General features: G+C 45.4%; 53 protein-coding genes, 2 tRNA genes and 1 riboswitch (1 of these 56 only partly in view). Of the genes, 25 read left to right on the forward strand and 30 right to left on the reverse strand.

The genetic code is table 11. From position 1 onward, the window contains the following. Both ACTXGJ_RS07125 and ribBA read left to right on the forward strand, forming a co-directional pair. Window positions 1-1,064, forward strand: partial view of a replication-associated recombination protein A gene (locus ACTXGJ_RS07125; RefSeq protein ID WP_439242262.1) — the 3' portion only. Its footprint begins 226 nt before the window's first position; 1,064 of the gene's 1,290 nt are visible here — the last part of the coding sequence; the start codon falls outside the window, past its left edge; the stop codon is at window positions 1,062-1,064. A 132-nt stretch (window positions 1,065-1,196) separates the two neighbouring features. Then, the gene (gene ribBA, locus ACTXGJ_RS07130; protein ID WP_439242260.1) at window positions 1,197-2,309 is read left to right on the forward strand and encodes a bifunctional 3,4-dihydroxy-2-butanone-4-phosphate synthase/GTP cyclohydrolase II; all 1,113 of its coding nucleotides are present in this window, start codon (window positions 1,197-1,199) and stop codon (window positions 2,307-2,309) included. A 130-nt stretch (window positions 2,310-2,439) separates the two neighbouring features. On the opposite strand, the gene ACTXGJ_RS07135 is transcribed toward ribBA, so the two are convergent. The 6 genes from ACTXGJ_RS07135 to ACTXGJ_RS07160 form a co-directional block, all read right to left on the reverse strand. Beyond that, window positions 2,440-2,946 (reverse strand): acyl-CoA thioesterase, encoded by a 507-nt coding sequence (locus ACTXGJ_RS07135; RefSeq protein ID WP_439242258.1) that lies wholly within the window; start codon window positions 2,944-2,946, stop codon window positions 2,440-2,442. Window positions 2,947-2,966: 20 nt separating this feature from the next. Further along, the gene (locus ACTXGJ_RS07140; RefSeq protein ID WP_439242256.1) at window positions 2,967-3,953 is read right to left on the reverse strand and encodes a hypothetical protein; all 987 of its coding nucleotides are present in this window, start codon (window positions 3,951-3,953) and stop codon (window positions 2,967-2,969) included. A gap of 32 nt (window positions 3,954-3,985) precedes the next feature. Next, window positions 3,986-4,846: a uroporphyrinogen-III synthase gene (locus ACTXGJ_RS07145; RefSeq protein WP_439242254.1), complete on the reverse strand. Its 861-nt coding sequence runs from the start codon at window positions 4,844-4,846 to the stop codon at window positions 3,986-3,988. 151 nt (window positions 4,847-4,997) lie between these two features. Further along, a complete protein-coding gene (gene hemC / locus ACTXGJ_RS07150; protein ID WP_443565504.1) occupies window positions 4,998-6,014 on the reverse strand; it encodes a hydroxymethylbilane synthase in 1,017 nt (338 codons plus the stop codon). A 119-nt stretch (window positions 6,015-6,133) separates the two neighbouring features. After that, window positions 6,134-6,871 carry a LytR/AlgR family response regulator transcription factor gene (locus ACTXGJ_RS07155; protein WP_439242250.1) on the reverse strand — a complete coding sequence of 246 codons (738 nt, stop codon included), beginning with the start codon at window positions 6,869-6,871 and terminating at the stop codon, window positions 6,134-6,136. Between the two features lie 323 nt (window positions 6,872-7,194). Then, window positions 7,195-8,241: a histidine kinase gene (locus ACTXGJ_RS07160; RefSeq protein ID WP_443565505.1), complete on the reverse strand. Its 1,047-nt coding sequence runs from the start codon at window positions 8,239-8,241 to the stop codon at window positions 7,195-7,197. A 203-nt stretch (window positions 8,242-8,444) separates the two neighbouring features. Here ACTXGJ_RS07160 and argH point away from each other — a divergent pair, with 203 nt between their 5' ends. From argH to thiC, 3 genes are all read left to right on the forward strand, one after another. Then, window positions 8,445-9,818: an argininosuccinate lyase gene (gene argH, locus ACTXGJ_RS07165; protein ID WP_443565566.1), complete on the forward strand. Its 1,374-nt coding sequence runs from the start codon at window positions 8,445-8,447 to the stop codon at window positions 9,816-9,818. Between the two features lie 193 nt (window positions 9,819-10,011). Continuing rightward, complete coding sequence (locus tag ACTXGJ_RS07170) at window positions 10,012-10,302, forward strand: oxidative damage protection protein (RefSeq protein ID WP_439242246.1); 291 nt, start codon at window positions 10,012-10,014, stop codon at window positions 10,300-10,302. A 110-nt stretch (window positions 10,303-10,412) separates the two neighbouring features. Further along, window positions 10,413-10,530: riboswitch (TPP riboswitch) on the forward strand. Between the two features lie 252 nt (window positions 10,531-10,782). Continuing rightward, entirely contained in the window at window positions 10,783-12,771 is a 1,989-nt protein-coding gene (thiC, locus tag ACTXGJ_RS07175) for a phosphomethylpyrimidine synthase ThiC (RefSeq protein WP_443565568.1), read from the forward strand. 96 nt (window positions 12,772-12,867) lie between these two features. On the opposite strand, the gene ACTXGJ_RS07180 is transcribed toward thiC, so the two are convergent. Then, a complete protein-coding gene (locus tag ACTXGJ_RS07180; RefSeq protein WP_443565506.1) occupies window positions 12,868-13,758 on the reverse strand; it encodes a fructose bisphosphate aldolase in 891 nt (296 codons plus the stop codon). A 207-nt stretch (window positions 13,759-13,965) separates the two neighbouring features. Then, on the reverse strand, window positions 13,966-14,889 hold the full coding sequence (locus ACTXGJ_RS07185) for an EamA/RhaT family transporter (protein WP_443565507.1): 924 nt from the start codon (window positions 14,887-14,889) through the stop codon (window positions 13,966-13,968). A gap of 283 nt (window positions 14,890-15,172) precedes the next feature. Here ACTXGJ_RS07185 and ACTXGJ_RS07190 point away from each other — a divergent pair, with 283 nt between their 5' ends. From ACTXGJ_RS07190 to ACTXGJ_RS07200, 3 genes are read left to right on the forward strand one after another with little or no spacing between them, the layout of a single operon-like run. Further along, complete coding sequence (locus tag ACTXGJ_RS07190; RefSeq protein WP_443565508.1) at window positions 15,173-17,089, forward strand: ABC transporter ATP-binding protein; 1,917 nt, start codon at window positions 15,173-15,175, stop codon at window positions 17,087-17,089. 56 nt (window positions 17,090-17,145) lie between these two features. Continuing rightward, window positions 17,146-18,033 (forward strand): alpha/beta fold hydrolase, encoded by an 888-nt coding sequence (locus tag ACTXGJ_RS07195; protein WP_443565509.1) that lies wholly within the window; start codon window positions 17,146-17,148, stop codon window positions 18,031-18,033. 12 nt (window positions 18,034-18,045) lie between these two features. Then, complete coding sequence (locus ACTXGJ_RS07200) at window positions 18,046-18,687, forward strand: alpha-ketoglutarate-dependent dioxygenase AlkB family protein (RefSeq protein ID WP_439242236.1); 642 nt, start codon at window positions 18,046-18,048, stop codon at window positions 18,685-18,687. A 57-nt stretch (window positions 18,688-18,744) separates the two neighbouring features. On the opposite strand, the gene ACTXGJ_RS07205 is transcribed toward ACTXGJ_RS07200, so the two are convergent. The 4 genes from ACTXGJ_RS07205 to ACTXGJ_RS07220 all read right to left on the reverse strand — a co-directional run bounded on the left by ACTXGJ_RS07205 (window position 18,745) and on the right by ACTXGJ_RS07220 (window position 22,933). Then, window positions 18,745-19,602 carry an EcsC family protein gene (locus ACTXGJ_RS07205; RefSeq protein ID WP_443565510.1) on the reverse strand — a complete coding sequence of 286 codons (858 nt, stop codon included), beginning with the start codon at window positions 19,600-19,602 and terminating at the stop codon, window positions 18,745-18,747. Between the two features lie 218 nt (window positions 19,603-19,820). Next, complete coding sequence (locus ACTXGJ_RS07210) at window positions 19,821-20,810, reverse strand: NADP-dependent oxidoreductase (protein ID WP_443565511.1); 990 nt, start codon at window positions 20,808-20,810, stop codon at window positions 19,821-19,823. Between the two features lie 74 nt (window positions 20,811-20,884). After that, on the reverse strand, window positions 20,885-21,640 hold the full coding sequence (locus ACTXGJ_RS07215) for an endonuclease/exonuclease/phosphatase family protein (RefSeq protein WP_439242230.1): 756 nt from the start codon (window positions 21,638-21,640) through the stop codon (window positions 20,885-20,887). A 180-nt stretch (window positions 21,641-21,820) separates the two neighbouring features. Continuing rightward, window positions 21,821-22,933, reverse strand: coding sequence for an AOC03_06830 family ribosome hibernation factor (locus ACTXGJ_RS07220; protein WP_439242228.1), 1,113 nt, complete (start codon window positions 22,931-22,933; stop codon window positions 21,821-21,823). Window positions 22,934-23,358: 425 nt separating this feature from the next. Here ACTXGJ_RS07220 and ACTXGJ_RS07225 point away from each other — a divergent pair, with 425 nt between their 5' ends. The 5 genes from ACTXGJ_RS07225 (at window position 23,359) to ACTXGJ_RS07245 (ending at window position 28,294) form a co-directional block, all read left to right on the forward strand. Continuing rightward, entirely contained in the window at window positions 23,359-25,539 is a 2,181-nt protein-coding gene (locus tag ACTXGJ_RS07225) for a M3 family metallopeptidase (RefSeq protein WP_443565512.1), read from the forward strand. Beyond that, window positions 25,539-25,796 carry a YheV family putative metal-binding protein gene (locus ACTXGJ_RS07230; RefSeq protein ID WP_439242224.1) on the forward strand — a complete coding sequence of 86 codons (258 nt, stop codon included), beginning with the start codon at window positions 25,539-25,541 and terminating at the stop codon, window positions 25,794-25,796. Before ACTXGJ_RS07225 ends, ACTXGJ_RS07230 begins: the two co-directional genes overlap by 1 nt. Before the next feature lie 133 nt (window positions 25,797-25,929). Next, window positions 25,930-26,511: a hypothetical protein gene (locus tag ACTXGJ_RS07235; protein WP_443565513.1), complete on the forward strand. Its 582-nt coding sequence runs from the start codon at window positions 25,930-25,932 to the stop codon at window positions 26,509-26,511. Window positions 26,512-26,566: 55 nt separating this feature from the next. Continuing rightward, the gene (locus tag ACTXGJ_RS07240) at window positions 26,567-27,142 is read left to right on the forward strand and encodes a macro domain-containing protein (RefSeq protein ID WP_443565514.1); all 576 of its coding nucleotides are present in this window, start codon (window positions 26,567-26,569) and stop codon (window positions 27,140-27,142) included. Between the two features lie 243 nt (window positions 27,143-27,385). Beyond that, a complete protein-coding gene (locus ACTXGJ_RS07245) occupies window positions 27,386-28,294 on the forward strand; it encodes a haloalkane dehalogenase (RefSeq protein ID WP_443565516.1) in 909 nt (302 codons plus the stop codon). Window positions 28,295-28,355: 61 nt separating this feature from the next. Here the strand turns inward: ACTXGJ_RS07245 and ACTXGJ_RS07250 are convergent, their stop codons facing one another. From ACTXGJ_RS07250 to tpiA, 16 genes are all read right to left on the reverse strand, one after another. After that, window positions 28,356-29,279 (reverse strand): glutaminase, encoded by a 924-nt coding sequence (locus ACTXGJ_RS07250; RefSeq protein ID WP_443565517.1) that lies wholly within the window; start codon window positions 29,277-29,279, stop codon window positions 28,356-28,358. A gap of 243 nt (window positions 29,280-29,522) precedes the next feature. Continuing rightward, window positions 29,523-29,807 (reverse strand): type II toxin-antitoxin system RelB/DinJ family antitoxin, encoded by a 285-nt coding sequence (locus tag ACTXGJ_RS07255; protein ID WP_439242214.1) that lies wholly within the window; start codon window positions 29,805-29,807, stop codon window positions 29,523-29,525. Between the two features lie 225 nt (window positions 29,808-30,032). Further along, window positions 30,033-32,141, reverse strand: a complete 2,109-nt coding sequence (pnp, locus tag ACTXGJ_RS07260; RefSeq protein WP_443565569.1) for a polyribonucleotide nucleotidyltransferase — start codon at window positions 32,139-32,141, stop codon at window positions 30,033-30,035. 534 nt (window positions 32,142-32,675) lie between these two features. Beyond that, window positions 32,676-32,945, reverse strand: a complete 270-nt coding sequence (gene rpsO, locus ACTXGJ_RS07265; RefSeq protein ID WP_439275180.1) for a 30S ribosomal protein S15 — start codon at window positions 32,943-32,945, stop codon at window positions 32,676-32,678. Between the two features lie 351 nt (window positions 32,946-33,296). After that, a complete protein-coding gene (locus ACTXGJ_RS07270; RefSeq protein ID WP_439242210.1) occupies window positions 33,297-33,473 on the reverse strand; it encodes a hypothetical protein in 177 nt (58 codons plus the stop codon). Window positions 33,474-33,533: 60 nt separating this feature from the next. Further along, on the reverse strand, window positions 33,534-33,695 hold the full coding sequence (locus tag ACTXGJ_RS07275; RefSeq protein ID WP_443565518.1) for a hypothetical protein: 162 nt from the start codon (window positions 33,693-33,695) through the stop codon (window positions 33,534-33,536). Between the two features lie 100 nt (window positions 33,696-33,795). Beyond that, window positions 33,796-34,323 (reverse strand): type 1 glutamine amidotransferase domain-containing protein, encoded by a 528-nt coding sequence (locus ACTXGJ_RS07280; RefSeq protein ID WP_439242206.1) that lies wholly within the window; start codon window positions 34,321-34,323, stop codon window positions 33,796-33,798. A gap of 414 nt (window positions 34,324-34,737) precedes the next feature. Next, window positions 34,738-35,769: a tRNA pseudouridine(55) synthase TruB gene (gene truB / locus ACTXGJ_RS07285; protein ID WP_443565519.1), complete on the reverse strand. Its 1,032-nt coding sequence runs from the start codon at window positions 35,767-35,769 to the stop codon at window positions 34,738-34,740. 5 nt (window positions 35,770-35,774) lie between these two features. After that, window positions 35,775-36,185, reverse strand: coding sequence for a ribosome-binding factor A (locus ACTXGJ_RS07290; RefSeq protein ID WP_443565520.1), 411 nt, complete (start codon window positions 36,183-36,185; stop codon window positions 35,775-35,777). Between the two features lie 189 nt (window positions 36,186-36,374). Next, window positions 36,375-39,095, reverse strand: coding sequence for a translation initiation factor IF-2 (gene infB / locus ACTXGJ_RS07295; protein WP_439242200.1), 2,721 nt, complete (start codon window positions 39,093-39,095; stop codon window positions 36,375-36,377). 153 nt (window positions 39,096-39,248) lie between these two features. Beyond that, window positions 39,249-40,733, reverse strand: coding sequence for a transcription termination factor NusA (gene nusA / locus ACTXGJ_RS07300; protein ID WP_439242198.1), 1,485 nt, complete (start codon window positions 40,731-40,733; stop codon window positions 39,249-39,251). Between the two features lie 65 nt (window positions 40,734-40,798). Then, on the reverse strand, window positions 40,799-41,299 hold the full coding sequence (rimP, locus tag ACTXGJ_RS07305; protein WP_443565521.1) for a ribosome maturation factor RimP: 501 nt from the start codon (window positions 41,297-41,299) through the stop codon (window positions 40,799-40,801). Window positions 41,300-41,738: 439 nt separating this feature from the next. Further along, a tRNA-Met gene (locus ACTXGJ_RS07310) sits at window positions 41,739-41,815 on the reverse strand. A 129-nt stretch (window positions 41,816-41,944) separates the two neighbouring features. After that, window positions 41,945-42,029, reverse strand: a tRNA-Leu gene (locus ACTXGJ_RS07315). Window positions 42,030-42,207: 178 nt separating this feature from the next. Next, the gene (secG, locus tag ACTXGJ_RS07320; RefSeq protein WP_025645453.1) at window positions 42,208-42,519 is read right to left on the reverse strand and encodes a preprotein translocase subunit SecG; all 312 of its coding nucleotides are present in this window, start codon (window positions 42,517-42,519) and stop codon (window positions 42,208-42,210) included. Between the two features lie 220 nt (window positions 42,520-42,739). Next, window positions 42,740-43,537: a triose-phosphate isomerase gene (gene tpiA / locus ACTXGJ_RS07325; protein ID WP_439242194.1), complete on the reverse strand. Its 798-nt coding sequence runs from the start codon at window positions 43,535-43,537 to the stop codon at window positions 42,740-42,742. Window positions 43,538-43,940: 403 nt separating this feature from the next. On the opposite strand from tpiA, the gene pilB reads away from it, so the two are divergent. The 4 genes from pilB to coaE all read left to right on the forward strand — a co-directional run bounded on the left by pilB (window position 43,941) and on the right by coaE (window position 48,898). Then, window positions 43,941-45,653 carry a type IV-A pilus assembly ATPase PilB gene (pilB, locus tag ACTXGJ_RS07330; protein ID WP_439242192.1) on the forward strand — a complete coding sequence of 571 codons (1,713 nt, stop codon included), beginning with the start codon at window positions 43,941-43,943 and terminating at the stop codon, window positions 45,651-45,653. A gap of 235 nt (window positions 45,654-45,888) precedes the next feature. Beyond that, window positions 45,889-47,112 (forward strand): type II secretion system F family protein, encoded by a 1,224-nt coding sequence (locus tag ACTXGJ_RS07335; protein WP_439242190.1) that lies wholly within the window; start codon window positions 45,889-45,891, stop codon window positions 47,110-47,112. A gap of 40 nt (window positions 47,113-47,152) precedes the next feature. Then, on the forward strand, window positions 47,153-48,052 hold the full coding sequence (locus tag ACTXGJ_RS07340; protein WP_443565523.1) for a prepilin peptidase: 900 nt from the start codon (window positions 47,153-47,155) through the stop codon (window positions 48,050-48,052). 153 nt (window positions 48,053-48,205) lie between these two features. Continuing rightward, the gene (gene coaE, locus ACTXGJ_RS07345) at window positions 48,206-48,898 is read left to right on the forward strand and encodes a dephospho-CoA kinase (RefSeq protein WP_439242404.1); all 693 of its coding nucleotides are present in this window, start codon (window positions 48,206-48,208) and stop codon (window positions 48,896-48,898) included. Here coaE and rlmB read toward each other — a convergent pair. Next, window positions 48,891-49,646, reverse strand: a complete 756-nt coding sequence (gene rlmB / locus ACTXGJ_RS07350; protein ID WP_443565524.1) for a 23S rRNA (guanosine(2251)-2'-O)-methyltransferase RlmB — start codon at window positions 49,644-49,646, stop codon at window positions 48,891-48,893. The genes coaE and rlmB overlap by 8 nt on opposite strands. A 259-nt stretch (window positions 49,647-49,905) precedes the next feature. Beyond that, window positions 49,906-50,241 carry a pyrimidine/purine nucleoside phosphorylase gene (ppnP, locus tag ACTXGJ_RS07355; RefSeq protein WP_025645440.1) on the reverse strand — a complete coding sequence of 112 codons (336 nt, stop codon included), beginning with the start codon at window positions 50,239-50,241 and terminating at the stop codon, window positions 49,906-49,908. A gap of 670 nt (window positions 50,242-50,911) precedes the next feature. Between ppnP and recN the strand changes: the two genes are divergently transcribed. From recN to ACTXGJ_RS07395, 8 genes are all read left to right on the forward strand, one after another. Then, window positions 50,912-52,591, forward strand: coding sequence for a DNA repair protein RecN (gene recN / locus ACTXGJ_RS07360; RefSeq protein WP_443565525.1), 1,680 nt, complete (start codon window positions 50,912-50,914; stop codon window positions 52,589-52,591). Window positions 52,592-52,692: 101 nt separating this feature from the next. After that, window positions 52,693-53,256, forward strand: a complete 564-nt coding sequence (locus ACTXGJ_RS07365; RefSeq protein WP_439242181.1) for a YqgE/AlgH family protein — start codon at window positions 52,693-52,695, stop codon at window positions 53,254-53,256. 69 nt (window positions 53,257-53,325) lie between these two features. After that, the gene (gene ruvX / locus ACTXGJ_RS07370; protein ID WP_439242179.1) at window positions 53,326-53,886 is read left to right on the forward strand and encodes a Holliday junction resolvase RuvX; all 561 of its coding nucleotides are present in this window, start codon (window positions 53,326-53,328) and stop codon (window positions 53,884-53,886) included. A 39-nt stretch (window positions 53,887-53,925) separates the two neighbouring features. Next, entirely contained in the window at window positions 53,926-54,393 is a 468-nt protein-coding gene (locus tag ACTXGJ_RS07375; RefSeq protein ID WP_439242177.1) for a hypothetical protein, read from the forward strand. A gap of 84 nt (window positions 54,394-54,477) precedes the next feature. After that, on the forward strand, window positions 54,478-54,804 hold the full coding sequence (gene tusA, locus ACTXGJ_RS07380) for a sulfurtransferase TusA (protein WP_443565526.1): 327 nt from the start codon (window positions 54,478-54,480) through the stop codon (window positions 54,802-54,804). Between the two features lie 96 nt (window positions 54,805-54,900). Continuing rightward, complete coding sequence (locus ACTXGJ_RS07385) at window positions 54,901-56,124, forward strand: methyltransferase (RefSeq protein WP_443565527.1); 1,224 nt, start codon at window positions 54,901-54,903, stop codon at window positions 56,122-56,124. A 24-nt stretch (window positions 56,125-56,148) separates the two neighbouring features. After that, the gene (gene xerD, locus ACTXGJ_RS07390) at window positions 56,149-57,087 is read left to right on the forward strand and encodes a site-specific tyrosine recombinase XerD (protein WP_443565528.1); all 939 of its coding nucleotides are present in this window, start codon (window positions 56,149-56,151) and stop codon (window positions 57,085-57,087) included. A 175-nt stretch (window positions 57,088-57,262) separates the two neighbouring features. Further along, window positions 57,263-57,601: a DUF3817 domain-containing protein gene (locus ACTXGJ_RS07395; protein ID WP_443565529.1), complete on the forward strand. Its 339-nt coding sequence runs from the start codon at window positions 57,263-57,265 to the stop codon at window positions 57,599-57,601. The last annotated feature ends 70 nt before the right edge of the window (window positions 57,602-57,671 follow it).

The raw sequence follows: 57,671 nt of genomic DNA on the forward strand, positions 1-57,671 counted from the left end.
TATCAGCTTTGAACACTGGCGTTAAGCAACTGCGCGAAGTGTTGGATAATAAGGACTCGCTGAGCTTTGAATCGCCGGTGGTGTTTATTGATGAGATTCACCGGTTCAATAAAGCGCAGCAAGATGCTTTACTTGGCGCGGTAGAAGCGGGCGACATTACTTTGATTGGTGCGACCACCGAAAACCCTTCTTTTAGTGTCAATAATGCTTTGTTGTCTCGTTGCCAAGTCTACCGCTTAGAGCCGCTCGATAGCGAGCAAATCGCTGCCGTATTGCAACGAGCCATCAGTCAAGACCAAATACTGAAAACGCTGGATATCGAGCTACAAGCACAAGGCTTTATTAGTGAGCTGGCACATGGTGATGCTAGAAAGGCGCTGAATTTACTAGAGCTTGCGGTACAGACTGCTAATCCTAAGCACTCCCCTATTATCGTCGATGATGAGATCGTCGGGCGCGTGGCACAGACAGCATTGGTGCGTTATGACAGAGATGGCGAACAGCATTACGATATCGTCTCAGCGCTGATCAAATCGGTACGCGGCTCGGATCCAGATGCGGCACTTTATTGGATGGCCAGAATGCTAGTCGGCGGTGAGCCTGCTGATTTTATCGCGCGGCGTTTGGTCATTTTGGCGAGTGAAGATATCGGTAATGCCAATCCAAATGCGCTACTACTCGCGGATGCGGCCTTGCGTAGCGTCCAGTCTATCGGTATGCCTGAGGCGCGGATTATCTTAGGGCAAGTGGTGGTCTATTTAGCCACTAGCGCGAAGAGTAACAGCACTTATAAAGCGATCAATGCGGCAATGAGCTTAGCACAAAAGGATGCCTCCCCTGTACCGCTGCACCTGCGTAATGGTGTGACTAAGCTGATGCGAAATGAAGGCTACGGCGTCGGCTATACTTATCCGCATAATTATCCCAACCATTACTACGCGCAAAGCTACTTGCCTGATACTCTAATCGGCACAAGCTTCTATGAATATGCCGATAACCAGCGCGAGCAGCATAGTAAGCAGTTTATGGATTGGCTAAAGAGCCAAGCTGCTAGTAATGATTAAACCTTGATCTTTAAAGATTATTCTAAATTATCAATTCTGCTTACTAGTCAGTACAGACCCTTTTGCCATCTACTGTTACAATGACGCACAGTATTTTTGATCCCTAATCCAATAAAAAATATAGAGAGTCTTATGAGTTTAAATACCGTTCCTGAAATAATTGAAGATATTCGCGCCGGTAAAATGGTCATCTTGATGGATGATGAGGATCGCGAAAATGAAGGCGATATCATTATGGCCGCTACCCATGTGCGCCCTGAAGATATCAACTTTATGATCACTCATGCTCGCGGCCTAGTCTGTCTTACCCTATCACAAGCGCGCTGCCAACAGTTGGCACTACCATTGATGTCAGATCGTAATGAGGCTAAGTTCAGTACTAACTTTACCGTCTCTATCGAAGCGGCTGAAGGAGTAACTACAGGTATTTCTGCAGCTGACCGGGCGCGTACGATTCAAGCTGCTGTATCTTCGGCAGCCAAACCAGAAGATATCGTCCAACCTGGGCACATCTTCCCCATCATGGCGCAAAATGGCGGGGTGCTCCATCGCGCCGGCCATACCGAAGCGGGTTGTGACTTAGCACGCCTAGCAGGGCTTGAACCTGCTGCCGTGATTGTCGAGATTATCAATGCTGATGGGACAATGGCACGCCGTGATGATTTAGAAATATTTGCCAAAGAGCATGGCATCAAGATGGGAACGATAGCTGATCTTATTAACTATCGTATCGCTAATGAGCAAACGGTAGAAGAAATAGAGTCGCATCCATTTGAGACGGAGCACGGTAGCTTTACCTTGCACCGCTTTCGCGAGTTTGGCGCTGACGAGACGCATTTAGCTTTAGTCAAAGGCGATGTCAGTGCCGGCGTCAGTACCGTACGAGTGCACGGCTTTCATCCGCTGCGAGATTTATTCGCCGCCAAAAACGATACTACGGGCCGGAGCGGCTGGAGCATACAATCGGCATTAGAGGAAATCAGCGCCTCAGAGCGCGGGGTTATGGTCTGGATTGGTAGTCACCAGCCTATCGATCTTGGCGATGCGTTGGATAAAGCGGCAAGTAATGAGTCCTTGTCAACGATCACTCAGCAGCCGTATCGTAGCATCGGCGTTGGCGCTCAAATCTTGCGCCATCTTGGCGTACGTGATATGCGTTTGTTATCATCGCCGATGAAGTTCTACGCACTATCAGGCTTTGATCTAAATGTAGTTGATTTTGTTCATGCGCCAAGCAAAGACTAAAAGCGCTATGCGCAAATGATTTTACCTTTCATACTTTAAGCAAAAACAAGGCACGCTAATTAAATTAGCGTGCCTTGTTTTTAAGGATAAAAGAATAAGGACACAGCAGCATTAATAGTCTTTAGGACCTTTAATGCTTTGGAATATGATCAAATTGCGCTTCTAAAGCCAATAGACGTGCGCGTTCTTCCGCTGTCCAAGGGAGTTTTTGCTCACTATGACTATCCAAACGCACGATGACCGCTTCTGCCTCTGCGACAATCCGTTGCTGCTGCTGGCTATAATAGCGATATTCTATAATCAGGCTGGTATTACCTAAATGCTGACAACGTAGACCTATGAGCAGCGTATCAGGATAAGTCACTGGCCGCAGATACTGACAGCTAGAATGGGCTAGCAAGATAGCACTGCCCTCAAACAAATCTAAAGCCTGCAAATAATGAATGCGTGCCGACTCAGCATAACGATAATACACGACATTATTGAGATGATTTAACGCATCCATCTCGCCCCATTGCACTACCTGAGAATAAATGACAGGATAATGCTGTAAAGCAGTGGGCGTTTCATAGTGTCTGTTGCTATGCAGCTGATTCGGCTGATTGATTTTAGTATGCTCTGGACTAATAGGGCTCATAGAGTATCCATTGTTCTGTGTTATTTATTATTTTTAGGTTGATTTAGCACTTGGGTTGTCAACAGTGGCAGAGACTCGGGAGTGTCGGCTATTAGTTCATCCAACCAGGCAATCACCTCGCTGATATTATTAGGAGCTTTACTAGAGCCAGCACCGCTTAGATTGGCCGTTTTACTTTCTATTGATGACTCACTCTTTGAGACGCTATTGTCTTTAGTAGACTGAGTTGAAGCGACTAAGGGCTGTAGCTGCGTGCGCGCTTGGCTCAAGTAGCGGGTTAATTGGTCAGGCTCACGCATATTACTCGCTTGTATGGCTAAATTAAGCGTCATAAGTACTTCGTGAATAGTCAGCTGGCGTCTAGTAAGAGTGGTGGTTTTGTGCGCTAGAGTGTTATTTATATTAGTAGGCTGCTCACCGCTTCTCGTTACCGAGCTGCCATCAACCAACCTCTCATAGCGATGCAAAAAGGTTTGGATATCTTGGATAGCTATGTTCTGCAACTGCCACTGACTGGGCTGGGCACTGCGCGCTTGCAAGCGCTCGATGTCGTCACTGAGGCTTTGCTTAATGACGATATTTAGCGCCGGAGCGATCTCATTATTTGCTTGTGAGAGTTGCCACTGTAATCCAGTCAATAAGTCAATCGCCGCGCTATAGTTATTATCTGCTAGCAACCTGTCCGCCGCTTGCATCTGAATGCGTAACAAGTCTAACTGATTCTGCGCTTGACTGGTGAGCGGAGCTCTAGGAGTTGGCGCCGTCTGCTGACTAATGGCGAACAGACGATCGTCCATTTCATTAAGGCGAGTCACGACTTGTTCGTTATTATGAAGGCGCTCTTTAATTTGGCTCTCAAAACGCTGCTGACTGACGTAAAGCCAAACGAGCGCTAGTGCTAAAAGTACGATAAACAACCACTGCAAGCGCAGTAATAACATATTCGCTTGCCGGCGCTGCTGAACGACTAAAGGCGACTCAGATGACGGCTTGGGTTCAGTTGACATAACAAGCACCATTCTTCAAAAGGGAATAATTATTAGGGCGTATTGATTGCCGTCGAAATCGTTTCAGGAGATAAATCTTCTACCTGAATATGCGCTAGCTGCTGTGCGGCTACCATCTCCGCCAAACGCACGCCGAGCACCACATAGCAAAAGTCGTCTAACCTAAGAGCGCCTTTATTACCCGCTTGCTGCACGACGCTGACCCAATGCTCAAACGCGGTGCCACTGCTGATTATCACAATCGGCTTAGGTTGCGATGTGCTAGCCTGCTCTTGTTGGTTAAGATAGCTTGCTAACCATGCTGCATAATCACTAGCTGCGGAGTCTGGCATCATACGCTCATACCAAGCAATGCTCTCGATCTCAACGCCGCGCGCCTGTAACGTGTCGACTAAAAGTCTGCGTCCACCAAGCCCCCGCCATACCAGCAGCTTATCACCCGCTTGCAACCGCGCAATCTCTGCCATCGCTAGCATGCCTTCATTATTAGCAATTAACGGTTGTAATACGGGTTTAGTAGCCGCTTGCAAGACGTCAGCAGTCGCGTCGCCAACGGCAATGATAGAGCTTGGAGGATCATAATGGACGCTTTTTACTTCCATTTGCTCTGTTGACTGAGCTTGCTCCTGCGCTACTAAGGCTTGCCAGATGGCTAGTCCGGACTGCGCGGCGGTAGGACTGACCACTACTAACGCTTGATATTGACCTGCGAGCCAGCGCCGCATGATATCAATATCAGCATCTACTACCGCTCGCGTCTGCAACGTTAGCATAGGCATATCGACCACTGCAAAGCCGATATCTTGCAAATGCTCTGTCAAAGGAGCGGCGCGTTCTATGGGACGGGTATTAATCACTACTGGTGAGAGGTTACGAGACATTGAGGTGGGCACCGAGTTAAACCTTGAATGATATATTAAGTGACACAGACAAATGCTGCGATGGTCAATCGCCAATATAATAGCGGCATCATTGTTAAAGCACGAGTGTTATGATGCGCAGTTGGCATTGCCTATACTTATCATTGCGACTTAAATTATATGCTTAAGGGTTATAAATAGCGTCTAAAATAGCGCCAGCACCTTTTGCTAGTAGTTGCTCAGCAACGTCAATACCTAGCTGATTGGCTTGCTGCTCTTTTTGCGCTTGCGTGCCGCTTAGCGTTATGCGCTTTTCCGCTTTTAACAGTCTACTACCGTCTTCCTCACCGACACGCCCGCGCAGCCATAAGGTGTCGCCATTGTCATCATTAAGATTACTACTGATATCGGCAGCATCTGCCATTTGTAATATCGCATAGGCGGCAATCGGTACCTGACAACCGCCTTGCAGGTGGCGATTCAGCGCCCGCTCAGCGATTAAGCGGATACGAGCCATATCATCATTGAGTGGTGCTAGCAGTGCCATTACCTCTTGATCATCCTCACGGCATTCGATCGCTAAGGCGCCTTGACCCACTGCCGGCAAGCAAGTATCGATATCCAGCTCGCTGCGGATACGCTCGTCCAATTCAATACGCTGCAGACCACTAGTGGCAAGGATAATAGCATCATAGTCTCCGGCGTCGAGCTTGCCTAACCGCGTTCCTACGTTACCGCGCAAAGTTTTGATCTGTAAGTCTGGACGGTAAGCTTTAATTTGGCACTGGCGGCGTAGACTTGCCGTTCCCACCACAGCACCTTGTGGTAGCTCATCGATAGTATTATAAGTATTAGACACAAAGGCATCGGTCGGTGAGGCGCGCTTACAATATACCCCAAGCGTTAGACCTTCAGGAAGCTGCATCGGTACGTCTTTGAGCGAATGTACAGCAATATCTGCCTGCTTCTCATAAAGCGCCTGCTCAAGCTCTTTGACAAATAAGCCTTTACCGCCGATTTTTGCTAAAGGGGTGTCCAAAATTTTGTCACCCTTAGTGACAATTTTGAGCAGGTTGATAGTCAAATCAGGATATAGGGCCGATAACCGATCGCGAATATGCTCAGCTTGCCATAAGGCCAAAGGGCTTTGACGAGTTGCGATGTTCAAAGTAGACAAAGGAGATGACTGAGTATTGCTCATAGATAGCCTCGGAATGATAAATATAAAGAGATATATCAGAATAAAGTGACTTTAGCGCAAAAAAATACCCCTATTTAAGCATAAATAGAGGTTTGATGATATGGTCGGTTTATTAGTGACTACATACTCTGGATTTTTTCACGTAACGCGGGCAGATGACGGCGACTCACGGCTAGAGTTTCATCCGTTCCTTTAAAGCGCACCTGATAACGACCGCTATCTACCGTTTCTAAGAAGTCTAAAAAATCTAAATTGATAATGGCATTACGATGCACGCGAAATAAGCGCTCGTCGAACTCTTCTTCTAGCTCTTTTAAAGTTTCATCAATCAGTACTATCCCATCGATGTGACGAACTTTGACATACTTTTGATCTGCCGTAAAATAGTAGATATCACTAATCTTAATCAGCTCAACTCCTCGGTGGGTGCGAGCCGCGATGTGCTCACGTACCGGACGCGACATCGGGTCTTCAAGCTTACGAATCCCATCAAGCTGCGCGGCGTTTAAATTGCTGGCCTTACCTAATGCGTCAATCAGCTCATCTTTATTGGCAGGTTTTAATAAGTAGCCAATAGCATTGGCCTTAAAAGCAGCAATAGCATAATGATCGTAAGCGGTGACAAAGATAATCGCTGGCGGATGCTCAAGCTCATCGAGTATTTGCGCGCAGCGCACGCCATCCATCTCAGGCATACGTATATCGAGTAGTATAAGCTCAGGCTGATGGACTTTTACGGCATCAACTGCTTCAGCTCCAGTGCCCACTTGCGCCACGACTTCATGGCCTGATTCTTTAACAATTCTCACCAAACGCTCGCGTGCGAGTGGCTCATCGTCACAAACTACTATCCGCATAAAATACCTCTTCTGCTCTTTACTCAGTCGGTTGGTTCAAAATCGTCATTTTGGCTATCGCCTGCTGTTTTTTGTACTATAAGCGCTATTTTATACTTTTTATGTCTATAGCTGCTCATTCCACAGAGATTGCTTATACAATCATTCTAAAACAGTCACTGCAGCGATAGTTTAAGCCTATGACAATTTTTTCCTTATGTTATATCTCTCTCTTCTGCAATAAAAATTATGCAATAAATATGCCATGTCACAGATATTGCTTGTATTTTTGTGAAAGTTAGGGATAAGTAAGACAGTAAAGTAAAGGGATAAACAATTTTGCGTTACATGCCTGCATCTTGCAAAGGGTAATCAATAATCGTCATAATCTGGGTATTAGTGACCGTACTGTTAATGGTTGAGCTAGGACCAAAATAGATCTGCAAGCGTTCAGCCTGCACATGAAAATCAACATGCTGACGTAAATCATGCACGATCATCAAGGTTTTACTCGGGAGCTTTACGCTAACAGTGATAGTGACGCGGTGATCTTGCCAGACGACGGCTATGTCTATGTAGATCGTTTCCGTGGTCATCTCTACCACATTGATGAGCATTTTTTCGATAATGCTTTGCAACGTGAGCGCGGTGATAACCATATCGCCCATAACCTCATCATCAGGCAGCTGCCAATTGACGACTAGCTTATCTGCAAGGCGATAAGATTCAATCGCTACGTAGTGCTCACAAAGTGCTACTTCCTCTTCAAAGCTAATCTCACGCGCGCCGTTGAAGCTGGCCCGAAATAGAGCTGAGACATGCTCAAGTAGCCTAGCCGCATGTGGCGGGTTAGACTCTATAAGCGACAGCAAACTATTAATCGTATTAAAAAAGAAATGCGGAGCCAAACGAGCCTTTATTAAGTCGTTTTGGGCACTAAGCTTGTGCTCAAAGGACTGTTTCAGCGCTATCAGCTCACGATGACGACGCATGAAATAAAGCAAGAAAACTAAGGTAAAGCCACCGGCAAACACCATGTTGAACAGTAGCTCTAGCGCCAGCCCCTGACGATCGTATGCTAGCCAGCCGGCATTAATTAATACTAGAACGACTAACAGCATAGATAAAGTAGAAGCAAGCATGAACATCAGAACGATATAGAGGCTCACTCTAATAGGATTGCTCCGTTTGAACATAGGGCGCAAATAATCTACTAGATATAAAGTTGGTATAATAGCTAAAATATAATGAATACATTTAGTCAGATAAGCCACTAAAAACTCCGTCCCTGTCGTCAGCTCATACCGACCAACGATAGTAACGAACAACGCCCAGACCAAGATATACTGTAGCCATTGCCAAAGCGTCATCATCTCCATAACTTTAGGCACGAAAAACTCTAAGCGCTCAGCTAGCAAGGCGACCTCATCCTTTGCTATACTTGAGCCCTTATTCTTATGAGTTGTCTTATACCGATATGAACGCCAATTCTTCAAACCCTAGTAATCCTATGCAAAGCAACACTACTCCTGCCTCCGATTTTAGCACAAATGCACCCGATCAGAGTGCTCCTTCAAAAGCACAAGCTCAGCAGATGTGGGGCGGACGCTTTAGTGAAGCGACAGACAGCTTCGTCGCTGCTTTTACCGCTTCTGTCGGCTTTGATCAACGTTTCGCTCGGCATGATATCGAAGGTTCTATCGCTCATGCCACTATGCTAGGTCAGTGCAACATTTTGACTGATGAAGAAGTGGCAACTATCATTGAAGGCCTCCAGCAAGTCTTACGCGAGATTGAAGCGGGAGACTTCAACTGGTCGATTGCGCTTGAAGATGTGCATATGAACGTCGAATCGCGCCTGACCGATGTCATCGGTGCGGTGGGTAAAAAGCTGCATACGGGGCGTAGCCGTAACGATCAGGTCGCCACTGACATTCGCTTGTGGTTACGAGAAGAAACCGATAATATTATTGAGCTGTTAGTACGCCTACAAAGCGGCTTACTGAACTTAGCTGAGCAGCATACCGATACTATTATGCCAGGCTTTACTCATTTGCAGACCGCTCAGCCGGTAAGCTTCGGTCATCATGTAATGGCTTGGTTTGAGATGCTCTACCGCGATACTGAGCGCCTAGTCGATGCGCGCCGCCGTATTAATCAGCTGCCTCTAGGTAGCGCGGCGCTTGCAGGCACCACCTTCCCTATTGATCGTACAATTACTGCTGAGCTGTTAGGCTTTGAGGGTATTTGCCAAAACTCACTCGATGCGGTCTCTGATCGAGACTTTGCTATTGAATTTACCTCAGCCGCTTCTATTTTGATGATGCATATGTCGCGCATGAGCGAAGAGATTATCTTATGGATGTCAGCGCAGTTTAACTTCGTGCAGATACCCGATCGCTTCTGTACCGGTTCCTCCATCATGCCACAAAAGAAAAATCCTGACGTGCCAGAGCTGGTGCGCGGTAAAGCGGCGCGGGTGTTCGGTCAGCTAATGACCCTGCTCAGCCTGATGAAAAGTCAGCCACTCGCGTACAATAAAGACAACCAAGAAGACAAAGAGCCTTTGTTTGATTGCGTCGATACTTTGACCGGCTCGCTCCTTGCCTTTGCGGATATGCTCCCTAATATCGTACCGAATAAAGAGAGTATGCGTGAGGCCACGATGAAGGGGTATGCGACAGCGACAGATTTGGCTGATTATCTCGTGCGCAATGGCGTGGCTTTCCGCGATGCCCATGAAGTTGTCGGTAATGCGGTAGCTTTAGGCATTCAAGAGGGCGTCGATTTGAGCGACCTAAGCCTCAAGCAATTACAGCAGTTTAGCGATGTTATTGGCGATGACGTCTTTGATTATCTCACTTTAGAAGGCTCACTGGCTGCCCGTGATCATTTAGGAGGTACCGCACCGAATCAGGTCAAGCAAGCAGTGATCAACGGTCGCGCGCGCTTAAAAGCATTTGCTTAGTTGCTATTTTTGATTCGAGATTGTTGATCTTATTGTTATTTAAAACCTGCCAATACGGTGGGTTTTTTCATGCTTTTTTATAGACGGTTACTGTTGCTACACTGGATAGTCTTTGCTAAATTTGCCAAGACCGTTATCATAGAAAGATACTAATACCTATAGTCTAATAAACATAATGAATAAGGAGCACGTCATGACTGAGACTTTTAATCCGCAAGCCAATACGGTATTTTGCCGTAAGTACCAGCAAGATCTGCCAAAAATGCCGCATCCGCCTTTTCCTAACAAGAAAGGCCAAGAGCTACAAGACACGGTCTCTGAGAAAGCTTGGCAGGAGTGGCTCGAGCAGCAAACCATGCTGATTAATGAAAATCATCTAAGTATGATGGATCCTGAAGCGAAGAAATTCTTGACTGAACAGCGTGAGAAGTTCTTAGATAACGAAGATTATGAGCGCGCACAAGGCTGGACACCTGAGAAGTAAACCGCAAGACTTTTAAGAATTAATTGAAAGCAAATAGTATTTATCATAAGCTAAATTTGTTAACATAAAAATTACTAGTATAAAGCTTACTAGTATAAAAAATGACAACACTGACAGACTCGGGGTGCGTTGTACAATGAGCTAAACAGCTTTTGTGCATTCGCTGAGAGATCACCCGCCGAACCTGATGCGGTTAGTACCGACGCAGGGAAGTCTTCAGCATTTTATTATTTATGGCAAAGGACGGGCAGAAATGCCTTTTTTATCCCTATTACTTTTAGCCTTAATGTCTGCACGGCTAAGTAATAAAGATGGATATCAAGTATCGTCCGCCGCTTGATGACAATTATCCGCGATTATATGACTTGATTATTTAGTCGTTGGCTACTGCTCATAAGCTAAACTTGCTAGATGATAAATGCTACCCCCGCAGCGACTGGCGGTGTTGATTTTATTCAAAACAACACGCTAGGACAGCATATGACGACTTCAACCGTAACACCAAAAATCCAGCAAAACACCTCTGTCAAAAAAGCGGACGCGCTAAAAACCCCTGCGCATCGTAGTGCCAAGGACACCCGCTTTGAAGAAGATGCGCGCGACCTGCACCGTATCTTACCCGCCTCCCGTAAAGTCTATATCCAAGGCTCTAGAGCAGACATACAAGTGCCCATGCGCGAGATCACCCTTGATCCTACCCCTATCCAAGGCGTTGATGAGTCCGACTGGGAGCAAAACCCACCCTTTTATGTTTATGACACCTCAGGCGTCTATACCGATCCCGATGCCCATATTGATTTGACCCGAGGCCTACCAAAGCTGCGCGAGGGCTGGATAGCGGAGCGAGGTGATACCGAACAGCTAAGCGGTCTATCTAGCTCATACGGACAAGCGCGCGCACGTGATATCACCACTGCAAATTTGCGTTTTACGCATATCGATAAACCCCGCCGTGCCAAAACCGTCGATGGTCGCGCAGGCAATGTCACCCAAATGTACTACGCGCGCCGCGGTATCATCACCCCTGAGATGGAATACATCGCCATTCGCGAAACCCAAAAGCAGCATGAGCTCACCGACATGCGTCAGCACGATGGCGAGAGCTTTGGTGCCAATACTCCTAAGACTATCACCCCTGAGTTTGTGCGTTCTGAGGTCGCCGCGGGTCGCGCTATTATCCCCAATAATATTAACCATCCTGAATCTGAGCCGATGATCATCGGACGCAATTTCTTAGTAAAAATTAACGCCAATATCGGCAACTCAGCACTCGGCTCGTCTATCGATGAAGAAGTGTCGAAGATGACATGGGCGACACGTTGGGGCGCCGATACCATTATGGATCTGTCAACGGGCAACCATATCCATGAGACGCGTGAATGGCTGATTCGTAACTCGCCTGTCCCTATCGGTACCGTGCCCATTTACCAAGCGCTAGAGAAAGTCGATGGCGTCGCTGAAGACCTCACTTGGGAGATATTCCGTGATACGCTGATTGAGCAAGCCGAACAAGGCGTCGATTACTTTACTATACATGCCGGCGTGCTGCTGCGATATGTGCCACTGACTGCTAAGCGCTTAACGGGTATCGTCTCACGCGGTGGTTCGATCATGGCGCAGTGGTGCCTTGCCCATCATAAAGAGAGCTTCTTATACACGCATTTTGAAGAGATTTGCGAGATTATGAAACAGTACGATGTGGCGTTTAGCTTAGGCGATGGTCTGCGCCCCGGCTGCTTACAAGATGCCAATGACGAAGCGCAGTTTGGCGAGCTACGCACGCTAGGCGAGCTCACGCAAGTCGCTTGGCAGCATGATGTACAGGTGATGATCGAAGGTCCTGGGCACGTGGCGATGAACCGTATTAAAGAAAATATGGACTTACAGCTTGAGCTGTGCGCGGATGCGCCTTTCTATACTTTAGGACCGCTGACCACTGATATCGCACCCGGTTATGATCATATTACTAGCGCCATTGGTGCGGCAATGATCGGCTGGTTTGGTACGGCGATGCTCTGTTACGTAACACCAAAAGAGCATTTAGGACTGCCGAATAAAAAGGACGTCAAAGACGGTATCATCACTTATAAAATCGCCGCGCATGCCGCTGATCTGGCCAAAGGTCATCCGGGCGCGCAAGCCCGTGACAATGCTTTGTCCAAAGCCCGTTTTGAGTTCCGCTGGGACGATCAGTTCAACCTAGCTCTCGATCCTGATACCGCGCGTGAATATCATGATGAAACACTGCCCAAAGACGCGCACAAATCAGCGCATTTTTGCTCCATGTGTGGCCCGAAGTTTTGCTCTATGAAAATTACCCAAAATGTGCGCGAATATGCTAAAGGCTTGGATGCAAGAGAAGCTAAGAGCTTGACTGATAATATAACTGAGTCAGACATTGAGCAAGGTATGAAAGAGATGACGGAGAAATATCATCGCGAGGGGCGTCAGCTGTATAAAGAGGTATAACGTTTGATTTGACCGGCTAATAGACCAAAAAGCTCGCCGCTAATTAGATTAGCGGCGAGCTTTTATAATATCTGTCAAAGAGTAAAAAAGGTCGGATTAAACCTTTGACGCCTCATAAATCTCTTCAATCGAGGTATTGATAGTATCAGCGAATTCTTTATCGCTTTGCTGCTTGCTCAGTCCTTCAGTAAAAGCACGCGAGAAGCTAGCAATCATCCCCGGGTTTTGTTTAAGTTTCTCGCAAGCCTCATGACGACTATAGCCACCAGACAAAGCCACCACCTTGAGTACTTTTGGATGATCGATCAGCTGTTGATAAAAGCCGCCTTCTTCTGGCAAGGTCAGCTTGAGCATCACTTGATGACCCTCATCAAGAAACTCTAAATGGCGTAGGATATCGGCCTTTAGCAGCAGCTCGCAGTCATGTTTCTCAGCGCTATCGATATTGACCTCTGGCTCAACGATAGGCATCAAACCTTTAGAGAGGATCTGCTTGGCAACATCGAATTGTTGTTGCACCACAAGCTCAATGCCATCGACATTTGGCTCATAAATCACCGAGCGCATCTTAGTGCCGAATACTGGATAGTTCTTGGCTTTATCCAATAGTAAGTTTAGATTTGGCATCGGCCGCATCACCTGCACGCCGCTCATCTGCTCCGCTAAACCTTTATCAACCTTCAAAAAAGGCACAATGTTTTTATCTTCCCACAGATAGTTTGCCGTTGGTTTGCCATTGACCTCACGCTCCATAGTGTCCTCGAACAAGATCGCGCCTAATACGCGCTTATCATCGAAGCAGTCACAAGTCATAATCCGTGCGCGCATTTGATGTACTTGATCGAACATCTCTTCATCATTGCTATAATCAGCGCTTGTAACGCCATAGTTTTCTAGCGCTTTTGGCGTACTACCGCCGCTTTGATCAAGAGCGGCAATAAAGCCTGTGCCGTTTTTTATTTTTTCTAGTTGTTTTTGATAGTCCATTGCAAATGCATCCTATGGTTGTGAATAAAGATCAAAAAAGATAAAGATTAAGCGGTCGTACATGCCACTATAAGCGGCTATAAGTATCAGATAATAAGCCAAATAGTCTACAAATAACCTTACCATAGCACAAGCGATGTGCCTATTATTGCAATGTAAAACGAACGCAAGAAAACATCAGAGTATTTGGGCCATGTTCAAAATATTTTATGCCAAAAATAATACCGCCACACAGCTGATGGCTAATACGATACCTAGCATATTAATACGATTCAGCTGCTCTTTAAACACGCCGACCCCTATCAAGGTGGCGACGGTGATAACCCCAACATTCATCCCAGTAAAGACAATACTAGGCGACTCAGACAGTACCTGATGGGCACGCACATAAGCATAGATATTACCCATATTCAATGCGCCAAGCAGCAGCCCTGCTAGCAAAGCACTACTCTGCCAGCGCACGCTAGTGATCAGTAAGTAGATGAATAATAACAATCCTGCCAAGCCAAAGCTGACAAATAGCGTCAAAGGAAAAGCCGCGCCTTGCTTAGCTACTTGTTTAAATAAAATATCAATAACACCATAGCCTGCCCATACGCCAAATAGCCATAAAGGGGTTTTGGATAAAGTATTCTGACGATTATTATTCGCAGCTAGAGTGGCAGTAGAGTCATGCTCAGTTTTTATAGTGGTGCTTATATCAGTGTTCACACTAGACTTTTGCGGCGGGCGATAAACCAACGCGCCTAAGGCCAAAAACCCAAGCGCTAAGCCAAAAATACGTGTATTCGTCAACACCTCACCAAATAATAAAAAGGCGGCGATAATAGGAATAATCAAAGACAAACGCTGAGCGGCATCGGTTGCTACCATACCGATAGCCGCGATAGCACGGCCTAATATGACAAACACCAAGGGTAATAATATGCCTAGTGCGATGATAATACCCCAAGCCGACCCTAAGGTTTCGATAGCACTAAGCTCAGGTTTTAGCAGGACTAACGTCAATAAAAAAGCCACAGGGTAACCGGCGACGATAGTCTGGCGGATATCGATATCTTTTTGACGAAGTACTTTTAGCAGTACAGAAACAGCGACGCTACACAGCACCGCTACCATTAAATAGATCATTAATCTTACCCTTTAGTTTTTGTTATTCAGCGATAGAATTATGCAGTCTTTTATGACAAAGGGTTAAATGTAACTATATATTTCTAAACTAGCAATGGCTAATTTTGACTCCATCTATTTCTTGGCCGTATCGCCAACAACTATCAGGGCCAAATTACAATTAGGCAGCAGGAGGGAGTGCTAAGTTTTGTTAAAATAGAGGCCAATTTAGTCATCCCATCTACCGTGTAAATTTAGGCTTCCCTTTCCTTTACTACACTGCTCTTATGTATTGTTATTACTTATGAACGCACTATTTCGCTTTTTTGAAAACCGGCTATCCGCCTTTCCTGATACCCCTATGCCGCTGCCCTCACCTCGTGATGGGCTGTTAAAGTTTTTGTGGGCGTGTAGTAAGGGTCTGCGCGGCTGGCTATTGCTGTTTATGTTTTTGTCAGCGGGTATCGGCGTTTATGAAGCAATGTTGTTTGCTTGGATTGGTAATATCGTTGATTGGCTCGGTATCTACACCCCACAAACATTATGGGATGAGAAAGGCGATGTGCTGCTGCTAATGCTGGCGGTGCTAATTATTAGCCCCTTCTGGATTGCGCTATCGTCCTTTATCCACTTTCAAACGCTGCAAGGAGTGTTTCCGATGCAGATGCGCTGGCGTTTTCATCAGCGGATGCTGGGTCAGTCCATGCAGTTTTATCAAGATGAATTTTCAGGACGTGTCTCTGCCAAGGTGATGCAAACTGCGCTGGCGGTACGCGATACTATCTTGACCGTCACTGATATGTTCACTTATGTGGCAGTGTATTTTTTGACCACCGGTATTATTTTATTTAATTTAGATAGCTTGCTGCTGATTCCTTTTGCTATTTGGTTAGTGCTAGTGGCTGTGACTATTCGCTATTTTATTCCGCGGCTCAAACGTACCGCTGTCGTGCAAGCCGACGCTCGCGCTTTGATGGTTGGGCGTATCACTGATGCCTATGCCAATATTATGACGGTCAAGTTATTTAGCCACTCTCGCCGAGAGCTGGGCTATGCCAAAAACGCTATGGGGCAGTTTTTGGGGACCGTACACGCGCAGATGCGCTGGGTCAGCTATCTTGAAGTTTCTACTCATTTAATCAGTGTGATTTTAGTCAGCAGTACCGCAGGTATTGGCTTATATCTCTGGCAGCAAGGAGCGGTTGGGGTTGGCGCTATTGCTGCTGCGACCGCTATGGCACTGCGTCTGAATGGACTGACGCGCTGGATTATGTGGCAAACGGCTAGTCTGTTCGAGAGTATCGGTACCGTACAAGACGGCATGCGCACCTTATCAGCGCCGCAAACTATCGTTGATGTGCCAAACGCCCCGGAGCTAAAGGTCACTGACGGCCATATCGTTTTTGACCATGTCGACTTTAGCTACGAGGGTGAGGAAGAAGAAGATATCGAAGGCGAGCGCATTGATGAGGTCAACACGGCAGCCACGGCTTTGACTAAGACTGAGATAAAACTGCTAGATAATTTTTATCTAGATATAAAAGCTGGCGAAAAGATCGGTTTAGTCGGCCGCTCAGGCGCAGGCAAATCGACGCTAGTTAATTTACTCCTACGCTTTTTTGATGTCGATAAAGGTCAAATCTGTATCGATGGGCAAGCGATTGATCAAGTCACGCAAGAATCCTTGCGTCAGCAGATCGGCATGGTCACCCAAGATACTTCACTGCTTCATCGTACGGTACGCGAAAATATCGCTTATGGTCGCCCTGACGCTTCTGACGAAGAGATTATTTTTGCTACCAAACAAGCTCAAGCTTGGGAATTTATCAAAGATCTATATGATGATAAAGGCAATACTGGCCTCGACACCCAAGTCGGTGAGCGCGGAGTTAAGCTATCTGGCGGGCAACGTCAACGTATCGCTATCTCGCGCGTCATGCTCAAAAATGCGCCTATACTCTTGTTAGATGAAGCCACTAGTGCGCTCGACTCTGAGATTGAATTTGCCATTACCGAGAGTCTCAACGACATCATGACAGGTAAAACCGTTATCGCCATTGCCCATCGCCTCTCAACCATCGCTGCGCTAGATAGGCTGGTAGTGATGGATCAAGGCCATATCATCGAACAAGGCAGTCATGAGGAGCTACTAGAATTAGAAGGCGTGTATGCAGGTCTCTGGCAGCGTCAAAGCGGCGGCTTTTTGGGTGAAGAGAGTTAAAGCCAAATCTTACAGTCAGTTTAAAACAATTAAAAGTATAAGGAAGTCTGATCGTCATGGAAGAATTTGCCAAAAGTATTACACTTGATAATAAGCAAGCGCGCTATTATGACTTGAGCAAGCTTAACGAGTCTGCTGATAATCAAGCTAAGCCCCCAGCCCATTTTTATGGCGGTAACGGCTTTACGGTAGGAAATTACAAGCCATTATTAACTGAGCTTGCTGCAAGTTTTGATCTCAGCTCGCTCGCCATGCGCGGCTATTGGTATGATAAGCCAAAGGCAAAAGTGTTAACCCGTGAGCAAGATGCTGAATTATTGATCAAATTTTTGGAGCAAACTCAAGACGGTCCCGTTATCGGTATTGGGCACTCACAGGGCGCTACCGCTACGGCTATGGCTGCAGCCAAACGTCCTGATTTGTTCTCTGAGCTGTACCTTATAGAGCCTGTCACTTTTACCAAATCGCAAGCGTTGCTTTATAAGCTGATACCTCGCAAGGTCAAGCTAAAGCGTCAGCCTTTTACAAGTGCGTTAACCAAAAAGGCAACTTGGGCAAGTATCGATGAGTACTATGATAATCTGCGTGAGAAAAATGCTTATCGACGTATCTCTGATGAGCACCTTTATTTATTTGCCAAAGAGAGCTTAATTCAGCAAGAGGATAGTCGTTATACTTTTATCTTCAGTCCCAAACAAGAAATAGCCAACTATTTCGGCATTCCTTATATTGATAGTGCGCTTAAGAAACTCGCAAAAAAAGAAGTCTACTACCAGCTTATTATCGGCAAACCGACTATCTTTATCAATGATAAAGTCCGCAGCACTTGGAGAAATTTCGTTCCTGTTAATCAGCTCCATATCATGCCCGAGAACGGGCATCTATTACCTATAGAAGCTCCGAAGCAATGTGCCAAGGTCATTGTGCAACAGTTTAATCGTTAAAATTTTTAGCTTATGACTGATCTCTTCGCGCCCAACCCTACTGATAATTTATTGCCTTACGAGGGTAAGGTTAATGACTTAGGTATGGCGGTCAAAGATAGCGATAAGCTATATCAGACCTTGTTGCACCAACTGCCTTGGCAAGCCGATATCGTCACTTTATTTGGTAAGACGCATATCACCAAGCGGCAAATCGTTTGGATGGGTGATGTGGGCTTGAGCTATCAATATTCTGGGCATACGCGGCAAGCTTTGCCTTGGACAGAGTCTGTGTTTCACGTGAAACAGCTTGTTGAACAACAGCTGGCTGGTATTGGTATTGAAGTAGATTTTAACTCTTGCTTGCTAAATTACTATCCAACAGGTAGCGAGGGCATGGGCTACCACGCCGACGATGAAAAAGAGTTAGGTCAGCAGCCTATCATCGCGGCATTATCGCTTGGAGCTACCCGTAAGTTTGTCTTTAAACATAAAACTATCAAACACAAAGACAAGCCCGTAAAAGTCGAGCTTTATCTGGAGTCCGGGCAGCTTATCGTTATGCATGGTGAGACGCAAAGCCACTGGAAGCATACTATCACTAAGACGAAAACAGTAAGTGAGGGTCGAATCAGTCTGACTTTCCGGCGTATGATCCTTAATAATAAAAGCTAACAGACTAGAACAGCTATTACTCATTAGTTAAAAACAAGACTTTTGATAGCGACAATCTTAACCCTGTTGACGATCTAAAAAACGCTGACGATAGCACTGATAAGCGGCCTCACATATGCTTGAAGTATAATTAGCATTGACGCCGCCAGCGACCACTGCTCCTACTGCAGGGATAATTTGCGCCGCTTTGGTTTTGACCAAATTACTAGCAACTTTAGTAGCAGTCTGCCTTAACACGCGCGACATCAGCTCTTCATTCACTTGATTAAAAGCCATCGTTTCAGGATCTTTAACCAGCGCAAAAGTCTCTGCTACTGCCGATTGACGCTCATTGCTTGAGGTAGAGGTGGCAATACCTAGCAGCGACATTGCAAATAGCTGCTCGCCCTTATCATTCATATCAAAACCATAATAACTGCCGTACTCGCCAATAGCGCGCAGATTCGCAGTGAGTAGCCCGACAATATCAGCGGGAATACCTGCCCAGCCTGCTAAACCTGTGGCAACCCCTTGAGCGCTCGTCAAGGCGATATATTTGCTTTTGAATAATTTGACTTGCTTATCAACGGCCGCGAGCGGCAGCTCTTTGATATCTTCAAGTTTCTTCACCGATGCTTCTACTTCGTTTGCATCATTTCGATAGGCTTCGATAACGTCTTGAGTATCTAAGCTCCAGTTAGCGGCATCGCTCAAAGTGGTTAGCGTTTTTTCAGTCGCTTGCTTTAGAGTATCACCGAATTGCGGCGCATTCATCAAGGCATCACCTGCTTTATCGATTGGTACTGTAAGCGTCGCTAATGTCTTATTCAATAAATTACTATCCGGATTTTTCCAGTCTTCAATTTCTTTACGCGCTTGAGCTGCATAAGTCTCATCGTCTACTGAGTTCTCGTCAGTGTTGTTATTAATATCCATATTTATCTCTCCTGTAGCCCATGAGCAAAATAGTCGCTGCTATATTTGGGACGATTATCACTATAGCAGCTTGTGAAAAAGCTCTTTGTAAGTAAATTCGATAGTAGGTAGGGCTTTAGTAAGGATATGACAGAAGCCAACCAAAAAAGGCTAGATAAAGGCTCCCTCTATCTAGCTTTTTGATACGTATACAGACTACTGTAGTGATTGATTTAATCTTAGACTTTTAAGACAATTTTGCCAAAAGTATCGCCTTTTTGGAGCTCAGTATGAGCCGCTACCACCTCTGACAAAGGATAGCTCTGTTGAATGTTTAGCTTCAATGCGCCTTCAGCAACTTGCTGCAAAACTTGCGCCATATCTTCACCATTAGGTTTGACAGCATAACCTTCAATGGTGAGTGCCTGACTGCCAGCGGCTTTGAGTTTATCGACCCAGATAGTCGGCAGGACAAACACGCGAGCATCAGATTTTATGGTGCTCAGAGCTTTTATCCCAGCTTCATCGCCGACTAAATCGAGTAATACATCAGCTTGTAGCTCAGGAAACGCTTCTTGGTTGGTGTAGTCAATCCAGCCGGCTAGCTTGCTTTTATCAATCAAACTACCGAGTTTGTCATACTTATCAGGCGAGCAAATCACAGTGAGCTTGATATTATCTTGCGCCACTTTTTTCATTAGTAGCTGAACGACTAGCTGACCAACACCGCCGGCTGGCGCATTCATAACCACTTGCTCACCCGCCTTTATATCAGCAAACTGCACAAACTGCAGTGCGGTTTGACCGACACAAGGCAGAGCGCCTGCTTGCTCCAAGCTGATATTGCCTGGCACTTTAGCTAGTAGCTTGGCATCGACGGCTACGTACTCAGCATAACAGCTGCCATCGAAGCTCAGCGCCGCAACTTTATCGCCTACGGCAAATTCAGCGCTATTACTTTTGATCACCTCTCCTGCCACATCAAACCCTAAAATAGCGGGCTGGTTATGATCGAATTTATTTGTTTGGATTTTATCAGCACCCCAACCTTTGCCTTGGCGGGTTTTATAATCTACTGGATTGATACCGGCATAAGCCACTTTGACAAGCACTTGTTCAGCGCTTGGCTCAGGCACTTCTACTCCGCTTTGGTATTTCATGACCTCAGGTTCGCCGAATTCATGGATGACAGCAGCGTGTTGGCTAGTGGGTAAAGATTGTTCGGACATTTTTATACTCCCTGTATTTTTTTAGTTAGAGCTTGTCCTCAATTAAATCATAAGAACATTCCCTAGGACGAGCGCTACAATTCCGTAAACTCAGCGCTAATCGGTAGGTGGTCAGATAAGGTAGACCAAGGCTTGCCAGTATGCACCCAAGCGTCTTTGACTTTTAGGTTACGTACATAGATCCGGTCCAGACTCAGTACGGGCAGTTTGGCAGGAAAAGTCGGTGATAGCTTACCATGACAGCGTCTAAACGCTTCTACCATACCTAAATCAGAAGCCAATCTATCGCAAGACATCCGCTTCCAATCATTGAAGTCGCCCGCCAAAATAAGCGGCTGATCATCCGCAATCTCGTTACGCATATATTGACTAATAGCTTCGTATTGCTTGACTCTATCACGTTCAAACAGATTCAAATGCGCACACAAGATAACTACCGGCTTATCCCATCCTAAGGGCTGTACTTCGCAATGTAAAACCCCGCGTTGCTCTAGTTTATTCACCGTGATATTGACATTGTGCTTAGGGTCTAATGGAAACCGGCTTAATACTGCATTACCGTGATGACCGTTTTCGTACTCTGAGTTTTTGCCATAGCTATTTTGTAGTTGCAGATATTCGCCAAACCACTCATGCTGCGACTGATCAGGGTATTCATTGTACTGCATATTGCGTTTGAGATTCTGCCCTTGGACTTCTTGCAAGCACAAGACATCAGAGCCGATGGACTCTAGTGCTTGGGCAATACCTTGCATTTTGACCTGCCGATTCAGTGGCGACATGCCTTTATGAATGTTATAACTGGTTAAAATAAAAGATTGTGTAGTCATAGAGTTGATATTCTTGATCTAAGAAAGAGTTTTAGTTTCGTAAAGTGATAGTAAAATCATCATTTAACCATACAGTTAAGATAAAAAAGCATTGATCCGTAGCGAACCAATGCCCTGTTAAGATCTCTTTATGCTTTACAGTCATAATCTAATAACAAATCGTGACTTAATAACCGCTCATTAGTAGCGAGTAACCAGAGCAATCGGCTGATCTTCACCCATAATCTCTTCCGGTAAAAAGATAACATCGCCGCCATTATGCATAACGTGTTCGATAATAACGCCAATTGCATCATCTGTAACACCTTCTGCAGAAGCGTCTTCAGCGATGGTCAAAGATTGCGCTTTTTCGTCAATCTTAGCCGGTTGAATATACCAACGACGCACATATAATGTCTCGCCAGCTCCTTGGAATGCGCCGCGATACACTTCTTGTAAGTCGGTGCGTAACATCTCTGCGCCGCGCGCTTTGTCAATCTCGCCCATAGCTTCTTGATGTAAAGAGCTACGATATTCTTCAACCGCTTCTTGGACGCTATCGACAATATGCTGGGCGCTGCCATCATCTAGATGCGTCACATTAGACACTGTGGCGATGATATTGTCAGGACGATCACAGACTTCTTTATAATATCCAATGTTTTTTGCATCGCCGACGATCACTAGCGGCATTTTATGCTCGCCCCATAGCTCCTGTACGCTTTTATCAACTTGATTAAAAAACTCTTTGAGATAGCTACTCTCGTTATTTGATGAGCGATCAGAACCGCCATCACCAGTGGTATACAGGCCATTATTCTCTATTGGAAAAGGAATGTTTTCCATGTTATTTTGCTTATCATCATCGGGATGAAATTCTGCTACTACTCGATCATTAGACGCTTCAATCAAACGCGCCATATCACGAGTAATAACCACTGTATAGAAATGTACCGCGCTTGCCATATCACGGACTAAATCGCGCGTGGCAAAGCTATCGGAAATGACCACACGCTCTGTCGTGTCAAGAGGCATACGCATAACCTGCACATCATCAGTACTTGCAAAAATAGCTAGAGTATCTAGATTATAGTTATGGTTTAGCTCATTGGTTTTGGCATAAATACCTTCTAAAATCGTTGTCGCAGTCTGTTTATCATATTCTTTATTTAGACGATCTTCGGCGACTTTTAGCTGATTTTTTAGGGCAATAGGATCTTGTTCATTTGCAGGATGCTCACGGTGCGTTTTGACAAAAATGCTTACCGCTGGGTTAGCTTTGGTTTCGCGTAAACTCTTAAGCGTCGCTTTCATAAATCATGCTCCTTATTTTATTATCGTTGGTCTTTTAATAGTTCTATTTTCTAGTAATTGTGGTGGTAACATTGAAAACTCATAACTCGTTAATCCTCCTAATTATTCCATTTATTACTACTAGTCATTACAAGATAGTTACTTATAAAATGACTGGTATTAGGAATTCTCATTAGGACTACTATGATGCTAGCAATTTCACTCTATAAGCTATATGGTTGCTTTGCAAGCAAATGATAAGGCTTTGTAATCAAGCGATGGCTAATGCGAACCCTAAGCTCTCTGTCATCACTGCAATAGTGCAATAAGTAAAAAAAGACTAGCTCTCATTTCTCATAGCTATAAAAGATTGCGGCTTGCATTCTAAGTCAAACATACCCATCTTTTATCTTATACATTCTTTAATCTTTACTTTGGATATTCCTATGACTGCCCTAGCTCCTCATTTGCGCCTTGTTGATTTTCCTTCGGCGACGCCTAGTCACTTGCAACAAAAAGTCACAGCAGCTATCGATGCAGCCAATGCGTTTTTGGATCAGCTTAGCGCCTTTCAAGATAAGGATTTTACGCCGATAAGTGCTGAACAGGCGCTTAGCGACGTCATGCAGTTCGATCACATTAACCTAGCATTAGATCGTAGTTGGGGTGTGTTGTCGCATCTAAATAGCGTGATGAGTGATGACGACATTCGCCATGTGCATCATGAGTTGCTACCGCTGCTATCGGCTTATGGTACTCGTGTCGGACAACACAAGCCGCTTTTTGATCGCTACCAAGCTATCATTAATGATGCAGAGCTCTACTCTCAGCTTGAGCCTGCTCGCACGCGGGCGATTGCTTTGGCGCTACAAAGATTTGAGCTTTCAGGAGTGGCGCTGCCTAAAGCGCAGCAGGAGCAGTTTGCCGCTATTCAAAGCAAGCTATCGACTTTGTCCGCGACTTTCTCCGATCACATTTTGGATGCGACCCAAGCTTACGCTTTGCCTTTGCAATCTGAGCAATTGGCGGGCTTGACGGATAGTGGCCTAGATCTACTAGCCGATGCAGGCGAGCAGTATAAAGCTCGCGAACTGGCCAGCGATAAGCTGACGCAAGCTGAGATCGATGCTTTGCCGACGCCTTATTATGTGGCGACGCTCAATATTCCTGTCTATTTAGCCGTGATGACACACGCTGATGATCGTCAGCTACGCGAGATGCTTTATCACGCTTACGTCACGCGCGCTTCAGAGTTTGATACTCATACCAATGCGAAAGGCGAGTCGCTAAACAATGCCGATATCATGAGCGATATCCTACAGCTGCGGGAACAAAAAGCGGCTCTGCTTGGCTTTGATAACTATGCCGAAGTGTCCTTATCTACTAAGATGGCGGATAACGTACTCGAGGTCGAGACGTTTTTACGAAACTTAGCCGCTAAGGCTACGCCGGTTGCACAGCAAGATTTAGCACAGTTACAAGCATGCGCTAAAGATTATGGTATTACGGACTTGCAGCCCTGGGATAACGCCTATATCGCCGAAAAAGTAAGGCAAAATAAATTTAATCTATCGCAAGAAGCCATACGCCCTTATTTTCCTTTACCAAGAGTCATTGAGGGATTATTTGCGATAGTTAAGCGGCTTTATGGCATCAGGGTTATTGAGCAAAATCAGGCCAATAATAAAACTACTGAGTCCGCTTCGCTTTGGCACAATGACGTGCGCTTCTATCAGCTGTTCGATAGCGATGACAGCTTGATTGGTGGGTTTTACTTTGATTTATTTGCGCGTAGTGGTAAGCGCGGCGGCGCTTGGATGAGCGGTTTCCAAGCGCGCTATCGCTATGATGATGAGAGTTATGAGCAGCTTCCCGTTTGCTTTATGGTCGGTAACTTTACTCCAGCTCTCGCCGGCAAACCTAGCTTACTCACTCATGACGAAGTATTGACTCTGTTTCATGAGTTCGGTCATGGTCTGCACCATCTACTGACACAAGTGAGCGTCGGCGATGTGGCCGGCGTCAACGGCGTGGAATGGGACGCCGTCGAGCTACCGAGCCAGTTTATGGAGAACTGGGCTTGGGATTCTGAGGGTATAGCACTTATCAGCAGTCACGTCAAGACTGGCGAGCCTTTACCGCAAGATAAACTCGATGCCCTACTCGCAGCCAAAAACTTCCAAAGCGGTATGCAAACGTTGCGTCAAGTCGAGTTTGCCTTGTTTGACTTGCTCATTCACGCGCAGACGCCTGCTCCCGATTATGAAGGTATTTTAGCCACGTTAAATGCGGTACGCGCCGATATCGCTATTATGGATACGCCTGATTATAACCGTTTTGCCAATGGCTTTAGCCATATCTTCGCAGGCGGCTATGCGGCGGGTTATTATTCCTATAAATGGGCCGAGCTCTTATCCGCCGATGCCTTTAGTAAATTTGAAGAAGAAGGCATTTTCAACCCCAATACTGGCAAGGCGTTTCGCGATACCGTACTATCAGTAGGAGGAAGCTTGCCTGCTAAGACCAATTTTGAGAACTTCCGTGGTCGCAGCGCTAGTATCGATGCCCTACTGCGCCATAGCGGTTTTGACAATATGGATACGCCGATCACAAACGAGGCCAGCTAATGCGTTATCAGTCTGAACGCCCTAAACGTCGATTTTTAGCAGGTGTGCGCTGTCCTAAATGCCAGGCATTAGATGCTATCGTACAAGTCAACATCTTCGTACCTGAGGCGGATGAATATATTGAGTGTACCCAATGCGATCATAGCGAGCGTCGCCCTGATTCTGATGAAATAAGTGCCAAAAATCATCTTGAAGATCAGCTAGCACGCGATGCTATGCCGACAGGGACTAGCGGTACGGTCAAGTTTAAACCTTGAGCAAAGAGACAAGTGTTTTTATAGTTCCGTCTTTACTCTTAAAGCCTATCAACAGATAGGCTTTTTACTTTCAGTTTGCTATATTTTTGTTATAGTATAGCCAACTGACTTATTAGTAGCCACCGACAAGCGTATGACCTCCAAAAAACCGCGTTCTACCTTTAGCAAGGTTAAAAAATCCCAGTCTGCAAAACCGCGTCATAAAAAATGGCTAGTGGCAATATTACTTTTGCCTATACTCATAATTGGCTATCTATTTTGGTCACAACCTTCTTCTGATACTACCGTCACTCCTATGGTAGCGCCGCCTACAGTAGCCCAGCAAAAAGATGCTGCTCAGTCTGCTGAGCCTAGTGCAGAAGATACTATTATCGAGTCGGATACTAGCGGTGATAATGCTATTGAGGGCTCTATTAATGATAATTTAACTGATGGAAATTTGAGCGCTGATAGAGCTTCTACCACTGATAAGAAATCAAAGGTAGCAATACCGAGTTCGAAAGCTATTATTAATGCGCCTATACCAAAGACTGATACGCTAGCGAAAGAAGAGATTGATCGCTTAGCGGATGAGCGTCAGCGCCTAAAAGAGCAAGAAGATATAGACACTGAGCAAGTAGAAATGACTAAAAGTTTAACGCAGATGAAAGCGCAGCAAATCGAATTACTCGAACAACAAATCGCTGAGTTAGAAGCCGAGCAAGCGGCTCAGTAATGATCTAGTCAGTGAGCTTTTACTTGCCAAAGCTATTAGGAATAAGAAGATCGTCATGGCTACTATCGAGCAAACCCATACGCCTATTCTGAACGGTAACGCGCAAGTCCTTATTTTGCCAGTCAACAGCGCTGGCATTCTTTTAGATCCCATCTTAACGCGCTGCAAAACCCTTTATCCTGATAACTATCAGCGCTATCGTCATGCGTGCCGTGATGGTAGCCTAATGGTTGGCAGCTGCTTACTGCACAAACGCCAACGTGAGCTCGCCGGTCTTAGCGCCTCGCACAATAGTAATCAGCCGAGTTACATTGTCAATTTAGTCATCTCTAATCACCCTTATCATCCTGCTCGCACCCGCTGGCTCACGTCAGCCCTTATAGACCTGCAACAGCAGCTAAGGCCACTGATTCGCTATCAAGGCGTGCGTAAAGCGGCTTTATTGGCACGTCCTTTCTTCTCTCATAATTCTGCTAATATGAATGAAAACAATAGTGCTAGCTTGTCAACAGAAAAGACACTGATTCCTTTGGACTGGCACTCAGTGGTCCTGCCCTTAATTACTCAGCACCTAGAGCCGCTCCCTAAGTTACGTATTGCAGTGCATGTTCCAAAGAGTGTTGCGCTGTAATACATGCTTTTCATAAAACAGCTTCTTTTGCAGCGTCATCTAATCACTTGCGTTTATAGCGTATTTTGTAAAATACCTTGTAAAGAAAAATCAAAATGTGCTAAAAAATAGTGTTTACTGCTTAAGGACTAAAGCGACGAGCGAGACTTTTGCTAAGCTGCGACGAGTGTCACGACTTAAAGCATCTTGATTTAAAGCGTCGTAATTTACAGTATTGTGATTCAATTGACAAAAGGACTGTCTATGAAAACTCTCAGAACGCCCGATTCACATTTTGATAATTTACCCGACTTTGACTTTGCGCCAAATTATCTGATGGTTGATGATGGCGACAGAGGCGAGCTGCGCGTGCATTATTTAGATGAAGGCAATAAAGACGCTGACCCTATATTACTTTTGCATGGTGAGCCATCATGGTGCTATCTGTATCGTAAGATGATACCGATTCTGACCGCAGCCGGGCACCGTGTTATCGCGCCAGACTTGCCGGGGTTTGGGCGCTCAGACAAGCCTGCCTCACGTACAGACTACACTTATCAGCGCCATGTCGGCTGGATGCAATCGCTACTGGATCAGCTAGAGTTGCAGAATATAACTCTGTTTTGTCAAGATTGGGGCGGTCTAATCGGACTACGTTTGGTCGCAGATAACCCTGAGCGCTTTGCCCGGGTTGCGGCTGGCAATACCATGCTCCCTACCGGCGATCATGACCCTGGTGAGAGCTTTCGTCAGTGGCAGCAGTTCTCGCAAGACACACCTGAGTTTCATATCGGCGGTATCATCAAAAGCGGTACAACTACTGAGCTACCCCAGTCGGTCATTGAGGCCTACAATGCGCCCTTCCCTGATGAGACCTATAAAGAAGGCGCTCGGCAGTTCCCTGTACTAGTGCCAACCACACCTGATGATCCTGCTGCTGAGGATAACCGCGCAGCTTGGACGACACTGAGCCAATGGACTAAACCTTTTATTACCCTATTCAGCGACTCTGACCCCATTACCGCAGGCGGCGATCGAGTGATGCAAAAACTTATCCCGGGTACTAAAGATCAAAATCACACCACAATTGCTAATGCCGGTCATTTTTTACAAGAGGATCAAGGTGAGAGTATAGCTGAGCTAATAGTCAAATTTATCGCTGATAATCCTTAAGAGTTTATAGCCTGATTATATTCACTTAAAAACTCACTTAAAAATCGTTAAGCCATTACTGCTATTTTGAAAAAACAGACCAGCCGGTCTTCTCTACCAGTAGCTCTAATGCTTTTGTCCCAAGTTTCGAGTTACCTACCGGATTTAGGCCGGGCGACCATACTGCGATTGCGCCTTTACCCGGCGCTATCGTTAAAATACCACCGCCGACGCCGCTTTTGCCTGGCAGACCCACCTGATAGGCAAACTCTCCAGAGCCATCATAGTGACCACACATCATCATTAGTGAATTGATCCGCTTGGATTGCTGCGGACTAATCACCTTTGCCCCTGTGGGTTGATTAATACCATTAGATACCAAAAACAGACCAGCACGGGCTAATTGCTCACAGCTCATGGCAATCGAGCATTGATGAAAGTAAGTATTGAGAATTTTATCGACATCGTGCTGTAAGTGACCAAAAGATTTCATAAAATGCGCTAATGCGGCATTTCTATCTTCGTGGTCGATCTCAGACGTCGCTACTTTATAATCAAAATAGATCGATTCATCGCCTGCTATAAAGTGTACAAACTGCAGTATCTCATCTAAGATCTCCCCGGGCTCGCGTCCCATCGTTATAGCATCCACCACGGCAATGGCGCCTGCATTAATAAAAGGATTGCGTGGCCGACCCGATTCATATTCGAGTATGGTAATAGAATTAAAAGGGTCACCAGAAGGCTCACGACCCACGTGATTCCAAAGCGCACTCCCCAACTTGCTAAGGGCTAAGGTCAAAGTAAAGACTTTAGAGATACTTTGAATCGAAAATAGCGTATCAGCATCTCCTGCCGAATAGATTTGCCCATCAGGCGTCGCGACAGCAATACCAAACTGATTGGGATCGACATACGCGAGCTGCGGAATATAATCTGCCACTTTTCCGCGCTCAGTTTCTAACGCCATTTGGGCGGCAATGTCATCTAAAATCTGTTGCATCATAAAAGGGTAGCCGTATTTTTATTGGGTTATTAAGTGGGGGAGAGTTTAACTAAATAGAGGATAAGAAGTCGGAGAAATCACGATTTAATTCGGGCGTGCAAAATTGAACAGCGAACAACAGCCGATCTCAAAAAATTTTAGGACATTATGACAATATATTAACGATAACAAGTAAATCTTAAATACTATTAAAAAAGACAGTGAGTCATTTTTTTGATGTGCTTCGATTTTCTGTTCATTCAGTTATATATGCTTTTGCGCCATTCTTATAGCCAGCTTCAATAAATCGTCGGATGTCATATCCTTTAGAGGCTCTATTTTTTCTATCTCCTCTTTTTTCATAATCTGTTGCATCGTGTTTTGCTCGCTTGCCAAGTTCAGTCTTTTAGGATTGTCAATATACTCCTGCATCAGCTCGCGTAAAACTAACGATTTTGTGTAGCCATTCTGTTCAACGGCTTGCTTAAACTCGTTTGCTAGTTTTTCATCACAACGAATATGAATAGATGCCTGCTGATCTTTACTCATTGATATCTAAACTCCTGTGTGCAGAATGAAAGACTTTGTCAACGTTATTCATGTCAAGAATACAACTCTCTAGACCTACTGTAGCATTTGTAGCCCATTTTGCAACACACAGCTGATTTGATTATTTTATGTCGTAAATAAGCAGCATAAAAAAAACCGCCTTAAGTGCTATTAACAACTCAAAGCGGCTCTTATATTGGTACTCAGTTAAATCACTAAAATGACTTATTCAGCAGCAGCATCCTGCTCAACGCCTTTCATAGTCAACTTGATGCGACCACGGTTATCGACGTCTTGCACTAGCACTTTAACCGTTTGACCCTCGGATAGATAATCAGAGACATTCTCAACGCGCTCTTCTGCGATTTGTGAGATATGTACTAGGCCATCGGTGTTTGGCAGAACGTTTACAAAGGCACCGAAGTCTACGATACGAGCAACCGTACCTTCATAAGTTTTACCGACTTCAACTTCAGCCGTTAGCGCTTCGATTTTACTGATAGCGGCTTTAGTCGCCGCTTTGTTCTCACCAAAGATACGAATTGTACCCGCATCATCGATATCGATGACTGCGCCTGTCTCTTCAGTAAGCTGACGAATCATCGCGCCACCTTTACCGATGACATCACGGATTTTGTCAGGATTGATCTCGATGACCGCATAGTTAGGCGCATGAGCATTGATTTCAGTACGGCTCTCTGGCAATACTTTATTCATCGCGTCTAAGATATGGATACGACCAGCATGAGCTTGTTTTAGCGCTTGCTCCATGATGTCCGGGGTAATCCCTTCGATTTTGATATCCATCTGTAGCGCAGTGATACCGTCTTTTGAGCCTGCGACTTTAAAGTCCATATCGCCAAGATGATCTTCATCACCTAAGATGTCAGATAAGACGGCAAAGCGCTCGCCTTCTTTGACCAGACCCATAGCGATACCAGCAACCGGTGCTTTGATCGGTACGCCGGCATCCATTAACGCTAAGCTTGCACCGCAAACAGAAGCCATAGAAGAAGAGCCGTTCGATTCAGTAATCTCTGATACCACGCGGATGACGTACGGGAAGCGTTCACTGTCCGGTAGCATCGCTTGTACACCGCGGCGCGCTAGGCGACCATGGCCGATCTCACGGCGTTTTGGAATACCTTCGCGGCCCGTCTCACCCACTGAAAAATGCGGGAAGTTATAATGCAGCATGAAATGGTCACGGATCGTACCGGCTAATGAGTCAATCATATTGACATCACGGCTGTTACCCAAGGTTGTGGTAACCAAAGCTTGCGTCTCGCCGCGAGTAAATAGCGCTGAACCATGTGTATAAGGAAGCACACCAACTTGCACATCTAGGGCACGAACTGTCTCAAGATCACGACCATCGATACGCGGCTTACCGGATAAGATATTATCGCGAACAGTGCGATATTTAAGGTCGTTATAGATGTCTTTTAGCTCAGCAACTTTACTACTGTAGTCTTCAGCTTCGGTGTCACCGGCCAGCGCTTCGATGGCAGCGTCTTTGATTTCGTCAAGTTTGGTGTAGCGATCTTGCTTATCTTTGATGCTGTAAGCGTCCGCTACTTGCGCGCCGAACTGCTCTTTCATACCTTTTTCTAAGGTTTCGTCATGTTTTGGCGCTTCATACTGCTGCTTGGCTATACCGACTTCTTCAGCTAGCGAGATGATGTTATCGATAACAATTTGCTGCTGTTCATGACCATAGAGTACTGCACCTAACATCTGATCTTCTGATAGCTCAGCGGCCTCAGACTCAACCATCAATACCGCAGACTTAGTACCAGCAACGACTAGATCAAGATCGCTTTCTTTGAGCTGCTCAAGCGTTGGGTTTAGAACATATTCGCCATTCATAAAGCCAACACGCGCCGCTGCAACTGGGCCATTAAATGGCGCATCAGAGATAGCTAACGCCGCTGAAGCGCCAATAAGGGCAGCGATATCGGCAGACTGAGTCTTGTCTGACGAAACTACAGTCGCTGTGATTTGGATTTCATTGACATAGCCTTCAGGGAATAGCGGACGAATCGGACGGTCAATAAGACGTGAGGTTAAGGTTTCATTTTCGCTTGCACGACCTTCGCGCTTGCCATAAGCGCCCGGAATTTTACCTGCCGCGTACATTTTTTCTTGATAGTTTACGGTTAGTGGAAAGAAGTTTTGTCCTTCTTTAGCTTCAGACTTCACTACCGCTGCGACCAACACTGTCACGCCGCCCATATGTACCATGATGGAGTTGGCCTGACGGGCAACGCGGCCGGTCTCAATAACGACTTGCTGATCACCGTACTGAAATTCACGGGTAATAGTATTAAACATTGACTGATTTGACATATAAGTTTTTTCCTAATGTTAGATGACGAAAAGGATAGTCGCCTGTATAGACAGTGCGCTTATCGCTCGTTAAAACTTTTAAATAAAGGCTTTGGCGTCTAGTGATTATCGATAAGCTAAATAAGCTCCACCGCGCCTATAGTGATTACTGTGCAAGTACTGGCACTGAATAAAAATCCATATATTATATTTTACTTCTTTATAAACTTGATAACGCTAACTTGATAACATTAATAGTATCAATAGTTCTAGTAGCACTTTTATACCATCGCCTATTTTACAGAGATTTGTGGCCCTTGACCAATTAATTGCAAAGCTAAGCACTCTTTATGTTAGTGACTTGTTATCTCTTATCTTTCGCAGTATCTCTGTTGCCACCTTTACTGAGCCGCAAAATAACGATAACTAGATAACTATAGATGCAGCCATAAAAAAAGCGGTGTGAAACTATTCCACACCGCTTTATACTGCTCAAGTCTTACTTCATTAACCTCACATACCTTGTAGGTAGAGGTTAAATTAACGACGCAGACCTAATTGGCTGATCAAAGTAGAATAACGACCTAGATCTTTACCTTTCAGGTAATCAAGTAGTTTACGGCGAGTGTTAACCATACGGATAAGACCACGGCGGCTGTGATGATCGCCTTTATGCTCTTTGAAATGGTCTTGTAGATCGTTGATACGGGCACTCAATAGAGCAACTTGTACTTCTGGGGAGCCAGTATCGTTTTCGCCGCGTTGGTATTGGGCGATAATTTGTTCGCGATCGGTGTTTGTTAGCATAATATTCTCCAGCAATGCTAAAAGCTAAATAACTTGTTCAACAAATTTGAACCGTTATCAAACTATAAGGTAAATAAAATAGCTTACTTATCATTCAGGATAACCCTGCATTACTAGAGTTACCCTACTGAAAAGCATGCTTAGTGTTTGAGCTTCAAATAAGGAGTAATCAATACCAAGGTCATAAACTATAACAGTGATAAACTTAAAATATTAATAAGTCTGTAGTTCTGAAGACTACAATTCAACCCTTACTAAAACTAGGCGCTAGTATAACAAAAAACGGCTCAACTAGCAGCAATTATTCGCAGTAGTTTGAACCGTTTATAGCGTGATGACACGGCATCAGATAATTTACTTTTTGTTTAAATCATCTTCTTTAGCCGTACCGCCTAAAGCATCGTTATCTAAAGGAGCAGTTGTCGCTTCAGCTAAGCTATCAGGACTTTTGTCTTCTTTCGGATTGATATCATTGGCTAACTCTTCAATTCTTTTTTCTTCTTTGTCCATATTTTTCTCTGACTGATCCATGCTATCTCCCTAATCACAGTTATCGTGTTGGTATTTAAACTATTAACACTAAAGTTTTAGCTATTTGTCTTTCTTAGCTTCTTCTAAGTTATCAGCGATACGATCTGCAGCTGCTTCGCTATTTGTAGTATGGTTATCTTCAGTTTGGCTTTTCAGTGCGGCTTCTGCTGACTCTGAACGCTGTTGCTCAAGCTTAGTATCATTTGGGTTAGGCTGTGTCATGGTCGTATCCTCTTTAAGTTAAGTTAAGTTATCGTTATAGAATGATTTTTTATTGAATTATGTAGCCACTAGAATATAGTGATACTAGTTAGAAATTCGCTTATTTAGAAAGCGCCTTGTCAATAGCTTCAACAAAGTTATCAATGTCGTCCGGGTTACGCGAGGTGATTAAGTTGCCATCGACTTGTACGGTCTTATCAACGAAAGTCGCTCCAGCGTTCTCTAAATCTGTTTGTAATGAGTGATAAGCGGTTAAAGTTTTACCTTTAGCGATACCGGTATTAATAAGTACCCAAGGCGCATGACAGATGACAGCTAAGGTTTTATCGCTATTACTGATTGCTTTTATGATGCTATGAGCTTGCTCGTTACCTCGAATGGTATCAGCGTTAACAGTACCGCCTGGCAATACTAAAGCATCATACTCATCGGTATTCGCCTCTTTAGCAAAGATATCGGCAGTAAAAGTATCGCCTTTATTAACATCTTGATTCATAGCTTGGACTGTCTTATCGTCGTTGGTCGTGATAAGTATTGTCTTGTAGCCTTTGTCTTTGAGCTTATTGTTGACCTCTTCGTACTCAGCTTGTTCAAAGTTATTATGTAATAAAAACGCAATAGTCTTCATGGAGCACCCCTTTTTTCGTAATATTCGTTTATCTTATTAATATTATAATTATTGTTAATAGACTTATTATTTTAATTATTGTGGATTAGAGTCATCTTATTAAAAAGTTATTATAATTTTATGACTTAAGCTCTCCTTACCGTTTTTGGTTGCAATAGTAGTCTGTGACAAACCCATCCTTAATTTGAGTTATAGTCATTATTTAACTTCTTTTTATTATCTACCTTGTTCTTATCTTCTTAGATCATTGTTTTTTTATTATTTTGACCTTTTATTATTATTTATCTTTTACGCCAAGCTTTCCCTAGCTGACTTAACTACTGTATAAAAAAAGCAGGTTTCGTTATACACGAAACCTGCAATGAAATGTATGAGTATGTGATTAATGTAATTCACTAGTAACTGATATCGTCATCAAAGATGAATTATTTTTTTGGGTTGTAGCCGTCCATTAAGGCTAATAGCGCCCAGTCCAATAAAGCGCCTTTGTTCATCCATTAGCTTAATATCAACAGGGAGCTCATACTCAGGAGTTTGCTCATTATTATTACTAGCAGGCTCATCTTTTGACTTTCCCTGACTGTCTTTAGATAACTTTTGTAAGATATAACCTCTTAACGTCTCGTCAATTTGTTCTATGACATTTAGACGCTGACCTAAACGTAGACGCTGACATTGCTCATCATCTAACGATATCTTAGCAGCGATATCGACGCAAGCATCTACTGGCAAGAGCCGCCCAAAGCGATTAGATAGGGGTAGAGCTTCTAAACTTGAGATATCAATAGCCTGCCCACTATCGAACTTACCTACTTGTAAACGGCGTAATGCTGTCAGGTGACCTAACGTGCCTAGTGCTTTGGCGATATCTTCCCCTAATACTCTGACATAGGTGCCTTTACTACAAGTCACTACCAGATCGATTTTCTCAGCATCAATTTGGGTCAAAGTCAGCGCTTTTATGACAATATCGCGCGCAGGACGGTCAATCTCTATACCAGCACGGGCATACTCGTACAATTTTTTGCCGTCTTTTTTGAGCGCTGAATACATCGGCGGTATTTGCTGCTGCGCGCCTAGAAATTGCTGAGCCAGCCTGTTTAGTAACTCTGCATTCAGCTCTGGAACCTCTGCCTGCGCAATGACTTGACCATCAGCATCGCCAGTATCGGTTTGACTACCAAGCAGTATCGTGGCTTGATACGATTTATCAGCATCGAGCTGATAATGGCTAAACTTCGTGGCCTCTCCGAGGCAAATGGGTAGCAGACCGGTCGCCATCGGATCGAGCGTACCGGTATGACCCGCCTTTTTACTATTGTGCTCAGGCGACTGAAATAAATACTTCACCTTTGACACTACTTGCTGTGAGGTCATGCCCTGCGGCTTATCGATTAAGATAACACCGGAGACTTTTTGTTTAGCTATCGTTTTTTGACTAGTCATGATTATTAATCTTCGTTATCAATGCTATCGGTCTTTTCTTCATTTTGCTCAGTTTTAGTTACTGCTTGATTGATGAGATCCATCATGTAGTTACCACGAGCAGTCACTTCATCATAATGGAAACGCAGGCGCGGTGTGGTACGCGTTTTGAGAGTATGACTAAGCTCAGTACGTAAAAATCCGGCAGCTTTATTGAGCACTTTGACACTCTCTTCATGATTGGTCTTAGTCATCGTGTCATTGAGCTCAGGCTCCATAATAGTGACATAGACATCTGCATAGCCAAGATCAGAGCTGACTTTGACGCTAGAGATGGTGACAAAACCGGTCAAGCGAGGGTCATTGACTTCATCACGAATGAGCACCGCAAGCTCGCGCTGAATTTGATCTGATAAACGCTGTAAACGTTGATTCATATTATTATCCTAATTTGCTGTTCTAATAGTAGTATAAGGTGATTATATAATTACTCATTCTAGTTTGGTGTTTTATCATAGGGTAATATAAGCATGACCCTATGATAAAAAAGGCCTAGCAGGGTGAACCTGTTAGGCCTATAGCATACTTAGCTACTTTTGCTTAACGACTATATGTTAGCTAAAAGCTTAGATAGTACGTTCGAACTCTTGAATCTCAAAGACTTCAATCTTATCGCCCGCTTCTACATCGTAGCCACGAACGGCTAGGCCGCATTCCATACCAGTACGCACTTCGTTGACATCTTCTTTGTAGCGACGCAATGACTGCAGCTGACCGGTAAAGATAACTTGATCATCACGTAGGACGCGAATAGGCTTGTTACGATAGATCGTACCTTCGACCACCATACAACCTGCTGCCGCACCAAACTTACTAGAGCGGAAGACTTCACGCACCTCAGCGATACCTAAGATTTTCTCACGATGCTCAGGAGCAAGCAGGCCACTCATAGCGGCTTTGACGTCATCGATCAAGCCGTAGATAACGCTATAATAACGAATATCCATATTAGCTGTATCCGCTTTACGGCGAGCGGTGCTATCGGCACGAACGTTGAAACCTAGTAGTACCGCTTCGCTTGATTCAGCAAGGGTCACATCCGACTCTGAGATAGGACCAACGCCTGAGCTAATCACCCGGACTTTGACTTCATCAGTCGATAGCTCGTTCAATGCCGCTAGCAGTGCTTCAAGCGAACCACGAACATCGGTTTTGAGAACGATATTTAAGAACGATACATCGCCTTGTTCCATCTGCTCAAACATGCTTTCAAGACGCATTTTGTTCTGACGCTCAAGCTGCTGTTCACGCTCACGATTGCTTCTAAAGTCAGCGACTTCGCGCGCTTTTTTCTCATCGGAAACGACTAAGAACTCACTACCCGCCGCTGGTGTATCTGGCAAGCCCAAGATCTCGACTGGTATAGAAGGACCGGCTGACTTGATACGCTGACCATTTTCATCAGTAATAGCGCGGACTTTACCGTAGTATTCACCGGCTAGTACTAGATCGCCCTGTTTGAGCGTGCCTTTCTTGACTAGGACACTGACTACTGGGCCACGGCCTTTTTCAAGCTTCGACTCAATAACCACACCTTGAGCGGCACCATCAGTTGGCGCTTCTAATTCCATAAGCTCGGCCTGTAAGCTAATAAACTCTAGTAGCTCATCTATACCTTCGCCCGTTTTGGCTGAGATACGTGCCATAGGCGTATCACCGCCCCACTCTTCTGAAACCACTTCTTTAGTCGTCAGCTCGTTTAGGACACGATCTGGATCAGCGCTTGGCTTATCCATTTTGTTAATAGCAACAATCAAAGGCGTACCTGCAGCGCGAGCATGATCAATCGCTTCTGCGGTTTGTGGCATCATACCATCATCAGCGGCAACCACTAATACCACAATATCCGTTGCTTGCGCACCGCGTGAACGCATAGCGCTAAAGGCAGCATGGCCTGGAGTATCTAGGAAGGTAATCACGCCGCGATCAGTCTCTACGTGGTAGGCACCGATATGCTGAGTAATACCACCAGCTTCGCCAGTAGCGACTTTGGTTTCGCGTATTTTATCAAGTAGTGAGGTTTTACCATGGTCAACATGACCCATAATAGTCACGACCGGCGGACGCGTCTGCACGTTACTACTGCGCTCATCGACTGCTTCATGTAGATCGTCTTCGACTTTAGTATCGCTGACCGGAACTGGGTTATGACCCATCTCCTCAACGATAAGACTGGCTGTTGCTTGATCGATAGTGTCTGACTCAGTGGCCATCTCGCCCATTTTCATCAGCAACTTGGTCACTTCACGAGCTTTAACTGCCATGCGCTGAGCAAGATCTGCAACGGTAATTTGCTCACTAATCTCGACATCGTACACGATCTTTTCAACAGGTTTCTCAAACTTGTGTTGACCTGATTGTGAAGAGCTCAAACCGTTTTTGCGGTTTTTGATTTCGCGCTCTTCTTGGTTTTTGCGGCGACGACCGCGAGCACCAGTACTGTTAGCACCGCGTTTGATCTCGCGACGTTCTTTTTCGAACGACTCTTCTAGTGCATCACCCACTAAGCCTTTAGCCAATGGCTCGTCCTTACGGACTTCCGCTACTGGCTCACGGTCGGTATATTTTCCGGCCATTTTACGCATTTGTTCGAGAGTACGCTTTTGCGCCTCTTCCGCCTGTGCTTGGCGAGTTTCTGCTTCAATTTTGCGTAGGCGGGCTTCTTCTTTTTCACGAGTTTCGCGCTCTTTACGCTCTGCTGCCGTCTCAACTTTTGGCTTAGTAGCAGCAACTTTTTTCTTTTCTTTCGCTTTTATATCGTTAGCGGCTTTGCCACCTTTTTTGACCACAACAGAAGCGGCGACATCATCGCTCTTATCTTCTGAGCTTTTACTCGAGCCGAGGCTTGCACGCATTGCAGCTAAAGTTGCCGCTTGACGCTCTTCTGCTTTTTTCTTAGCAGCGCTACGCTCTTCTGCTTCTTTTTCAGCGCGCTGTTTTGCTTCAGCCATTGCCTTTTCGCGCGCCGCTAATTCTTCAGCCATTTTTTCTGGATTGGGCTTATCGAAGACTTTCTTTTTACGCACCTCTACGTTGACGCTCTTAGATTTACCTGAAGAGCCAGTCACGCGAGCGGTACTAGTCGTTTTAGATTTGAGACTAATGCGACGCTTTTCTTGTTGGCCATGACTTTGTTTTAAATGTGCCACCAACTTCTCTTGCTCAAGTTCGGTGACTGAGTCATCCTCCCCGCGAGCAGGTAGCCCAGCATCCTGCAATTGCTGCTGTACAGCACTAGCGGTTTTGCCTACCATGTCTGCCAGTTCTTTGACGGTCTTATCTGCCATTGATTATCACCTACTGTCTATTATTTGCTATATATTCAATTCAGTTGTTGGCTACAAATGATTGCGCTTAGGCTGGTTTTGATTGTTATATCGCAAGCCAGCCTTTAGTTATCGATAGCATACCACCAAAAGACAGCGATATGCTCCTAATACCTATTCATTGAACCAAGATTCCCGAGCTTTCATGATAAGCTTACCTGCGGTCTCGGAGTCTAAGCCTTCGATATCTTCGATATCAAATACTGCCTGCTCTGCCAAATCATCGACGGTGATGATGTCTTTTTGTGCCATTTTATAGGCCCAGCTGACGGTCATCCCTTCTAGATCTTGCAGCTCTTGGCTAGGCTCTTTCATGTTTTGTTGTTTGACCAGCTCTTCTGCGATGACGACTTCTTTAGCGCGCTCTTGAATCATGTCAATCGCTTCGTCATCTAGCCCTTCGATATCGTAGAAAGTCTCTACCGGCACGTAAGCCACTTCTTCGATACTAGTAAAGCCAATATCGACTAAGGCTTGCGCTAGATCCTGGTCAACCTCTAAACGATCATAGAAGAGATCAATAAAGGCTTTGGTCTCATCTTGTTGACGCTGCTGATACTCTTCTTCTAGCATCATATTGAGCTTATAGCCCGTTAATTCAGAAGCCAGTCGCACGTTTTGACCTTGTGAGCCAATAGCGCGGGCCAGCTGATCATTAGTGCTAAAGATGATATCAGCGGTCTTAGTATCTTCATCAAGGATAATACTACTCACATCCGCAGGCTCTAAGGCACTGATGATGAATTGTGCCGGATCATCTGACCAGACCACTACATCAATACGCTCGCCGTCGAGCTCTTGCTGCACCGCTTGGATACGAGTACCACGCATACCGATACAAGCGCCGACCGGATCGATACGATTATCATTGGTCTTCACGGCTATTTTAGCACGAGTACCCGGCAGACGAGCGACATTACGAATCTCGATGATCTCTTCTGCAATCTCAGGCACTTCTTTTTGCATCAAGGCTGAGAGCATCTCAGGATGGGTGCGCGACAATAATAACTGCGCGCCGCGATTATCACGGTTGACATGATAAAGAATGGCATTGATACGCGACTTGACGCGCAGCTGCTCACGGGGCAACATCTGATCGCGTGATAAATAACCTTCAGCGTTATCGCCTAAATCAACGATATAGCCATCACGAGTCTGTTTTTTGACTTCGCCATACATCATCTCGCCAATACGCGGCTCAAAAGCATCCGCTACTAGTGCACGTTCCGCTTCACGAATTTTTTGAATGATGACTTGCTTAGCTTGCGTGGCTGCAATACGACCAAACTCAATCGACTCTATCTGCTCTTCTTTCACATCGCCAATTGACCATTCGTCTTGATCAAGATCGGTAATAGCAAGTTGACAAGCTGGCATCTCATGGTCTTCATCAGCCACCACTGTCCAATAGCGATAGGTATCATAATCACCAGTATCACGATCGATGGCTACGCGAACCGCTACTTCAGGCTGCTCGGTATAGACCTTTTTTTTGGTTGAGACCACTAAAGCATCTTCAATAGCTTCAAAGATATCTTCAGGATTTAAGCCCTTTTCATTACTGACGGTTTCTACTACCGTTAAAATTTCACGACTCATGCTATACCTGTCCTATCATCTTATAATTGGCTTAAATGTTATTGTCTGTTTGCTAATGTTAAGCATTAATCATCTTCATAAATTAAGTTGGCTTTGTCAATATTACTCAGTGCGATCTCAAATTGCTCACCATCGCTCGTGGTCAGCTGCAAAGTAGTCTCGCTCATACTATCGAGTTTACCGGTGGCTTTGCGGCGCTTTTTATCACCTTGCCCGATCGCAGAGATCAAACGCAAACTGACCGTTTGGCCTATGTAATCACGCATCTGCTCATCTGAGAAAAAGGCGCGATCAAAGCCTGGAGACGAAACTTCTAAAACAAACTCACCAGCGATAGGATCATGCACTTCCAGCACACCGCTCACCTGATGATTGACCGCTGCGCAGTCCTCAATAGTGACGTGTTTATCCTGCGCTTGCTCTTCAGGCAAGGCTTCAATATAAATGCGCAATAAGGAGCGATTACCTTGTGGCGCAAATTCAATACCCCAGAGCGCGACATCACAAGCCGCTACAGCAGGCGCAATAATCGTAGTCAATTCTGCAACTTTGGTCGAAAGCTTCATAATTTATTTATATTTTCCTGTTCACTTATCGATGGTTTGTAGTAGCGACGCGCTGATCACCATAGAGGCTGATTATAATACTCAATGCCGCTAGTACCTAGTGAACCATATTAGGGATTAAATTGTTATCTTCAAGGACAACGTAGTAAAGAATAGAGCAAAAGATAGTATTGCTTACGAGTCTCGTAACATAGCAATCAGCAGGGATCGGTAGCAAATGATGGCAAATATTTTATGCTGTCATGTAGGATTAGAGTATCGCGTTAACCCTATTCTTCTTAGCTAAAACGTATAGTAGATACTGATATTATACTGATAGTACCGAGCTAATAATGCTGAGCCTCAGATACAAAAAAACCCACAAACATAATGGTGGGCTAATCGACACTGATATCTCAATACAACAGAATATTAGTGTATAAACATCAGTATTAAAAAGTGGTAGCGGGGGCTGGATTTGAACCAACGACCTTCGGGTTATGAGCCCGACGAGCTACCAGACTGCTCCACCCCGCAACAATTTAGAATGCATATTATAGGGAGGTTTTATCACCTTGTCAATCTTTATCTAAAATAAACTTTAAATTAAAAATTGCTATAACGACACTGCTATAACTAAATTAAACTACAAACTGCTCATTCAATTGGTGCGATTGGGGGGACTTGAACCCCCACAGCTTGCGCCACCACCCCCTCAAGATGGCGTGTCTACCAATTCCACCACAATCGCTTATCGCTAACCGTCTACTGGTATTATCAACGGTTATCGTTTACTGCTTTAACCTTACGGCTTATTTTATAATAAGCGCCATGCTTGAGGTCAGCACCACTAAGATAAAACATCATAAAAACAGGCAAGCATTGTAAAACTAACCCTTACAAATAGCAAGGGGTGCTCGTAAAAATAACTACTGCTGAGGATTTTGCGTTAACGGACGCGGGGTTTGTGGCGCTGAAACTGGCGCATCTAAACGAAACTGATCTTCCGCTTGTTCGCGCGCATGGACAGCTAGTACCATACTTGTAATAAAAAATATTACCGTCAGCACCGCCGTAGCACGGGTCAAAAAGTTAGCCGTTCCTGCTGCGCCAAAAACCGTTCCAGAAGAGCCGGCACCGAAAGAAGCTCCAGCATCAGCCCCTTTGCCATGCTGTATCAAGATCAAGCCAATCATGGCGATAGCCACGATAATATGCAGGGCTAGTATAAAAGTAAACATGGTGTCCTCTTCTGCCGCATAATGACGACTGATAAAATTACAAAGGCTATAAAACAAAGACTTTAAATAAGGCGCATTGTACACGATTACAAGGGCGGTGTTAAACCCACTTTCAATAACTGGCAAGGCTTTTTGATATAAGTCAAGCTACGCCCGCTAGTATATCGCCGATTTCTGGTACTGTTTTTTTAGTATTATTTTAACTTTCAGCTTTTAGCCTCTAACCTTTAGCGTGAGTAAAAGCGTCGGCAATCGCCAAAAAGCTATCGGCCTTTAATGAGGCGCCGCCTACTAACGCGCCGTCTATCATAGCGCTTGCGGCAAAACTATCAGCGTTATCAGCATTGACACTACCGCCATATAGCACAGTAATCTTTGGTAGTTCTGGCGCGAAACTAGCGATTTGTTGTTTGATATGCTGATGAGTAGCGCTGACTTCGCTCACCGTAGGCACTTTGCCAGTGCCAATCGCCCAAACGGGTTCATAAGCGATAATCAAACGCTTGGCTAATTCTTGCGGCTGGACAGAGTCCGTTTGTAGCAAGCTTTTGAGAACCATTAACTGCTCATCGAGTACCTTAGTGGTTTGCTTAGCGTCATACTCTTCTTGAGTTTCACCGATGCAGAGCACCACCCCAAGGCCTTGAGCAAAAGCGCAGTTCAGTTTGGCTAGTAAGCTATCATTAGACTCATGATGATACTGACGACGCTCAGAATGCCCCAACAGCGTCCAGTTAGCACCAGCATCCGCGACCTGCTGCGCCGAGCAATCACCCGTATAAGCACCAGTACTGCTACTATGAGCACTGACGTCTTGAGCGCTCACTTGGATGGAGGCGTTTTGCAAGCGCGCGCTGACTGCAGCAAGGTGGACGCAGCTTGGCGCCACCATTAGCTGACAGGACTGATGATCGGTATTGTTGTCTTGAGACGCCGATAATAAATTATCTAGTAACGTATTGACGTCCTTGATTGTTGCCGGATTTTGTTTCCAATTGCCAATTACCCAAGCTTGCATAACTTGTCCACCTTGTGTCATCTGTCATTGCCAATATGGCTATTATGGGCGCCAGTATAACAAATATTTGGCAAGTGCTATAGTAGCAGCCAACTTCGAGTACAAGGCTCTTGTCAGCTATTCTACTAGAGTCCATTTGCCGCTATATCGCTGGTATAAGGATTTGACTCTATAAAGAGCTACAATATACTTCATATTCTTTAGCGTCTTAAACAGTTCTGTTTTTTATAGTATTTTTACATATAATTAGGACAAGTTAATGAGTGCTCATGCATCAAAATTTTCAGCAGAGTCTCAAAATTTCAAAAATGCGTGCTATTAAATAAATACCATCAAAGAATCAATAGCCGAAATCGTTTATATTGGTTGTCATTTTTGGCAGCTGCCACATCAAGGAGGGGTTATGTCTACCGCTGTCAGTAAGTTTGGTAGTCTTGCGCAACAACTAATCAGTGAAGGCGTGGTTAGCGAAGCGAATATGCAAACGGCGCAAACCGAAGCGCAGCAACAGCAAGTGGGGCTTGTGCCTTATTTAGTAGAGCATAAAATGGCTAATGCTTATGAGCTTGCCAAGCTACTGTCAGAGTCATTTGCTGATCCTTTATTTGATTTAAACACTCTAGATGAAGACATCGTGCCAAAAGATTTGGTTGATGAGAACATCGTGCGTAAGTTCAACGCCTTACCTATCTTCAAACGTGGACAGCAGCTATTTGTCGCGCTAAGCGATCCGACCCGCATCGACGCTATTGACGCTATTGCTTTCAACTCTCGCCTGTCAGTCGCCACCGTGATTGTAGAAGAGGATAAACTCAAGCAGCGTATCGACAGAACCTACGCCGATACTATGCAGAGCTTTAGCGGTTTTGCAGATAGCGATCTCAACGTTGATTTTGAAGATAGCGGCGAGGAAGAGGATGGTGAGACTCAGCTCAATACTAGTGTCGATGAAGCGCCAGTGGTCAAATTCATCAATAAGATGCTCGTCGATGCCATCCGTATGGGCGCATCCGATCTGCATTTTGAGCCTTATGAGAAGAGCTATAGAGTGCGCTTTCGGGTCGACGGGGTCATGCAGAAAATGGCCAATCCGCCGGTACAGCTTGCCAGTAAAATCGCTGCGCGCCTAAAGGTTATGTCACAAATGGACATTTCTGAGCGCCGTGTGCCACAAGATGGTCGTATCAAGCTGAAAATCTCCAAAAATAAAGCCATCGATTTTCGGGTAAACTCACTGCCGACACTGTTTGGCGAGAAGATTGTGCTACGTATTTTAGACCCTTCCTCAGCGATGATGGGTATCGAGGCGCTAGGTTATGAGCCAGATCAGAAGGAGATGTTTTTAGAAGCGCTAAATAAACCGCAAGGCATGATACTGATTACCGGTCCGACGGGGTCAGGTAAAACGGTATCGCTATATACAGGTATTAATATCCTTAATACCGGTGAGACCAACATTTCAACCGCTGAAGATCCAGTCGAGATTAACCTTGAAGGTATCAATCAGGTCAACGTCAATCAAAAGGTCGGTCTTACTTTTGCCAACGCCCTAAAGTCATTTTTGCGTCAAGATCCTGACATCGTTATGGTTGGTGAGATTCGAGACTTAGAAACGGCTGAAATCGCCATCAAAGCGGCGCAAACAGGTCACTTAGTACTCTCCACCTTGCATACCAACTCCGCCCCTGAGACTTTAACGCGCCTAAAAAACATGGGGGTGGCGTCTTTTAATATCGCCACTTCGGTCAACTTAGTCATCGCGCAGCGATTAGCGCGGCGCTTATGTCAAAGCTGCAAAAAGCCTATCGAAATTCCGCGTCAGAGTCTGCTGGAGATTGGCTTTACCGATAATGATTTGGACAATCCAAATCATATTATTTATGAGGCAGTCGGCTGTAATGAGTGCCGCGAGGGCTACAGGGGTCGCGTCGGTATTTATGAGGTTATGAAAGTGAATCAAGAGATCTCGCGCATTATTATGGAGGATGGCAACGCTATCGATATTAAGGATGCCGCGCTTAGAAGTGGCTTTCGTGACTTGCGGCGCTCCGGTATTATGAAAGTACTACAGGGCACAACCACCATTCAAGAAATGCTGCGTGTTACTTCTGAATAAAAACGCACCTGTTAGTCAAAGACTAAGCCGATCTTGTAGGTCGATAGCAAAATAAAATGAGTACTCACTATGATGGTCATTTTATTATAAAATAGGACTTGGTCTTGCTAACTTTATGCCTTTAAACGATAGTGATAGCTTGCAAAAATTGCTAGCTATTCAAGCGAATAGATTGTCGATAGTCAACTTGCATGACTTAGACTGCCCCAGTCGGATGGATTTTTAGGAGAGACAGATGGCAAAAGCTAAAACGGATATGCTGTTAGATTTCGTCTATGACGGGGTTAATCGCCGTGGACAAAAAGTTAAAGGCGAGACTACCAGTCGTAGCTTGGAGCTAGCAAAAGCGACTTTACGCAAGCAAGGCATTGTGGTCAAAGGCATTAAGAAGAAGCCAAAAGCTTTATTTACTTTTAAAAAAGCCATCAAGCCTATCGATATTGCTATCTTTTCGCGGCAGCTAGCGACGATGATTAAGGCCGGTATCCCTTTAACGCAGTCGTTTGAGATTGTCGCCGATTCGCTAGATAACCCGAGTATGAAAGACTTGGTGTTATCGATTAAAGCCGATATCGAAGCAGGTGGCACTTTTGCTGCTGCCTTGCGTAAACATCCCCGCTACTTTGATGATCTGTTTTGCTCGCTCGTAGAATCTGGCGAGCAATCAGGGGCGCTTGAGACTATGCTTGAGCGCGTCGCTACCTATAAAGAGAAAAGCGAAATACTCAAATCAAAAATCAAAAAAGCGATGAAATATCCGATAGCGGTTATTGTAGTGGCCGTGATTGTGACGATGATTTTGCTGATCAAAGTGGTGCCGGTATTCTCAGATCTGTTTAGCTCTTTTGGCGCAGAACTTCCTGCATTTACACAAATGGTAGTCAGCATGTCCGAATGGATGCAGTCTTGGTGGTTTATATTAATTGTCATCATTGGTGCCGCTATCGTTGGATTTTCTGAAGCGAAGAAAAGATCGAAAAAATTCCGCGACTTTTTAGATCGTTTGACCTTAAAACTGCCTATCTTTGGTAACATTGCCTATCAAGCGATTATCGCCCGTTTCTCTCGCACCCTATCGACGACTTTCGCCGCCGGTGTGCCGCTAATCGATGCTTTAGACTCAACCGCTGGTGCGACTAATAACGTGGTGTACTATAATGCCACTCAGCAAATCAAAAACGACGTGTCAACCGGTCAGCAGCTGCAGTTTTCGATGCGCTCAACCAACTTATTCCCTAGTATGGCGATTCAGATGGTCGGTATTGGTGAGGAATCTGGAAGCTTGGAGGAGATGCTCGATAAAGTGGCCAGTCATTACGAGAGTGAGGTGGATAATGCCGTCGATGGCCTCACAAGTCTGATGGAGCCGCTAATTATGGCTGTGCTCGGTGTATTAGTGGGTGGCCTCGTCATTGCTATGTATTTACCGATTTTCCAGATGGGTTCTGTGGTAGGTTAAAAACCGTCACGCAACAGCAATCCCTTAAAGGCCAGTGTTAATGCAATTGCTAGAGTTATTACAAAATAATATGAGCGTCGCGCTCATAGTGTTTGGGCTATTAGGCCTATGTATGGGCAGTTTTTTGAATGTCGTTATACACCGTATGCCGCTGATGATGTTTTATTCTTGGCGACAAGAGTGCAGTGAGTTTATGTCGCAGCAATCAGATATCACGCCTGAGCATTCGACTGTTTTGGCCCAAACAGTGGCAAACGATACACCTATCACCCTAAGTCATCCCGCGTCGCGTTGTCCGCACTGCGCTCATAAAATCAGGTGGTATGAGAACATACCTTTAATCAGCTGGCTGGCGCTGCGCGGTCGCTGCTCTGCGTGCAAAGCGAATATTGGCGTGCGTTATCCTTTAGTTGAGCTAGTCACTGCTCTGTTATCAGTGTTAGTAATTTATCATTTTGGGGTGACGGCTGTTGGTCTATCCGCGCTGATATTGGTTTGGACGCTGATTGCGCTGACAGGGATAGACTTCGATACGCAATTATTGCCCGATAGGCTAACCTTTCCCTTAGCAGGATTGGGACTAGCGGTAAACTCGCAAGGCTGGTTTGTAAGTCCTACGCAAGCGATTTGGGGCTTATTGCTTGGGTTTTTATCGCTGTGGATAGTGGTCAAAGTCTTTTACTTTATTACCAAAAAGCAGGGTATGGGTCAAGGCGACTTTAAGCTGCTCGCGGTACTTGGTGCTTGGCTTGGGCCAATGATGCTACCTTTGATTATTCTGTTGTCCTCCTTATTAGGTTCTATCGTTGGTATCATCTTGATGAAAAAACAGGGCGAAAGTAAGCCGTTTGCTTTTGGACCTTATATTGCTATTGCTGGCATTATTGCTTTGTTATACGGAGCAGACATCGTTAATTGGTATTTAGGCATGTACGCCTGATAGGGTGCGCTAGGCTTACAATACAGTAAAGCAATATCTACAACCTTATGCGTTATAACCGTTAAGATTATACTCTAATCGTACTATTGCTCGGATATCGTCCTCGATGATGTCCGCTCTTCTCTATTCGCTAAATAAGCTACTCTTATGACTATCACTGACCGCTCCTCCTCGCCATCTTATACTCATGATTCCGCTGCTGGTCCGCAGACTATGAAAAAGTATAAAAACAGTAAACTAGTCGTCGGTTTAACCGGTGGTATAGGCAGTGGTAAATCCGCGACTAGCGATTGGTTCGCAGCAAAAGGCATAGATATCATCGACGCCGATGTCATCGCTCACGAGGTCGTCGCTAAAGGGAGCGCTACTCTACGTAAGATTCAAAAGAAATTTGGTGATTGGGCCATTAACGGACAAGGTGAGATGGATCGCGCGGCTGTGCGAACGCATGTCTTTACTTATCCTGAAGCGCTCATGGAGCTTGAAGCGATTACCCATCCGGCAATCAGAGAGGCGGCAAAAGAGCAGCTGGCGGCTAGTACTTCTGAGTATATTATTCTATCAGCGCCGCTACTGATAGAAGCCGCTGAAGCAGGTCTGGCTAATCTATGCCAACGCATCTTAGTCGTTGATGCGAGCGAGAGTACGCAGCTTGAGCGGGCGAGCTTAAGAGACGCGCAAAGTGTGCCAAAAATTAAGGCGATTATGGCCAATCAGCTCAGCCGTGAAGAGCGCAATAGTCACGCTGATGACGTCATTGTTAATGATGGTGATATCGCTGCCCTACATTTGCAACTTGAGCCCCTGCACCAAACCTATCTCGCCCTTGCCCAGCAGTTTAAGTAGTGCGCTGCCGATTAATCTCGTATAGCGCCATACCAGTCGCCACGCTGACATTCAGGCTTTGCAAATTACCATGCGCATTGCCTGACATAGGGATATAGACCAGCTCGTCACAGCTCTCAAGCGTCAGCCTACGCATCCCTTCTCCTTCAGAGCCCATAATCAGCGCTGTCTTGCCGGTCATATCCGCTTCATGTATCGGTTTTGCAGTCTCATCTAGCGCTGTGCCAAAGACAAAAACGCCAGCACTCTTAATCTGAGCAAGCATACGCGCCAAATTAGTCACACTGATAATCGGCATCATCTCAGCGGCGCCAACGGAAACCTTAGCTACGGTTGGGGTTAAGCTTGCAGCATGATGCTTAGGACAAACCACCGCATCAACGCCCATCGCTACCGCAGTACGCAAACAAGCACCAAAGTTATGAGCGTCGGTGATTTGATCGAGCACCAATAACAAGCAGTCCTCCTGCGCTATTACTTTATCTAGCACAGCTTCATCAGCAAAAGCCAACGGCCTTGCATGCAGGACGACACCTTGATGCTGCGGGCTGCCACACAATTGCGTGAGCTTATCTTTTTGGGTCAGCTGAATACTGACGCCATTATCTTGAGCGCTTGTCATGATAGCGGCAACATGGCTGTCGCTTTCACGGCCCTGCTGCACGAATAGACTTAGCGCATCAAGCGGACGATGCTCGAGTAAAGCATCGATAGCATGAATGCCATAAAAATAGTTGGGTTTTGCCATAATTGAACCTATTGAATATTATCACTGATAAATGAGCTTGGCTCTCAAGCGCTTAGTCGCATTCTTCGCTAACCACCAAAATTAAAAAAAAGACAGATAAAACCTTACTGATTTTATATGTCTCTTTTTATATACTGGTTTTTACGTACTCATTTTTATATACTGAAAGCTAGCCACTGAGCTGATCACCGGACAAAGCTAATTGAACCTCATTCTACACCTTGTCCTCTTCAATGACTCTGAATACCTATAAAAGCCCTTATCCTTCTAAATGGCAAACATATTGCACGATCTCTTCAGTACGCAAATTAAAGCTACTATTGCCTTCTACCACAAAAGACTGACCGGCGCGGTAGTAACTAAAGTCTTCATCGCCATTGATTTTGACTTCACACTCGCCGCTGATGATTTCGATACGCTCAGAAGTATTAGTGCTAAAGTGGTACTGCTCGACGCTGCTGTCGCAGGGTAGGATAACCCCTAAGGTCTTATGTTGACCACTCTCGAACATGATAGTGTGACTAGAACAGCGCCCATCATAGGATATTGTGGCCTGAGCATTGACGGTTACATTGGTAAACTTTGCCGCTGACATAGGGGCTTCCTTATCAAATAATTATTGCTAAACTAAAAAATAAGTGCTTCATCAAAATATCAATAGACTGACGATGACTACTGCCTGCTTTCACTTAGTCGCTAAGGCAACGAGCAGAGCCTAACCATACTGCTAAAAGGCAATACCAAGCTAAATAGGGATAAAGTGACAGGGCTCAATAACAAGGCACCGAAGTGCTCAGTCTTGCCGTTCTTATAGCTTAATAACTGTGGTTCGGTATGACTATTAATAAAGTGTACGTTTGTATTTTGATGAGATTATGCTACCACATTATTTCTATAAAGTTTGTTAAAGCAGCAATGAAATCTTGTTAATTTATTCAAGCCCTTGTCCTTTGTAGAGTACCAGCTTGCGACTGCACAGACACTGTCCCAATATTGTCCTTAGAAACAGAAAAGTCAGTCATCATCGCTAGAGTATTGTAAAATAAGTAAAAATTATTATAGTGGCTTATTAGGGCGTGCAACTGGTTATAAATACCAGCTTACACAAAATTGTATCTATTTGCTGATATCGGCTTATATTCCCCTATAATAATGCGCTTTGTCATCAAAAATAAATACTGCGTTTTTATCCTTCTTAAGAGGCGCGATTTATGATAAAAGCCGCAATTTACGATCTTTCCTATTGTCTACTATGAGAGGCTTTGATGCTGATATCATTAACCTTGTACCAGTTTGCGCTAATCGCTGAGCATGAGCTGAGCGTGGCCGAGGGCTTCAATGTCATCACTGGCGAAACTGGTGCTGGTAAATCCCTGCTGCTCGATGCGCTATCCTTATGTATAGGCGAGCGCGCTGATAGTGCTATGGTGCGTCATGGAGCCGCACATGCTGATATCTACGCGCAGTTCGATGTGACTCATAACAGCCTCGTTAGCGACTGGTTCGCGGATAACGAGCGTGAATTGGCTGAGCCTGAAGTGCTCATTCGTCGCCAGCTGAGTAATAGTGGTCGCTCAAAAGCTTGGCTCAATGGTGCGCCCGTGAGCTTAGCAGAACTCAAAAGCCTAGGCGTCTTATTGGTCAATATTCATAGCCAGCACGCCCAGCAAGCCCTATTAAAACCACAGTTCGTGGTGCAGTGGTTAGATGCAATGGCACAAACCACGTCACTCGCTGAACAAACCGCTACCAGCTATCAGCACTATCAGCAGCTCAAGCGCCGCGCTGATGAGATCGCTAGCCGCGCCGCCCAGCGTCAAGATCGCATCCAACTATTGCAAAGCCAATTGGCGGATATCGCGCCCCTGCTAGCCGTAGACTATAGCGAGATCGAAGCCGAGCACGAAGAGCTATCAAACATCGAAGCGCTGATGACAGAAGCCAGTCACGGTTTGCATTTGCTTGATAACGATAGCGATGAGCCCGATGTCATGACCTTGCTTGGTCAAGCGATTAAGCTGTGCGACAATCAGCTCGGCGTCAGTCAGACCTTTGAGCAAGCTTCTGAGCAGCTGCATCTAGCGCAGCAGCAAATTACGGAAGTGACCGCCCTGCTCTCAGACTATGCTGAGCAGCAATTGCCTGATCCTGAGCGCTTGCAAACTTTGGATAGTTTAATCAGCCTCGGTCATCGTCTGTCTCGTAAACACAGCTTGCCTGCCAGTGACTTAATCGATGAAGCTAATGACTGGCAACAGCAATTAGAGCAGTTAGAAAACGAGCCGACAAGCGACGCTTTAGCCGCGCAAATTGCAGAAGCTTGGCAAGAGTATCTTACTAGTGCTAAAAATCTACACAAAGCGCGTGCCAAAGCCGCACCTGCTATCTGCGCGCAATTAGTGGCACAGCTGCAGCCTTTAGCGCTGCCTAATGCGCGCTGCGAATTTGTGTTTACTAAAAAGATAACTGAATCCGCTTACAACGCGCAGGGTTGCTACGATATTGAGCTACTCTTTAGCGCTAACGTCGGTATGCCGATGCAGCCACTACATAAGATTGCCTCTGGTGGCGAGCTGTCGCGGATGGCGCTAGTGATGCAAGTGCTGCAAGCGACCAGTAGTGATAATAATGCTGCCAAGCCGATGCTGGTTTTTGATGAGGTCGATGTCGGTATCAGCGGCGGTACCGCGCAAGTGGTCGGCGAGTTACTACGTAGCCTCGGGCAGACTCAGCAGCTACTTGCCATCACCCATCAAGCGCAAGTAGCGGCGCAAGCGCACCAGCATATCTTAGTACAAAAGCATCATCACGAGCAGACCCAAAGCGAGCTGGTGATCTTGACCGGTAGTGCGCAAGTCGATGAGCTGGCGAGAATGTCAGGCGGGGTGACGATTACTGAGGTCACGCGCGATCATGCGCGTAGCTTGTTGACTGACGTTAAGTAACCCCTTTGATTTGGTCTAGCGTTTGCCTCAAAACGCTTGTTGATTTTCGCGTTAACATCGCCATATAGTAGTGTCTACCCTTTTATGTTGTCCTTGTATCTATGTCTACTGCAAATTTGACTCATCACTTTTTGATTGCGGCACCTGAGCTGCCAGACCCGAGGTTTGAGCAGGCGCTGATCTATATCTGTCGCCATGATAAGCATGGGGCACTTGGGCTGATGGTCAATCGTCCGCTAGAAAAAGCCAATGTGGGCAAGCTTCTAGAAGACTTAAACATCGAAGTCACCGATCCACAAGTGATGGAAGACCTAGCGCTTGAGGGCGGACCTATGTATCCTGAGGTTGGCTTTGTGCTGCATACCGGTCAGCCGCAGTGGGCGTCCTCCTTCGCTATCTCTGAGAATGTCTGTATTACCACTAGCCAAGATGTACTCAAGCGTATCGCTGTCGGTCAAGGCGTCGGTCATTATCAGCTGTGTTTAGGGCATGCCAGCTGGGGCAAAAAACAGTTAGAAGATGAGCTCAATAATGGCGACTGGCTCGTCTGCCCTGCCGATCTTACTATCTTATTTGATGCGCCATTCGATGCGCGTTGGCAGTTGGCGGCTGACAAACTCGGGGTAAACTTTGATTATTTGAGTAGTGATATTGGTCATGCTTGATAAGTTAAAAATGCTTGATAGTGATAATTAATGATAGAAAAACGCTCTTATTAGGGTAGATAGCTTATTATGGTAGATAGTATCTCAGTCACAAAAAACAAATCTTTGTGTATAGATGTGGCAAACACTGATGACAGCAATTCCCTTGCAGCTTTAGAGGTGCAACCAAAAGAACATCTGATTTTGAGCTTAGATTATGGTGTAAAAAAGATGGGCATGGCGCTAGGCAATAGCATTACTGAAACCGCGCGCGCCTTCGATATCTTAGCCATGAATAACGGTCAGCCGGATTGGGATAATCTCATAGGTATCATCAAGACTTGGGGCGTCACCCAAGTTATCGTTGGTCTGCCACTGAATATGGATGGTAGTCGTTCGATGCTCTCTCGCCGTGCGCATAAGTTCGCTCGCCGCTTGGCACACAGATTGATGGAACAACACATGCCCGTCGTGGTGAGTCTGTGCGATGAGCGCCTAACGTCGGTAGAAGCACGCGCTACAGCATGGGAGAACGGCTGGATCGACGACGAGCGCGACGCTATCGATGACATCTCGGCTTGTATTTTGCTCTCGACTTATTTTGCCGATCCTAGCAGTGCGATGGCTATCGATAGCATCAAACCCGATTAACAGACGCCCTTTTACCCTGATGGAAAACCAACTGATCTTATGAGCATTGAGTCAAATCAAACCAATACCTATGGCATACCGCCGCTAGCTATCGCCCGTATCAAAGGCGCGCAACAGGCCAATAAAATCGCCATTTATATGATTTACGCGGCGCTAGTCGCTTTTGTGGTCTTTGGTACTATTGCTAGTATCAAAGTTTTTCATGATAATCAGCTCTTGTATCGCTTGTTTTATAATTTGCCGTTTATTTTAGTGGCTTTGACGATTCCCATAACCCTTTATGATGCCTTTATCATCTATCGCTATCGCCTTAGTCAATCGTCAATGGTGATTATGACTATTGGTGTTTCAACGATTATCTTGCTAGGCGGCTTATTATTCGCTGATACCGCTTGGTTAGGACTGGCCTCTTGGCTTGGGGTGGCATTTTTATTTAGAGTGAGTTTTAAGCGTTTCTTTGATTTCCTGCAAGCTGAAAAAGAAACCGAAACGCTTGAGCAAAGCTAATTTTGACTTTAAAAACATCTCAAAACCTTCTATACAGTAGATAGCTAAAATCGCCTTTAAACTCTTCATTACTAAAAAATTACTATGACAACTTCTACTACGCCTACGCCCATCAATCATCACCTCGATACTCAAGGACTGATATGCCCTGAGCCGGTCATGATGCTGCACCGCATGATACGTAAAGCCGATAGCGGTGATGTCATCGAAATACTCGCCACTGATCCGGCTACGACGCGCGATATTCCTAATTTCTGTCGTCATCTTGGCCATGAGTTTTTGAGCCAAGAAACCTTAGCTGAAGACGTCAACTTAGAGGTAGATCCTGATGAAATCACTATCGATAGCGACAGCGATGCACCAACTAACGCGACGCTATATCGCTACTTAGTAAAGAAAAAAAGTGCTTAGAGCGCTTAGTTAAGATAAGTCGAAGTCATAAACCCTATCAAATGCGCAAAACTGGGGTCGTTTAAAAATATCATTCACTAGCAAAAGGTAAATCATGTGTTGCTAACCGCAAAAGAACATATTGAGTGGTACGAGAACGACACCTTGCAGCAAGCTCTTTGGCTATCTGCTAGCGATCATGCTGCGCCTGCGCGGATAGTCATCGTCGATGACAAAACCACTGCCGATGACGCTTATCGATTAGCCTGCGCCGGTACTTCTATGCTCTATCGCGGCGACTTTTATAACGCGCGACAATTACTGCAAGCCATCACTCGTCGCATTGAGCGTACTGAGAAAAACTCTACTAAACGCAAGTCAAAAAAAGCTGCAAATCAGTCTACCAAGGATGCAGAGGGTGCGATTGAGTCCGCATCTAAACACCTACCTAACCTCTTTCATCAGCAGCGCCAAACCACCGCTCAGCGCTCACGTATCCTAAGTCGCTTACTACTAGAGCTAGATGCTGATTATGTCAGCTCACTACGCCGTGCTCCTGACATCAGTGCCGCTTGCTTAGCAGCTTTTGGGCCACTGGATAAACAGATAGATAAAAAGGATGAGTCGTGTGTACTGTCATTTCGTGACTTGCAAGGTGCATTAGGAGCAGCAGGCTGGCGCGAAAAAGGCGTACCGATTAAAGAGCTAGGCTTATCCATTTATCCGCACTACGGGGTGTTTGCGCCGACTCGTCATGAGTATGTGCAGCTATTGCTAGATGCGCCATTGCCTACCGTTCATGATATTGCTTATGACATCGGTACCGGCACAGGCTTATTGGCGATTGTCTTAGCGCAGCGCGGTATATCACAGATCATTGCCACGGATTTAACCCCCCAAGCATTGAAATGCGCTAGTGAGAACTTTGAGCGTCAAGGGTTGTCAAGCATTCAGCTTCAACAAGCCGATCTGTTCCCTCTAGAGGTACCGCCTGCGAATCTAATCGTCTGCAATCCACCTTGGCTGCCTGCCAAACCAACCTCAACGCTTGAATACGCAGTTTACGATGCCAATAGTGCGATGCTGCGTGGCGTTTTGCAGGGTGCAAAGCAACATTTGAGCGATCAAGGAGAGGTTTGGTTGATACTGTCGGACTTAGCTGAACACTTGCAACTGCGTAGTCGTGAAGAACTATTAGGGTGGATTGCCGATGCTGGACTAACGGTAAAATATCGCCTCGACACGCAGCCCAAGCACGGTCGTAGTCAAAATGAAGCCGATCCATTATATGTGGCAAGAAGTAGCGAGATTACTTCGCTATGGTGTTTGCAAAGTATTTAGTATTTTATCATTGAGTACCCGATTATGAGCCGCGACCGTGCCGTACAACAGCGTCAGCCCAAAGCGCTCGCCGTCGATGACGAGCCGACCTATTTGACTGAGTTTCGTCAAGCCATGCTCGCACGCGGCCTAGCAACGCGTACGCGCAACGCTTACGTGCGCGATTTGCGAAGCTGTGAGTTGACCCATCATAAAGCGCTGACGCAATGGCAAAGCGATGAGGTGCTGCACTGTTTATCACAACTCACTGCCGAGGGCAAAACCCCGCGCACGCAAGCACGTATGCTCTCAAGCTTACGCCAGTTCTACTTATGGATGATCGCCAGTAATCTGCGTGAAGATAATCCTTGCGAGCGGATCAAAAGTCCAAAGTTAGGTCGTCCTCTACCTAAAGACTTAGCGGAAGCCGATGTCGATAACCTGCTTGCCGCGCCCGACACCAGCACGGCACTCGGTCTGCGTGACAAGGCGATGCTCGAAGTGCTATATGCTTGCGGTCTGCGTGTCAGTGAGCTGATCAACCTAGCACTTGAGCAAGTCAATCTAAACGCCGGATGGCTACAAATCACCGGAAAAGGTAATAAAACGCGTCTCGTACCTTTAGGAGAATACGCGGCAGACGCCTTAGAGGATTATCTCAGTCATGGTCGCGGCGAGCTAGTTGCGCATCTGAAATCTGGCAATTGCCAAGCGGTGTTTTTGACGGCGCAAGGTGGCTATATGACGCGGCAAAACTTTTGGTACTTACTGAAAAAATACGCCAAAGTCGCCAGTATCGATAAACAACTCTCTCCGCATACCTTACGCCATGCCTTTGCCACTCATTTGCTCAATCATGGCGCGGACCTTCGTAGCGTGCAGTTGTTATTAGGGCATAGTGATTTGTCCACCACCCAGATTTATACCCATGTGGCAACGGCGAGATTGCAGAAACTGCATGCGGAGCATCATCCGAGGGGTTAAGAGCCGTTAAAACGAGGCACTGCTTCGTTAGACTCGCAAGAGAAAATCCCTTAAAGAGAATTTTTTGTATAGGATTTAGTCACCCACCTTTCTGATAAATCTATTCTTAAACTCGACAGATTACGCTGCCACTAATCTCCTTACGCGACTCAAATTATTTTAAAAGGAACATAAAGTGTTACAAGCGCAACCATCGACCCTACCTGTACTAACAGAGGGTCAAAACTCTGTCCTCAAAAAGCTAACCCTTATAGGTTACTTAGAAGGCACGTCTTTTTTATTGCTACTAGGCATCGCCATGCCGCTAAAATACATGCTTGGCATTCCTGAAGCGGTGAAATATATCGGAATGTCGCATGGCGTATTATTTATCGCTTATATCTTGATGCTGCTGTTTGCTGCTAGCAAAATAAGAATGCCGCTTTGGGCATTGCCTGTTGGTGTGCTCGGCTCGTTTTTACCTTTTGGTCCGTTTATATTTGATCATTTATTAAAAAAGCATTTGAGAGGATAAGAGGATAAATCGTAGGGTAGACTAGTTTTGTCAAGCTTTCAAAGAAAGTGCAGTCAAGACCTAACCCGCA

Source organism: Psychrobacter sp. 1Y11 (genome assembly GCF_052259045.1).
Classification (GTDB): Bacteria; Pseudomonadota; Gammaproteobacteria; order Pseudomonadales; family Moraxellaceae; genus Psychrobacter.

Bases quoted from the DNA above. Each gene is read 5' to 3' on its own strand.
- ribBA (WP_439242260.1), top strand. From the start codon at position 1,197: ATGAGTTTAAATACCGTTCCTGAAATAATTGAAGATATTCGCGCCGGT.
- ACTXGJ_RS07135 (WP_439242258.1), bottom strand. From the start codon at position 2,946: ATGAGCCCTATTAGTCCAGAGCATACTAAAATCAATCAGCCGAATCAG.
- ACTXGJ_RS07140 (WP_439242256.1), bottom strand. From the start codon at position 3,953: ATGTCAACTGAACCCAAGCCGTCATCTGAGTCGCCTTTAGTCGTTCAG.
- hemC (WP_443565504.1), bottom strand. From the start codon at position 6,014: ATGAGCAATACTCAGTCATCTCCTTTGTCTACTTTGAACATCGCAACT.
- ACTXGJ_RS07155 (WP_439242250.1), bottom strand. From the start codon at position 6,871: ATGCGGATAGTAGTTTGTGACGATGAGCCACTCGCACGCGAGCGTTTG.
- argH (WP_443565566.1), top strand. From the start codon at position 8,445: ATGTGGGGCGGACGCTTTAGTGAAGCGACAGACAGCTTCGTCGCTGCT.
- ACTXGJ_RS07170 (WP_439242246.1), top strand. From the start codon at position 10,012: ATGACTGAGACTTTTAATCCGCAAGCCAATACGGTATTTTGCCGTAAG.
- thiC (WP_443565568.1), top strand. From the start codon at position 10,783: ATGACGACTTCAACCGTAACACCAAAAATCCAGCAAAACACCTCTGTC.
- ACTXGJ_RS07180 (WP_443565506.1), bottom strand. From the start codon at position 13,758: ATGGACTATCAAAAACAACTAGAAAAAATAAAAAACGGCACAGGCTTT.
- ACTXGJ_RS07185 (WP_443565507.1), bottom strand. From the start codon at position 14,889: ATGATCTATTTAATGGTAGCGGTGCTGTGTAGCGTCGCTGTTTCTGTA.
- ACTXGJ_RS07190 (WP_443565508.1), top strand. From the start codon at position 15,173: ATGAACGCACTATTTCGCTTTTTTGAAAACCGGCTATCCGCCTTTCCT.
- ACTXGJ_RS07195 (WP_443565509.1), top strand. From the start codon at position 17,146: ATGGAAGAATTTGCCAAAAGTATTACACTTGATAATAAGCAAGCGCGC.
- ACTXGJ_RS07200 (WP_439242236.1), top strand. From the start codon at position 18,046: ATGACTGATCTCTTCGCGCCCAACCCTACTGATAATTTATTGCCTTAC.
- ACTXGJ_RS07205 (WP_443565510.1), bottom strand. From the start codon at position 19,602: ATGGATATTAATAACAACACTGACGAGAACTCAGTAGACGATGAGACT.
- ACTXGJ_RS07210 (WP_443565511.1), bottom strand. From the start codon at position 20,810: ATGTCCGAACAATCTTTACCCACTAGCCAACACGCTGCTGTCATCCAT.
- ACTXGJ_RS07215 (WP_439242230.1), bottom strand. From the start codon at position 21,640: ATGACTACACAATCTTTTATTTTAACCAGTTATAACATTCATAAAGGC.
- ACTXGJ_RS07220 (WP_439242228.1), bottom strand. From the start codon at position 22,933: ATGAAAGCGACGCTTAAGAGTTTACGCGAAACCAAAGCTAACCCAGCG.
- ACTXGJ_RS07225 (WP_443565512.1), top strand. From the start codon at position 23,359: ATGACTGCCCTAGCTCCTCATTTGCGCCTTGTTGATTTTCCTTCGGCG.
- ACTXGJ_RS07230 (WP_439242224.1), top strand. From the start codon at position 25,539: ATGCGTTATCAGTCTGAACGCCCTAAACGTCGATTTTTAGCAGGTGTG.
- ACTXGJ_RS07235 (WP_443565513.1), top strand. From the start codon at position 25,930: ATGACCTCCAAAAAACCGCGTTCTACCTTTAGCAAGGTTAAAAAATCC.
- ACTXGJ_RS07240 (WP_443565514.1), top strand. From the start codon at position 26,567: ATGGCTACTATCGAGCAAACCCATACGCCTATTCTGAACGGTAACGCG.
- ACTXGJ_RS07245 (WP_443565516.1), top strand. From the start codon at position 27,386: ATGAAAACTCTCAGAACGCCCGATTCACATTTTGATAATTTACCCGAC.
- ACTXGJ_RS07250 (WP_443565517.1), bottom strand. From the start codon at position 29,279: ATGATGCAACAGATTTTAGATGACATTGCCGCCCAAATGGCGTTAGAA.
- ACTXGJ_RS07255 (WP_439242214.1), bottom strand. From the start codon at position 29,807: ATGAGTAAAGATCAGCAGGCATCTATTCATATTCGTTGTGATGAAAAA.
- pnp (WP_443565569.1), bottom strand. From the start codon at position 32,141: ATGTTTAATACTATTACCCGTGAATTTCAGTACGGTGATCAGCAAGTC.
- ACTXGJ_RS07270 (WP_439242210.1), bottom strand. From the start codon at position 33,473: ATGGATCAGTCAGAGAAAAATATGGACAAAGAAGAAAAAAGAATTGAA.
- ACTXGJ_RS07275 (WP_443565518.1), bottom strand. From the start codon at position 33,695: ATGACACAGCCTAACCCAAATGATACTAAGCTTGAGCAACAGCGTTCA.
- ACTXGJ_RS07280 (WP_439242206.1), bottom strand. From the start codon at position 34,323: ATGAAGACTATTGCGTTTTTATTACATAATAACTTTGAACAAGCTGAG.
- truB (WP_443565519.1), bottom strand. From the start codon at position 35,769: ATGACTAGTCAAAAAACGATAGCTAAACAAAAAGTCTCCGGTGTTATC.
- ACTXGJ_RS07290 (WP_443565520.1), bottom strand. From the start codon at position 36,185: ATGAATCAACGTTTACAGCGTTTATCAGATCAAATTCAGCGCGAGCTT.
- infB (WP_439242200.1), bottom strand. From the start codon at position 39,095: ATGGCAGATAAGACCGTCAAAGAACTGGCAGACATGGTAGGCAAAACC.
- nusA (WP_439242198.1), bottom strand. From the start codon at position 40,733: ATGAGTCGTGAAATTTTAACGGTAGTAGAAACCGTCAGTAATGAAAAG.
- rimP (WP_443565521.1), bottom strand. From the start codon at position 41,299: ATGAAGCTTTCGACCAAAGTTGCAGAATTGACTACGATTATTGCGCCT.
- secG (WP_025645453.1), bottom strand. From the start codon at position 42,519: ATGTTTACTTTTATACTAGCCCTGCATATTATCGTGGCTATCGCCATG.
- tpiA (WP_439242194.1), bottom strand. From the start codon at position 43,537: ATGCAAGCTTGGGTAATTGGCAATTGGAAACAAAATCCGGCAACAATC.
- pilB (WP_439242192.1), top strand. From the start codon at position 43,941: ATGTCTACCGCTGTCAGTAAGTTTGGTAGTCTTGCGCAACAACTAATC.
- ACTXGJ_RS07335 (WP_439242190.1), top strand. From the start codon at position 45,889: ATGGCAAAAGCTAAAACGGATATGCTGTTAGATTTCGTCTATGACGGG.
- ACTXGJ_RS07340 (WP_443565523.1), top strand. From the start codon at position 47,153: ATGCAATTGCTAGAGTTATTACAAAATAATATGAGCGTCGCGCTCATA.
- rlmB (WP_443565524.1), bottom strand. From the start codon at position 49,646: ATGGCAAAACCCAACTATTTTTATGGCATTCATGCTATCGATGCTTTA.
- ppnP (WP_025645440.1), bottom strand. From the start codon at position 50,241: ATGTCAGCGGCAAAGTTTACCAATGTAACCGTCAATGCTCAGGCCACA.
- recN (WP_443565525.1), top strand. From the start codon at position 50,912: ATGCTGATATCATTAACCTTGTACCAGTTTGCGCTAATCGCTGAGCAT.
- ACTXGJ_RS07365 (WP_439242181.1), top strand. From the start codon at position 52,693: ATGTCTACTGCAAATTTGACTCATCACTTTTTGATTGCGGCACCTGAG.
- ruvX (WP_439242179.1), top strand. From the start codon at position 53,326: ATGGTAGATAGTATCTCAGTCACAAAAAACAAATCTTTGTGTATAGAT.
- ACTXGJ_RS07375 (WP_439242177.1), top strand. From the start codon at position 53,926: ATGAGCATTGAGTCAAATCAAACCAATACCTATGGCATACCGCCGCTA.
- tusA (WP_443565526.1), top strand. From the start codon at position 54,478: ATGACAACTTCTACTACGCCTACGCCCATCAATCATCACCTCGATACT.
- xerD (WP_443565528.1), top strand. From the start codon at position 56,149: ATGAGCCGCGACCGTGCCGTACAACAGCGTCAGCCCAAAGCGCTCGCC.